This is a genomic window from Paenarthrobacter ureafaciens (assembly GCF_004028095.1).
GTDB classification, from domain to species: Bacteria; Actinomycetota; Actinomycetes; order Actinomycetales; family Micrococcaceae; genus Arthrobacter; species Arthrobacter ureafaciens.
On record NZ_SBHM01000004.1, the window covers coordinates 1 to 51,278 of the forward strand.

Annotated in this window: 47 protein-coding genes and 1 pseudogene; 30 read left to right on the forward strand and 18 right to left on the reverse strand. The window is 63.6% G+C overall.

The window, feature by feature from the left end; all coding sequences use genetic code 11:
* Nucleotides 1-176: 176 nt before the first annotated feature.
* Genes AUR_RS00850 through AUR_RS00865 form a run of 4 tightly spaced genes read right to left on the reverse strand, consistent with a single transcriptional unit; the run spans nt 177 to nt 3,686 of the window.
* Entirely contained in the window at nt 177-683 is a 507-nt protein-coding gene (locus AUR_RS00850; protein WP_021472511.1) for an Lrp/AsnC family transcriptional regulator, read from the reverse strand.
* Between the two features lie 51 nt (nt 684-734).
* The gene (locus tag AUR_RS00855; protein WP_062097403.1) at nt 735-1,373 is read right to left on the reverse strand and encodes a TMEM175 family protein; all 639 of its coding nucleotides are present in this window, start codon (nt 1,371-1,373) and stop codon (nt 735-737) included.
* 42 nt (nt 1,374-1,415) lie between these two features.
* Nucleotides 1,416-2,645 carry an MFS transporter gene (locus tag AUR_RS00860; RefSeq protein ID WP_062097401.1) on the reverse strand — a complete coding sequence of 410 codons (1,230 nt, stop codon included), beginning with the start codon at nt 2,643-2,645 and terminating at the stop codon, nt 1,416-1,418.
* Between the two features lie 9 nt (nt 2,646-2,654).
* Entirely contained in the window at nt 2,655-3,686 is a 1,032-nt protein-coding gene (locus AUR_RS00865) for a nitronate monooxygenase (RefSeq protein WP_062097399.1), read from the reverse strand.
* Between the two features lie 40 nt (nt 3,687-3,726).
* Between AUR_RS00865 and AUR_RS00870 the strand changes: the two genes are divergently transcribed.
* Nucleotides 3,727-4,674: an N-acetylglucosamine kinase gene (locus AUR_RS00870; RefSeq protein ID WP_062097397.1), complete on the forward strand. Its 948-nt coding sequence runs from the start codon at nt 3,727-3,729 to the stop codon at nt 4,672-4,674.
* Between the two features lie 23 nt (nt 4,675-4,697).
* Here AUR_RS00870 and AUR_RS00875 read toward each other — a convergent pair whose 3' ends face one another.
* Entirely contained in the window at nt 4,698-5,714 is a 1,017-nt protein-coding gene (locus AUR_RS00875; RefSeq protein ID WP_062097395.1) for a pirin family protein, read from the reverse strand.
* Between the two features lie 47 nt (nt 5,715-5,761).
* Here AUR_RS00875 and AUR_RS00880 point away from each other — a divergent pair, with 47 nt between their 5' ends.
* From AUR_RS00880 to AUR_RS00915, 8 genes are all read left to right on the forward strand, one after another.
* Nucleotides 5,762-7,558, forward strand: coding sequence for a glycoside hydrolase family 35 protein (locus AUR_RS00880; protein WP_062097393.1), 1,797 nt, complete (start codon nt 5,762-5,764; stop codon nt 7,556-7,558).
* A 281-nt stretch (nt 7,559-7,839) separates the two neighbouring features.
* A complete protein-coding gene (gene rsgA / locus AUR_RS00885; RefSeq protein ID WP_062097392.1) occupies nt 7,840-9,030 on the forward strand; it encodes a ribosome small subunit-dependent GTPase A in 1,191 nt (396 codons plus the stop codon).
* 161 nt (nt 9,031-9,191) lie between these two features.
* Nucleotides 9,192-10,286, forward strand: a complete 1,095-nt coding sequence (locus tag AUR_RS00890) for an ABC transporter ATP-binding protein (RefSeq protein ID WP_062097390.1) — start codon at nt 9,192-9,194, stop codon at nt 10,284-10,286.
* Nucleotides 10,286-11,014 carry an ABC transporter permease gene (locus AUR_RS00895; protein WP_021472521.1) on the forward strand — a complete coding sequence of 243 codons (729 nt, stop codon included), beginning with the start codon at nt 10,286-10,288 and terminating at the stop codon, nt 11,012-11,014. The genes AUR_RS00890 and AUR_RS00895 overlap by 1 nt, the downstream gene beginning before the upstream one ends.
* On the forward strand, nt 11,011-11,757 hold the full coding sequence (locus AUR_RS00900; protein WP_062097388.1) for an ABC transporter permease: 747 nt from the start codon (nt 11,011-11,013) through the stop codon (nt 11,755-11,757). The genes AUR_RS00895 and AUR_RS00900 overlap by 4 nt, the downstream gene beginning before the upstream one ends.
* Entirely contained in the window at nt 11,754-12,716 is a 963-nt protein-coding gene (locus tag AUR_RS00905) for an ABC transporter substrate-binding protein (protein ID WP_021472523.1), read from the forward strand. Before AUR_RS00900 ends, AUR_RS00905 begins: the two co-directional genes overlap by 4 nt.
* 120 nt (nt 12,717-12,836) lie before the next feature.
* Nucleotides 12,837-14,057, forward strand: a complete 1,221-nt coding sequence (locus AUR_RS00910) for a pyridoxal phosphate-dependent aminotransferase (RefSeq protein ID WP_021472524.1) — start codon at nt 12,837-12,839, stop codon at nt 14,055-14,057.
* 49 nt (nt 14,058-14,106) lie between these two features.
* Nucleotides 14,107-14,958, forward strand: coding sequence for a polyphosphate kinase 2 family protein (locus tag AUR_RS00915; RefSeq protein WP_021472525.1), 852 nt, complete (start codon nt 14,107-14,109; stop codon nt 14,956-14,958).
* Between the two features lie 10 nt (nt 14,959-14,968).
* On the opposite strand, the gene AUR_RS00920 is transcribed toward AUR_RS00915, so the two are convergent.
* On the reverse strand, nt 14,969-15,202 hold the full coding sequence (locus AUR_RS00920; RefSeq protein ID WP_021472526.1) for an exodeoxyribonuclease VII small subunit: 234 nt from the start codon (nt 15,200-15,202) through the stop codon (nt 14,969-14,971).
* An 87-nt stretch (nt 15,203-15,289) separates the two neighbouring features.
* Nucleotides 15,290-16,567 carry an exodeoxyribonuclease VII large subunit gene (gene xseA, locus AUR_RS00925; RefSeq protein ID WP_062097383.1) on the reverse strand — a complete coding sequence of 426 codons (1,278 nt, stop codon included), beginning with the start codon at nt 16,565-16,567 and terminating at the stop codon, nt 15,290-15,292.
* A gap of 160 nt (nt 16,568-16,727) precedes the next feature.
* Here xseA and AUR_RS00930 point away from each other — a divergent pair, with 160 nt between their 5' ends.
* Nucleotides 16,728-17,603, forward strand: coding sequence for a hypothetical protein (locus AUR_RS00930; RefSeq protein ID WP_062097381.1), 876 nt, complete (start codon nt 16,728-16,730; stop codon nt 17,601-17,603).
* Nucleotides 17,604-17,612: 9 nt separating this feature from the next.
* Nucleotides 17,613-18,698, forward strand: coding sequence for a 4-hydroxy-3-methylbut-2-enyl diphosphate reductase (locus tag AUR_RS00935; protein WP_062097379.1), 1,086 nt, complete (start codon nt 17,613-17,615; stop codon nt 18,696-18,698).
* Nucleotides 18,699-18,781: 83 nt separating this feature from the next.
* On the opposite strand, the gene AUR_RS00940 is transcribed toward AUR_RS00935, so the two are convergent.
* Nucleotides 18,782-20,041, reverse strand: coding sequence for a DNA recombination protein RmuC (locus AUR_RS00940; RefSeq protein WP_062097377.1), 1,260 nt, complete (start codon nt 20,039-20,041; stop codon nt 18,782-18,784).
* A 114-nt stretch (nt 20,042-20,155) separates the two neighbouring features.
* On the opposite strand from AUR_RS00940, the gene ychF reads away from it, so the two are divergent.
* The 7 genes from ychF to AUR_RS00975 all read left to right on the forward strand — a co-directional run bounded on the left by ychF (nt 20,156) and on the right by AUR_RS00975 (nt 30,463).
* Complete coding sequence (gene ychF / locus AUR_RS00945; RefSeq protein WP_062099270.1) at nt 20,156-21,241, forward strand: redox-regulated ATPase YchF; 1,086 nt, start codon at nt 20,156-20,158, stop codon at nt 21,239-21,241.
* 44 nt (nt 21,242-21,285) lie between these two features.
* Complete coding sequence (uvrA, locus tag AUR_RS00950; protein WP_062097375.1) at nt 21,286-23,886, forward strand: excinuclease ABC subunit UvrA; 2,601 nt, start codon at nt 21,286-21,288, stop codon at nt 23,884-23,886.
* Nucleotides 23,887-24,183: 297 nt separating this feature from the next.
* Nucleotides 24,184-24,633 carry an XRE family transcriptional regulator gene (locus tag AUR_RS20385; RefSeq protein WP_082694531.1) on the forward strand — a complete coding sequence of 150 codons (450 nt, stop codon included), beginning with the start codon at nt 24,184-24,186 and terminating at the stop codon, nt 24,631-24,633.
* Between the two features lie 438 nt (nt 24,634-25,071).
* Nucleotides 25,072-26,754, forward strand: coding sequence for a peptide ABC transporter substrate-binding protein (locus AUR_RS00960; RefSeq protein ID WP_062097371.1), 1,683 nt, complete (start codon nt 25,072-25,074; stop codon nt 26,752-26,754).
* A gap of 125 nt (nt 26,755-26,879) precedes the next feature.
* The gene (locus AUR_RS00965) at nt 26,880-27,806 is read left to right on the forward strand and encodes an ABC transporter permease (RefSeq protein ID WP_021471758.1); all 927 of its coding nucleotides are present in this window, start codon (nt 26,880-26,882) and stop codon (nt 27,804-27,806) included.
* A complete protein-coding gene (locus AUR_RS00970) occupies nt 27,799-28,743 on the forward strand; it encodes an ABC transporter permease (protein ID WP_021471759.1) in 945 nt (314 codons plus the stop codon). The genes AUR_RS00965 and AUR_RS00970 overlap by 8 nt, the downstream gene beginning before the upstream one ends.
* 10 nt (nt 28,744-28,753) lie before the next feature.
* Nucleotides 28,754-30,463: an ABC transporter ATP-binding protein gene (locus AUR_RS00975; RefSeq protein ID WP_062097369.1), complete on the forward strand. Its 1,710-nt coding sequence runs from the start codon at nt 28,754-28,756 to the stop codon at nt 30,461-30,463.
* 87 nt (nt 30,464-30,550) lie between these two features.
* Here AUR_RS00975 and AUR_RS00980 read toward each other — a convergent pair whose 3' ends face one another.
* A complete protein-coding gene (locus tag AUR_RS00980; protein WP_082694532.1) occupies nt 30,551-31,402 on the reverse strand; it encodes an SGNH/GDSL hydrolase family protein in 852 nt (283 codons plus the stop codon).
* 284 nt (nt 31,403-31,686) lie between these two features.
* Between AUR_RS00980 and typA the strand changes: the two genes are divergently transcribed.
* Both typA and AUR_RS00990 read left to right on the forward strand, forming a co-directional pair.
* Nucleotides 31,687-33,603, forward strand: coding sequence for a translational GTPase TypA (typA, locus tag AUR_RS00985; RefSeq protein WP_021471763.1), 1,917 nt, complete (start codon nt 31,687-31,689; stop codon nt 33,601-33,603).
* Between the two features lie 25 nt (nt 33,604-33,628).
* Nucleotides 33,629-34,042, forward strand: coding sequence for a hypothetical protein (locus AUR_RS00990; protein WP_021471764.1), 414 nt, complete (start codon nt 33,629-33,631; stop codon nt 34,040-34,042).
* 5 nt (nt 34,043-34,047) lie between these two features.
* Here the strand turns inward: AUR_RS00990 and AUR_RS00995 are convergent, their stop codons facing one another.
* Nucleotides 34,048-34,287, reverse strand: coding sequence for a putative acetyltransferase (locus tag AUR_RS00995; RefSeq protein ID WP_021471765.1), 240 nt, complete (start codon nt 34,285-34,287; stop codon nt 34,048-34,050).
* A gap of 134 nt (nt 34,288-34,421) precedes the next feature.
* Between AUR_RS00995 and fdxA the strand changes: the two genes are divergently transcribed.
* From fdxA to AUR_RS01010, 3 genes are all read left to right on the forward strand, one after another.
* Complete coding sequence (gene fdxA / locus AUR_RS01000; protein WP_018776555.1) at nt 34,422-34,748, forward strand: ferredoxin; 327 nt, start codon at nt 34,422-34,424, stop codon at nt 34,746-34,748.
* A 14-nt stretch (nt 34,749-34,762) separates the two neighbouring features.
* The gene (gene dapC, locus AUR_RS01005) at nt 34,763-35,911 is read left to right on the forward strand and encodes a succinyldiaminopimelate transaminase (protein ID WP_062099268.1); all 1,149 of its coding nucleotides are present in this window, start codon (nt 34,763-34,765) and stop codon (nt 35,909-35,911) included.
* Between the two features lie 232 nt (nt 35,912-36,143).
* Nucleotides 36,144-37,427 (forward strand): citrate synthase, encoded by a 1,284-nt coding sequence (locus tag AUR_RS01010; protein WP_021471767.1) that lies wholly within the window; start codon nt 36,144-36,146, stop codon nt 37,425-37,427.
* An 87-nt stretch (nt 37,428-37,514) separates the two neighbouring features.
* Here the strand turns inward: AUR_RS01010 and galE are convergent, their stop codons facing one another.
* The gene (gene galE / locus AUR_RS01015; protein ID WP_062099266.1) at nt 37,515-38,552 is read right to left on the reverse strand and encodes a UDP-glucose 4-epimerase GalE; all 1,038 of its coding nucleotides are present in this window, start codon (nt 38,550-38,552) and stop codon (nt 37,515-37,517) included.
* Between the two features lie 80 nt (nt 38,553-38,632).
* On the opposite strand from galE, the gene AUR_RS01020 reads away from it, so the two are divergent.
* The 3 genes from AUR_RS01020 to AUR_RS01030 all read left to right on the forward strand — a co-directional run bounded on the left by AUR_RS01020 (nt 38,633) and on the right by AUR_RS01030 (nt 41,040).
* Entirely contained in the window at nt 38,633-39,253 is a 621-nt protein-coding gene (locus tag AUR_RS01020; protein ID WP_062097365.1) for a TetR/AcrR family transcriptional regulator, read from the forward strand.
* Nucleotides 39,254-39,344: 91 nt separating this feature from the next.
* Complete coding sequence (locus AUR_RS01025) at nt 39,345-39,956, forward strand: hypothetical protein (RefSeq protein ID WP_031216320.1); 612 nt, start codon at nt 39,345-39,347, stop codon at nt 39,954-39,956.
* Between the two features lie 106 nt (nt 39,957-40,062).
* Complete coding sequence (locus AUR_RS01030; RefSeq protein ID WP_062096667.1) at nt 40,063-41,040, forward strand: IS481 family transposase; 978 nt, start codon at nt 40,063-40,065, stop codon at nt 41,038-41,040.
* Between the two features lie 181 nt (nt 41,041-41,221).
* On the opposite strand, the gene AUR_RS01035 is transcribed toward AUR_RS01030, so the two are convergent.
* The 3 genes from AUR_RS01035 to dapD all read right to left on the reverse strand — a co-directional run bounded on the left by AUR_RS01035 (nt 41,222) and on the right by dapD (nt 44,760).
* Nucleotides 41,222-42,778, reverse strand: a complete 1,557-nt coding sequence (locus tag AUR_RS01035; RefSeq protein ID WP_062097362.1) for an IS1182 family transposase — start codon at nt 42,776-42,778, stop codon at nt 41,222-41,224.
* Nucleotides 42,779-42,878: 100 nt separating this feature from the next.
* The gene (locus AUR_RS01040) at nt 42,879-43,694 is read right to left on the reverse strand and encodes a transglycosylase SLT domain-containing protein (protein WP_421913083.1); all 816 of its coding nucleotides are present in this window, start codon (nt 43,692-43,694) and stop codon (nt 42,879-42,881) included.
* 40 nt (nt 43,695-43,734) lie between these two features.
* Entirely contained in the window at nt 43,735-44,760 is a 1,026-nt protein-coding gene (gene dapD, locus AUR_RS01045) for a 2,3,4,5-tetrahydropyridine-2,6-dicarboxylate N-succinyltransferase (RefSeq protein WP_062097358.1), read from the reverse strand.
* Nucleotides 44,761-44,866: 106 nt separating this feature from the next.
* On the opposite strand from dapD, the gene dapE reads away from it, so the two are divergent.
* A complete protein-coding gene (gene dapE, locus AUR_RS01050; protein ID WP_062097356.1) occupies nt 44,867-45,991 on the forward strand; it encodes a succinyl-diaminopimelate desuccinylase in 1,125 nt (374 codons plus the stop codon).
* Between the two features lie 66 nt (nt 45,992-46,057).
* On the opposite strand, the gene AUR_RS01055 is transcribed toward dapE, so the two are convergent.
* From AUR_RS01055 to AUR_RS01070, 4 genes are all read right to left on the reverse strand, one after another.
* Nucleotides 46,058-46,951 (reverse strand): amino acid ABC transporter permease, encoded by an 894-nt coding sequence (locus AUR_RS01055; RefSeq protein ID WP_021471774.1) that lies wholly within the window; start codon nt 46,949-46,951, stop codon nt 46,058-46,060.
* The gene (locus AUR_RS01060) at nt 46,948-47,598 is read right to left on the reverse strand and encodes an amino acid ABC transporter permease (RefSeq protein WP_021471775.1); all 651 of its coding nucleotides are present in this window, start codon (nt 47,596-47,598) and stop codon (nt 46,948-46,950) included. The genes AUR_RS01055 and AUR_RS01060 overlap by 4 nt, the downstream gene beginning before the upstream one ends.
* Nucleotides 47,599-47,694: 96 nt before the next feature.
* Nucleotides 47,695-48,573 (reverse strand): glutamate ABC transporter substrate-binding protein, encoded by an 879-nt coding sequence (locus tag AUR_RS01065; protein ID WP_062097354.1) that lies wholly within the window; start codon nt 48,571-48,573, stop codon nt 47,695-47,697.
* Between the two features lie 76 nt (nt 48,574-48,649).
* On the reverse strand, nt 48,650-49,405 hold the full coding sequence (locus AUR_RS01070; protein WP_031216321.1) for an amino acid ABC transporter ATP-binding protein: 756 nt from the start codon (nt 49,403-49,405) through the stop codon (nt 48,650-48,652).
* Nucleotides 49,406-49,568: 163 nt separating this feature from the next.
* Here AUR_RS01070 and AUR_RS01075 point away from each other — a divergent pair, with 163 nt between their 5' ends.
* The 3 genes and pseudogenes from AUR_RS01075 to AUR_RS01085 all read left to right on the forward strand — a co-directional run.
* A complete protein-coding gene (locus AUR_RS01075) occupies nt 49,569-50,402 on the forward strand; it encodes an LOG family protein (RefSeq protein WP_021471778.1) in 834 nt (277 codons plus the stop codon).
* Nucleotides 50,403-50,428: 26 nt separating this feature from the next.
* Nucleotides 50,429-50,761 (forward strand): DivIVA domain-containing protein, encoded by a 333-nt coding sequence (locus tag AUR_RS01080; RefSeq protein ID WP_062097351.1) that lies wholly within the window; start codon nt 50,429-50,431, stop codon nt 50,759-50,761.
* Nucleotides 50,758-51,278: pseudogene (locus tag AUR_RS01085) on the forward strand (hypothetical protein); the annotation flags it as partial. The gene AUR_RS01080 and the pseudogene AUR_RS01085, both read left to right, overlap by 4 nt.

The following is a 51,278-nucleotide window of genomic DNA, read 5'->3' on the forward strand; positions in this document are numbered from 1 at the left end:
TCCCGGTGATTGGGCTGGGACTCGCCGTCACGGCCGTAGGCCTCCAGGCCGCCGTCGTGGGTTTCACGGCCCTGTGCGGGGTGGCGGCGCTGCTGCTCGCCGCCGTTTCGCTGCGGGTTGCCCGGAAGGGGCTAACGACGCCGGTCGCGCACGTGGGCGGCCCGGTCCAGCCGTGCTTACCCGGGGAGCGGACCCCGGTTGCCCGGGATGTGCTGGAAAACCATGGTTGTTTCCGTATGGCCCACTACGGGGTCGGTGGCCAGATTGTCCAGAAGCCAGTTGCGGAGATCGTCCGTATTGGCGACGGCGATGTGCAGCAGGTAGTCGACGGAACCCGTGGTGTGGAACGTGGAAATCACTGCCGGCAGCTTGGGCACACGGGCGGTAAAGCGGTCGATCTGATCGCGGTCGTGGGCGCGGAGGCGCACGGCGATGAGTGCTTGGACCGAACGGCCGATTGCGGGCAGGCTCAGCACGGCCTCGAACCCTTCGATGATGCCGCGCTCTGACAAAGCCCGGGTCCGCATCAGCGCCGTGGAAGGGGCTATGCCCACCAGTTCGGCCAGTTGTTTGTTGGAGATGCGGGCGTCCTCCACCAGGGCGGCAAGGATTCGCTCGTCGATAGCGTCCAGCGGCTCCGCGTTACCCGGGCTGGATCGAACATTCTTCGCGGCGCTGCTCACTTGTCCTCCTGAAATTACCGTTTGTTCATCATAGCGGTGAATTCCCTGCAACTAAGCGGTTGCCGCTCTCTCGAGGCGCCTGGTGGAGAGCCGCTGCAGCGGTTCGCTGGCCACCATGAGGATCAACGGCAGATTGCCGAGGCCGGGAGCGATGAGGGCAACGATCAGCGCCAGGAAGAAGAGGCCTGCCACAATGGCCCCGGAACGGATTCCGGCCGCGGACTCCACGCGGTCCATGGTGTGGAGGTCCGGGTGGCGGCGCAAGTGCAGGCGGGCGGCCAGGAGCATGACACTGGTGGCCAGCAAGGTGCCGATGTAGACCAGTGGTTGGGCCCAGTCCGGATGCATCTGTGTTGACAGGGCAGTGGCCACCGGCATCCAGACGATGGTAAACATCCACCCCACGGTCAGCCAGAGCAAACCGGAATCCACGCGGCGCACTACCCGGAAGAGACGGTGGTGGTGAACCCAGAAAACTGCGATCAGAAGGAAGCTCAGAGCGAAGCCCAGCAACGCAAACCGCTCACGGTCGAACCATTCGGCGGTAGTTCCTTCCTCATCGGCGAGGTCGCCCACGCTCTCCATGAGCGGGAGGATCAGCAACGTCAGGGCAATCGCCACAACAGCGTCGGTAAATGCCTGAAGCCGCTCCGGCGAGGACAGTTCCCGGGGCCTGGTGACCTGTGCCATGAGACTGATTGTAGGGGGTTCCGCGCCGAAACCAGCCTGTCATTAGCCCTGGGGAACCGTTCGGTGAACCACCGCGGTGACAACCGCCGTCGTGACGGCCAGGGCGGTCACGGCCAACGCCAAAGCTGTCCAGCCATAGGCCTGGAAGGCGAGCCCGCCCGCCCATCCGATGATGCTCGAGCCCATGTAGTAGGAGAGGTTATACAGCGAAGCAGCCTGTGCCCGGCCTTTCGTGGCGATCGCCCCTGTCCATCCTGACCCAACGCTGTGCGCGGCAAAGAAGCCACCGGTAAAGACCACGAGTCCGGCCAAGGTGGCCACGAGGTTATCGAAAAGAGTCAGGGCAAGCCCGGCGCACATCACGCCGATGCCGGCCAGGAGCACGTTGCGGCGACCAAACCGCGTCGTCAGTCCCGCTCCCCACCGTGACGTCACCGTGCCTGAGAGATAGGCCAGGAAAATGAGGCTGACCAGCGTCGCTGGAAGATTGAACGGTTCGGCATGCAGGCGGAAGCCCAGGTAGTTGTAGACCGCCACAAAACCGCCCATGAGCAGGAAGGCCTGAAGGTAGAGGGCGAAGAGCTTGGGGTTGGTTGCGTGTCCGCTCAAGGTGCGCCACGCGCCCCGAAGGCCTTGGACAGGAGCCGGTGTGAAGCGCCGCTGTTTGGGGACCAAGAGCAGGAAGAGGACTGCTGACAACGTGGCCAGCACGGCCACCGCGAGCGCAGCCGCCCGCCACCCCCACAGCTCGCCCACGGGCCCGGCCACCAGCCGTCCGGCCAATCCGCCCAGGGTTGTTCCGGCCACGTAGCTGCCGGCGGCGAGGGCCGTGTGGATTTTGGTGACTTCCTCGTTCAAGTAGGCGATGGCAATTGCGGGAATTCCTCCCAATGCCATGCCCTCCAGCGCCCGCAGGCCCAGGAGGACCGGAACGGTGGGTGCGAGTGGAACCAGCAGTCCAAGGATGGTGGCGGCGCCGATTCCGATTGCCATGGCGCGGACCCGGCCGATGCGGTCGGCGAGGAAAGACCAAGGGAGGACGGTGACGGCCAGGCCCACGGTGGCCAGGGAGATGCTGAGTGCCGCGTCGGCAGCGGAGATGCGGAGGTCAGCGGCCATAAGGGGCAGGACTGCTTGGGTGGAATACAGCTGGGCGAACGTGGCTACACCTGCCATTGCCAGGGCCGCCAGGATCCGGCGGTAGCCACTGGAGCCTTTGGGGTGGCCGTCCCAGGTATCGGTTGCGGCAGTGGTGTCAGGTGCTTTTGTCACCGTTTCAGGTTATGCCCCGCCGAGGAAGTCCTTGACGACGTCGGTTGCTGAGCCGGTCCGGGCGGTCCGCCAACCGGTTCCGGCCCACAGATTGAGGCGGTGCGGGTCGCCGGCGGCCGACGCGGAGGCACGCACGGGTGCTGTCAGGTGGTGGATGGCCGGATACCCAACAGGTGCGTTGGCGTGATCGCGGACGAAGTCGTTCACCAAGGAACGCGCCAGGCGGCCGGTGAACGCACGCGTCATTGCAGTCTCCCTGAATTGCGCATCGCCCAAGGCGTCTTTGTGTGTTTGCCGGGCACCGCTTTCCTCGGTCCGGACCAGGGCGGTGCCAACCTGAACTGCCGAAGCGCCTGCGGCGAGAGCTTCCCTGAGGGCCTCGCCATCAGTGATGGCGCCTGCGGCTATCAAGGGAAGCTCGACGGCGGATCGCACCTGGGTGACGAGCGCCGCCGTCGTTCCTGGTGCGGTGGCGCTCCCGGCACCGCGCGGGAGGAAGGCGGTGGTGTGGCCTCCTGCCGAACTGTGCTGGACGGCCAGCGCGTCCGGGCCTTCTTCAGCGGCCGCCCGGGCCTCTTCGACGGTGGTCACGCTGGTGATCACGACGCTCCCTGCCTTCTGCAAGGCTTTGACCACGGAGGTGCCGGGGAGCCCGAAGGCGAAGCTGACGTATTCAACCGGATCTGCCAGAAGAGCGTCGATCTTTTCCTGCCATGCGTCGTCGTCATCCAGGCGCAGCGGGGGCAAGGTCACTGAGTAGCGCTCGGCGTCAGGTTGCAGTTCCGCCCGGTAGGCCTCCAGCTGTGCCAGGACTGCGGGGCCGGGGTGGAGTTGGCCGGGGTCGGGCACAAAGACGTTCATGCCGAAGCGGAGGCCTTCGGACCGGGCGGCGGCAATCTCCGCCACCATGGCCTGGGGACTCTTGTAACCGGCCGCCAGGAAGCCCAGGCCGCCTCCTTCCTGGACAGCGCGGACCAGTGCCGTGGTGGATGTTCCGCCGGCCATGGGTGCCGCGATGAAGGGAGTGTCGAACAAGGGCATGGCGGTTTCTCCTAGGGGCGCTCCAAGCTAGTCTTTCACGGTGAACAATCTTGACTCCGCAAGCCATTCCCCTTCCAACTCCTCCTCTGGCCTGGCCGCCCCGGCCCGCACGGTGATCGGGCTGGACATTGGCGGCACCAAGACACGCGGCGTCAGGTTCCAGGACGGCGTTCCCGTCCGGGATGAGAGTGCAGGGAGCTCCAACGTCCAGAACGTCACCCGGGAACAGGCGAAGGCCAACCTGGCCGAATTGTTCGCGAAGATCGGCGGGGGCGCCGTGGAGGAGGTCTACGCAGGATCCGGCGGGATTGACACTGATGAAGGCGCCAAGGCGCTCGCGGATCTCATAGCGCCCCATGTGCCGGGTGCCCGGATCACGGTGGTGCACGATTCGCGGCTCCTGCTGGCAGCCGGTGGAGCGAGTACGGGCGTGGCTGTCATTGCGGGCACCGGTTCGGCTGCCTGGGGCCGGAACCAGGCCGGCGAGGAAGCCCGTGCCGGTGGGTGGGGCTATTTGTTGGGGGACGAGGGCAGCGGTTACTGGTTGGGCAGGGAAGCCGTACGCCACAGCCTGAGGCGCATGAACCAGGGCCTGGAGCCTGACGCGTTGAGCCAGGCGTTGTTGGACTCCTGCGGCGTTGATGATCCGGGAAAGCTGATCGCCCTTTTCCACTCCCCGGACACTGGTCGCCGGTATTGGGCGCAGCAGGCCCGGCTTGTTGTGGAGGCGGCCGCCGCAGGCGATGAAACCAGCCAACGGTTGCTCGTCCAAGCGGGCAACGACCTCGCGGACCTTGCCGCCCAAGCCGTGCGTCAACTGGGCCTGGACGGACCGGTGATCCTCGGCAGCGGCTTGGGGATGAACGTGGTGCCAATCCAGGAGGCGTTCAAGGCCCGTTTGGCTGAACGCGGCATCACGGACGTCCGGATCCTGGATCAAGACCCCGTGTTCGGCGTGCCACGGCTCGTGGCCGAACAGCGCGGCTGACGGTCAGCGCCAGCGGGCGTCGGTCATTCCTGCGGGCCCCTGGTGCGCGGCTTCAGCCTGACTCCCGGCAAGGGCGGAGCGGGAATCCGGCCCGCTTCGGGCCCGGCATCCGGTCCGTGGCCGCGGACCAGCCCGAAGCGCGCGGTGGCGGCAGCGTTGTCGTCGAGCAATCCCTGCGCCTCCCATTCTTCGCGGGCTTTTTCCACTTCGTCGTGGGTTCTGCCCACAAAGTTCCACCACATCAGCAGATCCTCGCCGAAGGGCTCGCCGCCCAGCAGCATGAAGCGGGTGTCCGGTTCGGCCTCCACCCGCAGTTCGTTCCGTCCGGCGCCCAGGTAGGCCAGTGGCCCGGCGGTGACGTTCACGCCGTCGATCACCAGCTGCCCGTCAAGGACCAGGACCGCGTGCTCAAATTCAGGCCGCAGCGGCAATGCCAGCGCGCCCGAGCCCGTGATGTCAGCACCAACAATGGGGCTGAACATGGTGGCAGGGGAGAGCGCTCCGCCGAATTCGCCCACCATTACGGTGGCGGTGAAACCCTCGCCGTTGACCACGGGCAAATCCCGGTGCTGCTCAAAGGACGGTTCGCGGTGCCGGTGTGCGTCGGGGAGGGCTACCCACAGCTGCAGTCCTCGGGACATCGGAATTTCTTCCTGCGTTGCAGGAAGGACCGAGAACTCCGAATGCGAGATGCCGTTTCCCGCGGTCATGATGTTCAATTCGCCCGGCTTGACCACGACGTCGCTGCCAACACTGTCGCGGTGCCGCACCGCTCCCTCCAAGGGCCACGTGACCGTCTGGAGCCCACAGTGGGGGTGGGGGAGAACGCTCATGGCGACGCGGTCCGGCCCGAAGCTGTCAAGGAAGCACCAGGCACCCACCGTGGGCAGTCCCCGTTGCGGCAGCGTGCGGTAGACGTTCATCGCCCGCACGCCGCCAAGCGGCACTTCACGTTCCGGCCACAACTGCACACACGGGCCCTGTCCTTCGACTGCGGCGGGACATACCTGCTCTGTGGGGGCCGGTTCCAAGTTGGTCATCTCATCACCTGTGCATAAATGTTGGAATTTGAGCTAATCTGTTCAGCGTGAGCAAAGCCCTCCTGAGCTACCACGACGCCGTGCTCTACCGTTCGGGTGAACCGTATCGCATCCTCGCTGGAGCCATCCACTACTTCCGTGTCCACCCCGAGCTGTGGCAGGACCGGCTCCGCCGCCTCAAAGCCATGGGAGCCAACACGGTTGACACCTACGTCGCGTGGAACTTCCATCAGCCAAAGAAGGACCAGGCCCCGGATTTCACGGGCTGGCGGGATTTGGGACGCTTCATCGATACCGCTGCCGGGGAAGGCCTGGACGTCATTGTCCGGCCCGGCCCCTACATTTGCGCCGAATGGGACAACGGCGGCTTCCCGGCGTGGCTGACCGGCATGCACGGGATCGGGCTGCGGTGCATGGACCCGGACTTCACGGAGGCTGTGGAGGAGTGGTTTGACCATCTGCTACCCATTGTTGCCTCCCGGCAGGCATCGCAGGGAGGGCCTGTGGTTGCGGTGCAGATCGAGAACGAATACGGCAGTTACGGGGACGACCACGACTACCTGCGGTGGAACCGCCAAGCGCTCCAGGAGCGCGGCATCACTGAGCTGCTCTTTACGGCAGACGGAGGCACGGACTACTTCCTCGACGGCGGCTCGATAGAGGGTACGTGGGCCGCGGCTACGTTGGGGAGCCGCGGTGATGAAGCCATCGAAACATGGAAGCGGCGGCGGCCGGGAGAACCTTTCTTCACGGTGGAATTTTGGGGTGGATGGTTTGACCATTGGGGCGAGCACCATCACCGGCGGGACCCCGAAGAAGCGGCCGCCGAGGCTCGCCGCATCCTCGAGCCCGGTGGTTCCCTCTGCGTTTACATGGCCCACGGAGGAACAAACTTCGGCCTGGGCTCCGGCAGCAACCATGACGGCCGCCTGCTCCAACCCACGGTCACAAGCTACGACTCCGACGCTCCGATCGCCGAGGACGGCAGCCTCACACCGAAGTTCCATGCCTTCCGGCGGGAGTTCCACCGGGCGCAGGGAATCCAGGACCTCCCCGAGCCGCCCGCCGATCTTCTGACCCCGCCTCCGGTTCTCCCCGCCCGCACGCTGACGCTCTCGGAAGGCCAGGGCCTGTGGGATTCGGCCCGCGGTTCCGGCAAGCCGGTCACCAGCGTCAGGCCGCTCAGCTTCGAGGAGCTGGGGCTCGACGGCGGCATGGTGCTTTACGAGGCAACGGCGATCCTCCCGGGCCGACCGGGCGCTCCTGCGGAAAGCCGCATCAGGATTTCCGGGCTGAACGATCGCGCGTACCTCCGGGTCGATGGCCGTTACGTGGGGGTCCTGGATGACGTCACGGGCACTGAAGGAATTGCCGTCACCGGAGAGGGTGCCCCGGCCAAACTGGAAATCCTCGTCGAGAACCTGGGCCGCATCAACTACGGTCCTTTGACGGGGCACGGCAAGGGCATCCTGGGCGGCGTCCTGATCAACCAGCGCTATACATTCCATTGGACGCAGACCCCTGTTGCGTTGGCCGATTGGACGCAGGAGAACCTTCAGGGTCTTGCCGAAGCCTCCTTTGAAGTATCCGAGCCGGCGGATACCCATATTGCCCTTCCGCAGTCCACCAAGGGATTCATCTGGCTCAACGGTTTCCTCCTTGGCCGTTTCTGGAACAAAGGCCCGCAAGCAGCGCTGTATGCACCGGCCCCTTTGCTGAGGGCTGGCCTCAACAGCATCAGGGTCCTCGAATTGGAGAAGGCGGGGAACGTCGTCGAACTCCGGGAAAAACCGGACCTGGGGCCGGCCGAGGCAGGTCCCATAGCCGCGGCCGAGCTGGGCTGATGCCGAACATCCCGGCTCGACCCAAAGCTGGAAAGCCCGCGCCAATCGGGTCTTGAGGTCTCGTCAGGACCTCCGAAGCTGGCTATCCTGAACCCTGTTGCCAATTGTTTGGACACTGACGGCTGCTAAGAGGCCGGTCCTGATGCCGGGGAGGTGGATTTGATGACTGCCATAGTACTGCGCGCCCCGCTCACAGTCGCGGCGCATCATCACACCACCACCCACGTCCCGGCATCCACCTGCCAGAGCTAGGTCTGCCGGGCCTCACAAGAGGCACTGAATTGCATACTTACGCTTCATCAAGCGACCGCTCCATTACTGAAAACAGCGCGGCTGTAAACAGCGCAGCTCCGCCGGCTCATGGCCCCATCGAATACGGTTTCACTCCCGCCACGGCCGGGCATTTCCGCGACAACCCCGTCCCGGAGAAGGGAGATTGCACGCCCGGCCGGATCGTCAGGCTGGACAGGAACCGAGTCCTTGTCGCATCCGGCGAGTGCCTGCTGCACCTGCCGTACCCCTCCCACGGGCCTGCCCCTGCCACGGGCGACTGGGTCTGGCTGGGCCGTAACACGGCAGGTGAGCCTGCCGTCGTCGCGATCCTCCCGCGCCTGTCGGCACTTAGCCGTAAACGCGCCTTCGAGTCCTCCTCCGAGGAGCAGGTCCTCGGGGCAAACATCGACATCGTGGCGGTAGTGGTCCCCATGGACCGTCCACTGACCCACAACCGGCTCGAACGAACCCTCGTAGCCGCTTGGGATTCAGGGGCAACGCCGCTGGTGGTCATCACCAAGGCGGACCTTGCCAACATCGCAGACGACGTCGTGGGGGAAGTGCTGCTGCAGGCAGCCGGCGTGGACGTTGTCACCACCTCGGCGGAACAGGGCGACGGCATCGACGAGCTCCTGAGGCACATCCCGGCGGGGGCGACCCTCGTGATGTTGGGACCCTCCGGTGCCGGTAAATCCACGCTCATCAACGCGCTCACGGGGAGCCGGCAGCAGGCCACGGGTGCAGTACGCGCCGGCGACGGCAAGGGCAGGCACACCACGACGTCCCGTGAACTGGTTCCCCTCCCCGGTGGAGCCGTGCTGATGGACACGCCCGGAGTCCGCGGCTTCGGCCTCTTTGATGCTGACGACGGCATGGAAGAGATGTTCGGCGATCTGGAAGAGCTTTTTGAACAATGCAGGTTCTCTGATTGCTCCCACCAGGCAGAGCCTGGCTGTGCTGTGCTGGAGGCCCTGGCCGTCGGTTCCCTGGACCAGCGGAGGTGGGACAGCTACCTGAAACTGCAACGAGAATTGGCCGCACTCAACCGGAAGCACGACGCTGCTGCGCGCCGTGCCTACCAGCGGGAATGGCACCAGAAAGTGGTGTCGGCCGAACGAGGGCAACGCGCCGCCGAAAGGTACCGCCATGATCGGGCTGAGGAGAGGTCGGCCAGGAAGGGAAAGCGCCGGAAGCGGTGACGATTATTGCCGATTCATTACGGAATACGTGGCGCCGCTGACATCGCAAGGCCCGCTGGCTACTCTGGGGGAAGATCGGCTTTACAGCCAAAGTCAGTGTGCTTATGATCATTTGGCTCTACCGTCCGAGGATGTCGACTTACAGATAGGTAAGCCCAGGTATGGCTGAAGCCATGATTGAGTTCCAGAGCGTGACCAAGCGGTACCAGGGGGGACAGCCGGCGGTTGACGATCTGACCATGTCCATCGACAAAGGCGCCATCACAGTCTTCGTCGGTCCCTCGGGCTGCGGCAAGACCACCTCGCTCCGGATGATCAACCGCATGGTGGAGCCCACTTCAGGCTCCATCACGGTGGACGGCAAAGACGTTTCCCACGTTCCGGCGGCGCAACTCCGCCGCTCCATGGGCTACGTCATGCAGTCAGCAGGCCTGCTTCCCCACCGATCCGTCCTGGACAACATCGCCACGGTTCCCCGGCTCAACGGCGTGCCCAAGGCAGCGGCGCGGAAACGCGCCGCTGAACTGCTCGACGTCGTCGGGCTGGCTTCCAGCCTCGGCAAACGGTACCCGTCACAGTTGTCCGGCGGACAGCAGCAGCGCGTTGGCGTAGCCCGTGCGCTCGCCGCCGATCCACCGGTCCTCCTCATGGACGAACCTTTCAGCGCCGTGGATCCGGTGGTCCGCGACGAGCTCCAGCAGGAACTGCTGAGACTGCAGCGGGAGTTGGCCAAGACCATCGTGTTCGTCACCCACGACATCGACGAGGCGACCGTCCTGGGGGACAAGGTGGCGGTCTTTGCCGTGGGCGGAAAGCTGGCCCAGTACTCGGCACCTGAAGAGATCCTCCGGGCACCTGCCAACGACTTCGTTGCCTCCTTCGTGGGCAGGGACCGGGGCTTCCGGCACCTCGCCTTCAACGCTGCCGACTCCGTGCAACTGCACCCCGTCACTATGGTGAGTGTCTCCGACGGGCACCACGCCGGCCGCGAATCGGGGGAGTGGGCGCTGGTGGTGGATCAGGATTCCCGGCCTCTGGGTTGGTCATCGCCCCGCGACGGCGCCGGCATCATTCCCGGGGGTTCGCTGTTCCGCAAGGGGGACACGCTGCGCCGGGCTTTGGATGCGGCACTGTCCTCGCCGTCGGGGTTGGGCGTCGCAGTGGACGACGACGGCAGGGTTGCCGGAGTCCTCAAGGCGCCGGAAGTCCTTGCCCTCATCGAGGAAGTCCGCCGCCACCGCGAGGACGCCACCTGATGGAGTGGTTCATCGCGAACAGCGCAATGGTGTTCGGCCTCGCGGGACAGCACCTGGTCCTGGCGGTCGTTCCCATGGTCCTTGGACTGTTGATCTCCATCCCACTGGCCCAATTGGCCCGCCGCAACCGTACGCTGCGGTCCGTGGTGGCCACAGCCACGTCCCTGCTTTACACCATTCCGTCCTTGGCGCTGTTCATCATCCTGCCAACCATCCTCGGCACCCGGATCCTCGATCCCCTCAACGTCGTTGTGGCGTTGACTATCTATGCCGTGGCACTCCTGGTCAGGGCAGCCATGGATGCCTTCGATTCCGTGGACGACGACCTCCGGAACGCGGCCGTCGCCATGGGTTTCAAGCCTTTGGCCCGTTTCTTCCAGGTGGACCTTCCGTTGTCCCTGCCGGTCCTGTTCGCCGGCCTTCGCGTCGTTTCGGTCAGCAACATTTCGCTGGTGAGCGTAGCCGCCCTGCTGGGAGTGGGGAACCTGGGAATCCTGTTCACGGACGGCCTCCAGCGCACCTTCGTGACTGAGGTTGTTGTTGGCATCATCGCCATCCTGGTGCTGGCCTTGGTGATGGACGGAATCCTGGTGGTCCTGGAACGCGTCCTGACGCCGTGGACCCGGGCATCGGGAACGGGCGGCCGCCCGGCCACCCAGGCGTCAGTCACCGAACCAAAGGCAGGGACCGCCGTCGTCAGCCGTCCGGAACCGGGGGCGTCGGCATGAGCAACGTCTTCACCGACACCGTGGCATGGTTGGCCGATCCACTCCATTGGAGCGGCAGCGGCGGTATCCCCGTCCGCCTGGCCGAGCATCTGCAGTACAGCGGGCTGGTCTTGCTGATTGCAGCTGCCATCTCCATTCCGGTGGGACTCTTCATCGGCCACACCGGACGCGGGCGCGTCGTAGCCGTAGCCTTGGCAGGCGCCTTGCGGGCCTTGCCCACCCTGGGTCTGCTGGTGCTGTTCGCACTGCTGGCCGGCAGCGGACTGATGCCTCCCGTGTGGGCCCTGGTGATCCTCACCGTTCCGCCGTTGCTCGCCGGTACGTACGCAGGCATTTCCAGCGTTGACCGTTCAGTAGTGGACGGGGCGCGTGCCATGGGCATGACCGAACTCCAGATCCTGTTCAAGGTGGAGGTGCCCAACGGGCTGCAGGTGATGTTCGGCGGTATCCGAACAGCTGTGTTGCAGGTGATCGCCACAGTGTCGGTGGTCGCCTACCTGCCCCTGGGCGGCTTTGGCCGCTACTTGTTCGACGGGCTGGTCCTGCAGGACTTCCCGCGCATGCTTGCCGGTTCCTTCCTCATCGCGGCCCTCGCGATCGCCGTGGACCTCATCCTCGCCGCCGTTCAACGCCTGGCCCTGTCACCGGGGCTCACCCTCGATTCACGCGGAAGCCACAAGGCAACCGCCGATTCCACAGCCACAGCTCCCGCAGGGGCTGCCGTTCAAGGAGGTACATCATGAAACACACCAACCCCACGTCCCTTACACGCCGGGGCCTCGGCGGCCTGGCAGCCGGCCTCGGTGTGGCACTTGCGCTGAGCGCATGCGGTGGCGGCACCCCCTTGGATTCGCCCTCCACCTCGGCAGGTACCGGGTCTGCGGACTCCGGGGCTCCTCTGGTAGTGGGCTCGGCCGACTTCCCTGAAAGCCAGGTCATCGGTGAGATCTACGCCGGCGCGCTCAACGCAGCCGGCGTCACAGCCAGCACCAAGCCCAACATCGGCTCGCGGGAGATCTACTTCAAGGCCGTCCAGGACGGCTCGGTGGACATTGTTCCGGACTATTCCGGCAACCTCCTGTCCTACGTGGACACCGAGGCCACCGAAGTTTCGGCCGAAGACGTCTACAAGGCCCTTCCGGGGAAGCTGCCCGAGGGGCTGGCCGTCCTTGAACCGGCGAAGGCCGAGTCCAAGGACGCAATGGTGGTCACCAAGGCTACGGCAGAAAAGTACCAGTTGAAGTCCATCGAGGACCTCGCCAAGGTGTGCAAGGACTTCACCATGGCAGCGCCGGCCACTTTCGAGACACGCGCTTACGGCTTCCCCGGTTTGAAGAAGAACTACAACTGCGAACTGAAGGGCCTGCAGCCCTTCAACGACGGCGGCGGCAACCTGACGCTCCAGGCACTCCTGGAAGACAAGGTGCAGGTGGCCGACATCTACACCACCACCCCGTCCATCGCCGACAACGACCTCGTGGTCCTCGAAGATCCGAAGAACAACTTCAAGGCCCAGCAGGTCCTCCCGCTCTACAACAAGTCCAAGATGACGGACAAGGCGAAGGAAGCGCTCAACAACGTTTCCAAGATCCTCACCACCGAGGACCTGATCAACCTGAACCGCTCCGTCAGCGGTGACCAGAAGCAGAGCGCCAAGGATGCTGCCGCCGCATGGCTGAAGGACAAGGGCATCGTCAAGTAGCACTTGGGTGAAACCGCGTACGACGGCGGTGACGGACCCGCGGGGGTCTGTCACCGCCGTCGGTCTATCTGTGAGTGATGTCTCAACGGAAGCGCATGACCCCTGTGGCATATTTGAGGGATGGCGAATTTCAAGCAGTCCACCAAGCTTCATAATGTCCTCTACGACATCCGTGGACCGATTCTTCAGGCCGCCCAGCAAATGGAGGCGGAGGGTCACAGGATCCTCAAACTGAACATCGGAAACCCGGCACCCTTTGGGTTTGAAGCGCCTGACGCCATCTTGGTGGACATGATCCGCCACCTTCCCAATGCCCAGGGCTACAGTGACTCCCGCGGTATCTTCTCCGCCCGTACGGCCGTGTCGCAGTACTACCAGACGCGCGGCATCCAGAACATCCATGTGGATGATATCTACCTGGGCAACGGGGTCAGCGAACTCATCACCATGTCCCTCATGGCGTTGCTCGAGGACGGGGACGAAGTCCTCATCCCCACCCCGGATTACCCCTTGTGGACGGCGTCCGTCTCTTTGGCAGGCGGCCGTCCCGTCCACTACCTGACCGACGAAGAATCGGGATGGCAGCCGGATCTTGATGACATGGAATCGAAGATCACGCCACGCACCAAGGGCATCGTCGTCATCAATCCCAACAACCCCACGGGAGCGGTCTACCCCGAAGAGACCTTGAAGAAGATTGTCGCCCTGGCCGAAAAGCACGGGCTGGTGATTTTCGCCGACGAGATCTACGAGAAGATCCTGTACGAAGACGCCGTCCACGTGAACCTGGCGGGCCTGACCGGCGATGACGTGCTGTGCCTGACGTTCAGCGGACTGTCCAAGGCGTACCGCGTTTGTGGCTACCGGGCCGGCTGGATGGCCATCTCCGGCCCCAAGAAGGACGCCGCGGACTACCTTGAAGGCATCAACCTCCTGGCGAACATGCGCCTATGCGCGAACGTTCCGGCCCAGCACGCCATCCAAACGGCGCTGGGTGGTTACCAGAGCATCAACGACCTCATCCTCCCCGGCGGCAGGCTCCTTGAGCAGCGCAACAAAGCCCACGACCTCTTGAACGCCATTCCGGGTGTGAGCACGCAGCAAGCCAGGGGAGCCCTCTACCTGTTCCCCAAGCTGGACCCGGAGGTTTACCACATCCGGGACGACGAGAAGTTTGTCCTGGATCTCTTGAGGGAACAGAAGATCCTTGTCTCGCACGGCAGGGCGTTCAACTGGGTGCGCCCTGACCACTTCCGCATGGTGACGCTGCCCAACGTCAAGGACATCGAGGAAGCAATCGGCCGCATGGCGGACTTCCTGTCGAGGTATCCGGGCAACTAGCCTGAATCCCAGGGCGCCACGGGGGCGTCGTCCGGCAGAAAGGCTAGCCATGGTTGCAGTTGAGTTCGCCAAGAGTCCCGCAGAAACGTTGAAGGTCGGTTCGGGGTTTACGCTCGCAAGCGTGGATCCCGAATCGACGCCCGGCTACACAGGCAACAAGGTTGACGGGAAGGCTTTGCTGGGTGCGCAGGACGACAGGCTGGCTGAGCTTCAGGAACAGCTGTTTGCCGAAGGTAAGTTCGGCAGCGACAAACGCCTGCTGTTGATCCTTCAAGCCATGGATACCGCAGGTAAGGGCGGGATCGTCAGCCACGTCGTCGGCGCCATGGATCCCCAAGGCGTCCACCTCACGGCGTTCAAAGCGCCCACGGATGAGGAAAAAGCCCACGATTTCCTGTGGCGGATCGAGAAGCAGGTTCCGGCCGCGGGCATGGTGGGCGTCTTCGACCGCTCCCAGTATGAGGACGTCCTCATCCACCGCGTCCATGCTTGGGCCGACGCCAAGGAGCTGGAGCGGCGGTACGCAGCCATCAACGATTTCGAAGCCAGGCTTACCGAACAAGGCACCACGATCGTCAAGGTCATGCTCAACATCAGTAAGGACGAACAGAAGGAGCGTTTGATCGCCCGCTTGGACGATCCCAGCAAGCACTGGAAGTACAGCCGTGGCGACCTCACCGAGCGGGCCCATTGGGATGACTACATGAAGGCGTACGAGGCTGCCTTTGCGGAAACCTCTACGGACACAGCTCCGTGGCACGTAGTTCCTGCCAACAAGAAGTGGTACGCACGGATCGCTGTCCAGGAGTTGCTGTTGGAGGCACTGCGGGGGATGTCGTTGGATTGGCCCAAGGCAGAATTCGACGTTGCCGCAGAGCGAGCGCTCGTGGCGGAATCCTAAGCTTTGCGGGTTACTCCGGGGCGTTGCCCGGTTCACGGGCAGCCGCCAAGCGCTTCCGTGCTCCTTCGAGCCACTCCTCGCAGCGCTTGGCCAGGGCCTCTCCGCGCTCCCACAACGCCAGGGACTCCTCGAGGCTTGCTCCGCCTGCCTCGAGCCGCCCAACGACGGCCACCAGTTGTTCCCGTGCCTCTTCGTAGCTCAGCCCGTCCAAGGCATCAGGTGTTTGGCTGCTGTTCTCGGTCATTGAAATCCTCTTGTTTAGTGCTGCTGCCAGCGGGTGAGTGGGCGTGCCCGGCGGCTTTTTCGTGTGCCTGATGCGCCCGGCGTTCGGCTATCGTTCGGCGATTTCGGCCTGGCCGGCGGACGTGGCACGGAACCTGCCGTCTGCTACCCGGATCGAGAGGGGCGTGTCCTCGGGTACCTGTTCCGGGCTGGTGACCACGGTGTGCCCTGCCTGATCCTCACCGATGATCTGCACTACGGCATAACCCCGGTCAAGGGTCTTTTGCGGAGACAGTGCACGCACCTGGGCGCGCAGGTGGTGCACCTGGTCAAGGGCACGCACTACCGCCGAGTTCACGGCAGTGTGGGACCTCTGCCTAAGTCGCGCAACCTCGTCGGCGCGGACATCCACCAGCGTATCCGGGGCTGCCAGGACCGGACGCGACCTTAGCGCGTGCAGCCTGTCGGTTTCCCGATCCACCATCCTTCCGATGCTGCGCCTCAGGTGGTCGCGTGCCTGCCGCACGGCCGCGAGTTCCTCTGAAACGTCCGGCACAATCCGCTTTGCCGCGTCGGTTGGCGTCGACGCCCGGAGGTCGGCAACGTCATCAAGGATCGGACGGTCGGCCTCGTGGCCAATGGCGCTTACCACCGGCGTGGTTGCTGCGGCCACGGCCCGGATGAGGTCCTCGTTGCTGAATGGCAGGAGGTCTTCCAGTGCTCCGCCGCCCCTGGCCATGACGATGACATCGACGTGCGGGTCCGCATCCAGTTTCCGGAGCGCCCCGATGATCTGCGATACGGCGGTGTTGCCTTGGACCGCGACTTCGCGGACATCGAACTCCACGGCGGGCCAGCGAAGCGCAGCGTTCCGCAGGACGTCTTTCTTGGCGTCCGAATCCCGGCCTGTGATGAGGCCGATCCGGTGGGGGAGGAGCGGTAGCTTGCGTTTCCGGGATTCAGCGAAGAGGCCCTCGGCAGCCAGCGCCTGGCGTAGCCGTTCGATCCTGGCGAGAAGATCGCCCAGGCCCACCGGCCGGATGTCCTTGACGGACATGTTGAGCCGTCCGGTCTTGACCCAGAAGTCTGCCTTCACCAAGGCCACCACGCGGGAGCCCCGTTCCAAGGGAGTCCGCTGGCGGTCCAGGACTGTGGACCACACGGAGGCGGGCAGGGAGATTTCGTCGTCGATGTCCCGCAAGGTGAGGAAGGCGTTGCCTCCGCGGCGGTTCATTTCAATAACCTGGCCCTCGATCCAGGCTGCAGGTGCGCGCTCAATGTGGGCTTTGAGCTTGCGGGACAACAGTTGGAGCGGCCACGGATTGTCCGGGCTGGTCTCCGCAGCAGTACCGGGCAGGGTCGATTCGGGTCTGGCTTCAGCTGACATCAGTGATCCGTGCGTTGTCCTGCATGTGTTTGTCCTCGCTAGCGCTGCTGTTGCCGTTGCCGGCGCCTTCCAACTCTATCCATAGCCTCAACCCCGGGTCCGACATTTTTCCCCGTATGTGGACAGCCTAGGATGGTGGCACTGCCCCCGAACCTCAAGGATGACTGTGCGTACCTTTGTTTCTGCAGTCGGAGTGATCCTTGCGTTGTTGCTGACAGCAGTGGCTGTACCGGCAGCGTGGGTGGACACCAACGTGGTCAAGGAAGATGGCTTCGTACGGATGGCTGCGGCGCTGGGGAACGATCCCGGCTTCCAGGAACGGCTCGCCGCTGCCGCAGCCGGCACCTTTGAATCGTCTGTCTCGCTTCCGGAACCCGTCCGAAACCTTGCTGCCGGAGCCATCAAGGATGCCGCGTCCGGCATGCAATCCTGGAGCGACTACCCGCAGGCCTGGGAGGAGACCGCGAGGAACAGCCACCGCCTGAACTTCGGCACCATCAAGGCGGAGGAGGCGCAGTCACCAACGGCGCTGCAGTTGGATATTGCTCCGCTGGTGCGGCTGATCCGGGATCACTTTGCCTCCTCCACGGGCATCCGGTTGGACGTGCCCGAACAGAGCGTCGTAACTCTCGGCCAACCCGCGCAGCGGCAGGTCATTGAGCGTGTTTCTGCGTTTGTCCCGCTGTGGTGGGTGGCCGCCGTCGGTGCCGTACTTTCCGCCTTGCTTGCCCTCGCCGCAGCGCGGCGACGCGCGGTGGTCCTGATCTTCTTTGGGCTGGGCGGGCTGGCATTGGCTGCAGTGTGGACGACGACGGCGGACATCGCCGTCCGTGCTGCGGAAAACCTCTCCAGCGGCAACAGTGTGGCGGAACTCTTCAAGGAGGAGTTTCTCGCCTCGGCCAGATCCGGCTTCGGGGAATGGATTGCGGCGAGCATATGGGCCTCTGGCGGAATGCTGGCGTTGAGTGTCATTGCGTGGCTTCTCACAGGGAGAGGACGGTCACGTTCTGCGGACCGGTCCGGCACTGGCCGGTAACATTGAAGGATGACCAGCACAGCAGTTTCTATTCCGATGCCCACGGTGCCCCGCAGACGTCGATCTCCTGAAGAGGTGCTGGCTGCCGCCCCGGTTACGGGAACCAAGAAAGTCCTGCTGGCAGCTCCCCGCGGTTACTGTGCCGGCGTGGACCGGGCCGTCATCGCGGTGGAGAAAGCGCTGGAGCACTACGGTCCGCCCGTCTATGTACGGAAGCAGATCGTGCACAACGTGCATGTTGTTACCTCCCTCGAAGAAAAGGGCGCCATCTTCGTTGACGAGACGGACGAGGTACCCGAGGGTGCCCTGGTCATTTTCTCGGCGCATGGCGTGTCTCCGGCCGTAGTTCAATCCGCAGAGGACCGCGGCCTGCGGACCATCGATGCCACGTGCCCGCTGGTTACCAAGGTCCACCGTGAAGCAGTTCGCTTCGCGAAGGAGGACTACGACATCCTGCTGATCGGCCACGACGGCCACGAGGAAGTCGAAGGAACCGCCGGCGAAGCCCCGGAACACATCCAGATCATCAACGGCCCGCACGAGGTCGGCAAGGTGACTGTCCGCGACCCCGAAAAGACCATCTGGCTCTCCCAGACAACCTTGAGTGTTGACGAGACCATGGAGACCGTGCGGATGCTCAAAGAGCGGTTCCCCACCCTTCAGGATCCGCCCAGTGACGATATTTGCTACGCCACCACCAACCGCCAGGTAGCCATCAAGAAGATCGCTCCCCAGGCTGACTTGGTGATCGTGGTTGGTTCGGCCAACTCCTCCAACTCCGTCCGCCTCGTCGAGGTAGCCCTTGAATACGGGGCCAAAGCGTCCTACCGGGTGGACTTCGCCAATGAGGTGGACGAAAGCTGGTTCGAAGGCGTGGCCACGGTGGGCGTGACTTCAGGGGCATCCGTTCCCGAGGTCCTGGTCCAGGACGTGCTCCGGCTTTTGGCCGACTATGGCTACGGCGAGGTTCAGGAAGTTGTCACGGCAGAGGAAGACCTCCTTTTCTCGCTGCCCAAGGAACTCCGCGCAACGCTCAAGCAAGCCGGCGACGTCAGCCGTGCCTTGGGCGGACGGGGCAACCGCCCCACGTCCTAACGTTTCGTGATCGTCAACGGCCCGGTTGCTTGCATCGACAGGATGCAAGCAACCGGGCCGTTTCCTTGTGCCCTGTCAGGTCCTCAGGCGGCAGACTCCCTGCTTGCATCTGCGTCGATGCCCCTGTCGCTCGGCTCTACAGCGAGGAGTTCGGGTGCTGCGAGGGAGCGCGGGACCACTTCCACCGAAGCAGGTGAGGTGAGGCCGGCGTCATCCATGGTGTTGAGCTTGCGCGCGGTCGGAAGAACCCGGGCTTCAAGCGTGCCAACCATCGCGTTGTACCGGTCCACGGACGTCTTCAGTGAGCTGCCCAGCTTGCCGACATTTTCCCCCAAGGTGCCCATGCGCTCGTAAAGCTGCTTGGCCAGCTCGAAGAGCTCGTGCGCGCTGTCCGTGAGGACGTCCTGGCGCCAGGTGAACGCCACCGACTTGAGGACTGCCAAGAGCGTTCCGGGCGATGCCAGGACGACGTTCTTGGAGAGCGCATGCTCCAGGAGCCCGGCGTCCGCTTCCAGAGCCGAGGCGAGGATCGACTCCGCCGGCAGGAAACAGATCACTAACTCGGGGGAGTTGCCCGGGATGTCCCAGTACTTCTTTGCCGCCAAGGCGTCAATGTGGGCCTTGAGGGCCTTCGCATGCTGGGCCAGAAGACTCTTGGAATCCTGACGGGCCTGGTCCGTGACTGATTCTCCCAGGGCACCCTCTCCGTGGATCTGTTCCTGCGCCGCCAGGTACGACCCAAGAGGTACCTTGGCGTCCACCACCAGTTGCTTGCTGCCCGGCAACTGGACCACGAGGTCGGGCCGCAGCGTGTTCTCACTCCGCACGGAATGGACTTGCTCGTAGAAGTCGACGTGGCGCATCATTCCGGAGGCCTCAACCACCCGGCGGAGCTGGACTTCGCCCCACTGGCCACGGGCACTGTTGGAACGGAGAGCCGAGGCCAGCGCATGCGTCGACCTCAGGAGTTGCTCGTCGGAAAGGCGGGCATCCTGCAACTGCTGGGCGAGTTGGCCGTACTGCTCCACGCGGTCGCGCTCCAGCAGTGAGACCTGCTGCTGGACGGCTGTCAGCTTCTCCGCAACCGGGGCCAGGGCGCGCAGCACGCTGCCGTCCGAGTTCCTGGATTCGCTGAGCTCGCGGTTCTGTGCGAACAGAAGGCGACGTTCGGCGTCGGCGGCTGCGTACTGGGCGGTCACCTCCGAGAGGCGCGCCGAAACGGCGTCGAAATCCGCTTCCAATCCCGCACCCCGGCGACGGAAGACAACGTACGCGATGCCAAGTCCCAGTGCTGCTCCGATCAGCAGCATCAACAAGGCCAGAACCACTCCAAATCCATCCATGCAGTAACCCTGTCACAGGGGTACGACAGTTTTAGTGCAGGGCCCTGCCGGGGTGTCCCAACCCGGAGGGAGCTGAATCGGAACGGCGTGCGCTACCGGGTAGAATCAATGCTCGTGGCTCTTACTATTGGCATCGTCGGACTGCCCAACGTCGGCAAATCAACCCTCTTCAACGCACTGACCCGGAACCAGGTTCTTGCAGCGAACTACCCGTTCGCAACCATCGAACCAAACGTCGGCGTCGTGAACCTGCCTGACCCGCGTCTGCAAAAGCTGGCTGAAATCTTCGGTTCCCAGCGGCAGTTGCCGGCAACCGTGTCCTTCGTGGACATCGCGGGCATCGTCAAGGGCGCCTCCGAGGGCGAAGGCCTGGGCAACCAGTTCCTGGCGAACATCCGCGAAGCCGAGGCCATCGCCCAGGTCATCCGGGTGTTCGACGATCCCGACGTTGTCCACGTTGACGGCAAGGTCGATCCGCGTTCGGATATGGAAACCATCAACACCGAACTGATCCTGGCCGATCTGCAGACGATCGAAAAAGCCATTCCGCGCATCGAAAAAGAAATCAAGATCAAGAAGCGCGAGGCTGCCGAGCTCAACGCCATCAAGGCAGCCCAAGCGGTGCTGGAGCGTGGCGACACGATCTTCTCCTCGATCAAGAGCGACAAGCTGGAGCTGGAGTACCTGAAGGAGCTCAGCCTCCTCACAGCCAAACCGTTCATCTACGTCTTCAACGCAGATGAAGGCATCCTGGGCAGCGCGGAGAAGCAGGAAGAACTGCGCGCTATGGTTGCTCCCGCCGACTGCATCTTCCTGGACGCCAAGCTCGAGGCGGACCTCGTTGAACTCGACGAGGAAGAAGCCCGCGAGATGTTGGAAATGAACGGCCAGACCGAGTCCGGCCTTGACCAGCTGGCCCGGGTTGGCTTCCACACTCTTGGCCTGCAGACGTACCTCACCGCCGGGCCCAAGGAAACGCGCGCATGGACCATTCGCCAAGGTGACACCGCCCCGCAAGCTGCCGGCGTCATCCACACCGATTTCCAGCGCGGCTTCATCAAGGCTGAGGTTGTCTCCTTCGACGACCTCGTCGATGCCGGCTCCATGGCCGAGGCCAAGTCCCGCGGCAAGGTCCGGATCGAAGGCAAGGACTATGTCATGTCCGACGGCGACGTGGTGGAGTTCCGCTTCAACGTCTGACGCTGCGGCGTCGCCGCCCCACGGCCACCGATAGAGTCGGACCGATGACTAGTGAACAGTATGCTTCCGATCTGCCTGCGCTGACCTTGTCCGCGCTGGATCCCGACCACTCCGGATATGGCTTTGTCCAGGTTCGTGGCGCCCGGGAAAACAACCTGCGCAACGTGGACGTTGACGTGCCTCGCGACGCCATCGTGGCGTTTACCGGCGTGTCAGGCTCAGGGAAGTCGTCGTTGGCCTTCGGTACCATCTATGCCGAAGCCCAGCGCCGGTACTTCGAATCTGTCGCGCCGTACGCACGCCGGCTCATCCAGCAGGGGCACAACCCAAAGGTGGAGCAGATCACGGGCCTGCCGCCCGCCGTCGCGCTTCAGCAGCGCCGCGGTACAGCTACGGCCCGGTCCACGGTTGGCACTGTCACTACGCTGTCCAACTCGCTGCGCATGCTTTTCTCGCGCGCCGGCAGCTACCCGGAAGGTTCCGGTCAGCTGGACTCGGATGCCTTCTCCCCGAACACCGCGGCAGGTGCCTGCCCGGAATGCCATGGCTTGGGCGTCGCGCACACCGTCAGTGAAAACTCCCTTGTCCCTGACCCTTCCCTCAGCATTCGCGAGGGCGCCATCGCCGCCTGGCCCGGCGCATGGCAGGGCAAGAACCTGCGCGATATCCTGGCCCATCTCGGCTACGACATCGAAACCCCGTGGCGGAAGCTACCCAAGAAGGACCGTGACTGGATCCTTTTCACGGAAGAGCAGCCGGTGGTGGAGGTGAGGCCGCAACGCGACCGTGTCGCCAAGCCGTACAAGGGCCGGTTCTGGAGCGCCCGGAGCTACGTGCTGCACACTTTGGCAGACTCCAAAAGCTCCGCCATGCGCGACCGCGTGCTGCGCTTCATGCAGACGGGACCGTGCCCGCGCTGTGCCGGCAGCGGGCTCAGGGCGGAAGCCTTGGCTGTTACTTTTGCCGGAAAGACCATCGCCGAGCTGAACGCCTTGTCCATGACCGAGCTGGCGGAGGTAATCCGGCCCACCACGGAACTGACGGCAGCCGGTACCGCTTCCCGCAAGCAGTCTTCAGGCGAAGGCAATGAGGTGGCTGTCGCCATCACCCGGGACCTGTTGATGCGGATCACTGTGCTGTTGGATTTGGGGCTGGGTTACCTTGCCTTGGGCCGTTCCACGCCCACGCTCTCCCCGGGAGAGATGCAGCGCCTCAGGATTGCCACCCAGCTCCGTTCCGGGTTATTCGGTGTGATCTACGTGCTTGACGAGCCCTCCGCCGGTCTCCACCCCGCCGACGCCGAACCCTTGCTCGCGGTCCTGGACCGACTCAAGTCATCCGGCAATTCCGTGTTCGTGGTGGAGCACAACATGGATCTGGTAAGCCGCGCGGACTGGTTGGTGGATGTGGGTCCGCGCGCCGGTGAAGGAGGAGGCGAGGTGCTCTACAGCGGCCCGGTAGCCGGCCTCGCCGAGGTCCCCGAATCCGTGACGAGGCCCTTCTTGTTCCCGAATGATTCCGATGGAACGGTCGACGGCGGTTCGGTCGCAGATTTTGCCCGCAGCAGAGGTACCCGCCGGGAACCGGTTGGTTGGCTGGAACTCCGGGACATCAGCCGGCATAACCTGCGCAAACTCGACGCCGACTTTCCGCTGGGGGTGCTGACCGCGGTGACCGGCGTGTCCGGCTCAGGCAAGTCGACTCTGGTCAGCCAGGTTCTGGCCGGGATGGTGGGTGCTCAATTGCGTCCGGACGCCGATGCTCTTGGGGAACCGGCGTCGGAGGAGCACGGCACTGAGGCCGGGAACCCCGCCGAAGCGCTGACAGGAAAATGCGTCTCGGGGCTGGGGCAGTTGGACCGGCTTGTAAAGGTGGACCAGAAACCGATCGGCCGTACTCCGCGCTCCAACCTCGCGACGTATACGGGACTCTTCGACGCCGTTCGGAAGGAATTCGCCGCCACGGACGAAGCCCGCGCCCGCGGCTTCGACACCGGACGGTTTTCCTTCAACGTGGCCGGAGGCCGCTGTGAGACCTGTCAGGGCGAAGGGTTCGTGGCCGTTGAACTGCTGTTCCTGCCCGGAAGCTACGGGCCCTGCCCCGAGTGCCACGGCACGCGCTACAAGCCGGAAACGCTGGAAGTCAGTTACCGCGGCAAAAACATCGCCGAGGTCCTCGCCATGACGGTGGACTCCGCCGCAGAGTTCCTTACAGACGTGCCTGCCGCCGCGCGCAGCCTCAAGACCCTGCGCGAGGTAGGTTTGGGCTACCTGAGATTGGGCCAGCCCGCCACCGAACTCTCCGGTGGAGAGGCCCAGCGCATCAAGCTCGCTACCGAACTGCAGCGGGCCCAGCGTGGCCACACCCTCTATGTGCTGGATGAGCCCACCACAGGATTGCACCCCTCAGATGTCCAGCTTCTGATGGCGCAGCTGCACCGGCTGGTCGATGCCGGCAACACAGTGATCGTGGTCGAACACGACATGGACGTGGTGGCCGGCGCTGACTGGGTGATCGACCTGGGCCCCGCGGGAGGCGACGCCGGCGGCCGGATCATCGCCGCCGGAACGCCGGTTGAGGTGGCGTGCTCCGCTGAGAGCCGGACGGCGCCGTATTTGGCAGCGGCACTGCGGGGCCAACCCTGAAAAGACATACAAGTGAGGCATGGTATCCGCGTTATCCACATACGGCAGCGGGGCCCTCTGCAGAGGGACACGATGAGGGTGCAGGGCACCACCACTTCCTGTGCCCTTTCTGACTCCGACGCTGAGTATGCCATCCCCTATCTGCGACGGGCCCGTACTTTCGTGCGGGCCGTCGCTGAGGAAGGTCGAGGCATGGTGTACCTGATCGGGTAAGGACACCGCCCGGGCAATGGTGGTTGCGGGGATTACCGTGGCGCCGGGTCACCGGAGACACTGGGCATATCAAGCGATACTGTGATGGGCGTGGGCAACGTGGTGCGTGAGGTTAGGGAAGCAGCAGGGCTTAGCCAAGCTGAGCTCGCTCTACGTTCCGGAGTAGCTCAACCCAACATAGCTGCATATGAAACGGGTCGACGCAGGGCTTCGGCTTCCATGCTGCAAAGGTTGCGGGCGGCTGCTCAGCCCCTGCCGCATGATGCACTCGCTAATCATCGCCATGAATTGACCGATTTGGCATCTCGATACCGGCTAAGCAACGTTCGTGTCTTTGGTTCAGCAGCCCGTGGCACCGACCGCCCCGGAAGTGATCTCGATATCCTCGTCACACGTTCGCCTGGGGTAGGGCTCTTGACCATAGCTGCCTTCGCTGCAGCTGCAAGTGAGTTATTAGGTGTTGAGGTGGACGTCGTCACCGACGGGGGACTGCGCCCGGACCATGAGATTCTGACCACGGCAATCGCTGTATGACTGAACGGGACGTCGCTGCCTTGGGAATCCGGCCGATGTCCCGGGGTTGGCAGCAGAGTCGCTGGTTCTCAAATTAGGGGAGCGTCGCCCGGCTAACCCCGCTACTACGAGCGATCACCCAGAGGTGTCCTGCTGTATTAATCCCCCGCCCTGCTGATTTGTCAGCAGGACCGGGGATTCTTTATGCCCAAAATCAGCCCTGTCCTGCTGTCAGACAGCGAATGTTACCACCGGGTAGCGATTGACTTGAAATCGTTGGCAGATTAGGCAACTAGAGGTTGCGGAACGGTTACAGTTTGGTTGGTTTGTTCCAACATCTGGACGCAATGTGGGTAGGCTTACACTCACATGTAGGCAACGTCACAGTAGGAAACTGTGCCCGCGCCTGGGGAGAACCTGGTTTCTCCCTGCCCAACTCCACGACTCATAGGAGGCGGAATGCGTTTCTCGCGCACTTCCAAAGCTCTAGGCATTGCGGCGATCGTCGCTCTCGCCGTAACCGGTTGCGGCGGCGGTTCCGGCAGCAACACGGACAGCTCTGCCGCGAGTGATCCCAACAAGGTCATCACCGCATACAGCAACGAACCGCAGAACCCGCTGCTCCCCGCGAACACCAATGAGGTGTACGGTGGCCGCGTCGTCGAGCTCCTCTTTGAGGGCCTGCGCGCGTACGACCCGAGCGGCAAGCCGGTCAACGCACTGGCAGAATCCATTGAAACCACGGATTCCCAGAACTGGACCATCAAGGTCAAGTCCGGCGCCAAATTCACCAACGGGGAAGCCATCACGGCCAAGACCTTCGTTGACTCCTGGAACTTTGCTGCGCTGAGCACCAACCTCCAGAACAACGGCTTCTTCTTCGAATCCATCGAGGGCTACGCCGATGTCAGCGCGGTCAACGAGACCACCGGCGCTGACGGCAAGAAGACCTCCACCCCGGCTCCGACCGCACAGACCATGTCCGGCCTCGCCGCCAAGGATGACCAGACCATCACGGTCAAGCTCTCCCAGCCGGAAGCTGACTGGTCCCTCCGCTTGGGTTACTCCGCCTTCTACCCGCTTCCCTCCGAAGCACTGAAGGACCCGAAGAAGTTCGGCGAGAACCCGGTCGGCAACGGCCCGTACAAGTTCGAGAAGGAAGGTGCCTGGGTACACGACCAGTCCATCTCCCTGGTCAAGAACACTGATTACAGCGGGCCTCGTGCTGCCAAGAACGGCGGCGTGACCTTCAAGTTCTACACGGATCCGGGCCCGGCATACACGGACCTGCAGGCTGACAACCTCGACGTCACCGACGTCCTGCCGTCCAACGCCCTGAAGACCTACACCACGGACTTCCAGGACCGTAACTCCACCAAGCCGGTGGCCAACAACTCCACGTTGAACATCCCGGGTTACAACAAGAACTTCCAGGGTGAAGCCGGCAAACTGCGTCGCCAGGCGCTGTCCCACGCGATCAACCGCGATGAGATCACCAAGGTGATCTTCAACGGCACCCGCACCCCGGCAACCGAGTTCACTGCTCCGGTGCTTGACGGATACTCGGACTCCATCAAGGGCAACGATGTCCTGAAGTTCGATGCCCAGAAGGCAAAGGATCTCTGGGCCCAGGCCGAGAAGATCCAGCCGTATGATTCCTCCAAGCCGCTGCAGATCGCTTCCAACACCGATGGTGGCAACAAGGAATGGATCGACGCCGTAGCCAATGGCTTCAAGAACAACCTCGGCATCGAAGCTGAGATCCAGCCATTCGCCAAGTTCGCTGAAGTCCTCGACCTGCGCAAGTCCCAGTCCCTGCCGGGCCTGACCCGCGCCGGCTGGCAGGGCGACTACCCGTCGCTCTACAACTTCCTCGGCCCGGTCTGGGCAACCAACGCTTCCTCCAACTACGAGAAGTACTCGAACCCCGAGTTCGACAAGCTCCTCAAGGAGGGCCTGGGTGCCAAGACTCCTGAAGAAGCAAACGCCAAGTTCAACCAGGCACAGGAGATCCTGTTCCAGGACCTCCCCGGCCTGCCGCTGTGGTACCTGAACCGTCCGATCGTGTGGAGCAACAACGTCGTATCAGCTGAGACTGGCTGGAACGGCGGCATCCTCTACTACAACATCGAGGCCAAGTAATCCTCAGGATCTGAACTTGCCGTGAGGCATTGGGGCCCGGCCATGGCGCCGGGCCCCAATTGCTTGCCTCGGCAGGAAGGCAAACATGACACACCAACACCCGTCCAGAGAAAGGGGGGTGAACCGTGGTCCGCTACATTCTGCGTAGGCTCCTCCAGGTGATTCCCGTCTTCCTGGGAACCACGCTCCTTGTCTACTACATGGTGTTCGCGCTGCCCGGTGATCCCATCGCGGCCCTCTTCGGCGAACGCCAGCCCCCGCAGAGCGTCATCGACGCACTCCGCGCGCAGTACAACCTGGACCAGCCGTTCTGGGTCCAGTACGGAATCTTCCTGAAGAACCTCTTCACCTTCAACCTCGGCGTTGACTTCACGCAGCAGCCCATCGCGGCAGCACTGGGCCGGGCTTTCCCGGTCACTGCCATGCTGGCCATCGAAGCCCTGATCATCCAGGCCGTCTTCGGCATCGCCTTCGGTGTCTTCGCCGGACTCCGCAAGGGCAAGCTGTTCGACTCCACCGTCCTGGTGGCATCCCTCATCGTGATCGCCGTCCCGACGTTCGTGCTCGGCTTCGTCTTCCAGTTGGTTTTTGGTGTCCAGCTGGGATGGGCAAAACCAACGGTCGGCGCCAACGCGGACTGGGGCAACCTGATCCTGCCCGCAGTCGTGCTGGGGCTCGTCTCCTTTGCCTACGTGCTGCGCCTCACCCGGGCATCGGTCAGTGAGAACATGAACGCCGATTACGTCCGCACTGCCACCGCCAAGGGCCTCTCGCGTCCGCGCGTGGTCATGGCGCACATCCTGCGGAACTCCCTGATCCCCGTGGTGACCTACCTGGGTGCGAACCTTGGCGGCCTCATGGGCGGCGCGATCGTCACCGAAGGCATTTTCAACGTCCCCGGCGTGGGCAACAAGCTGTTCCAAGCAATCCAGCGCAGCGAAGGTCCCACCATTGTGGCCATCGTCAGCGTCCTGGTCCTTGTGTTTGTGGTGACCAACCTCCTGGTTGACCTCCTGTACGCCTGGCTCGATCCGAGGATCCGTTATGAGTAGTAATACCGAACACTTCGTAGCCCCGGTGGAGGAAACTCCGCTGCTGGCCACCGACACCGTCAAGACGGAACAGGCACCCCTCAGCCTGTGGGCCGATGCGTGGCGCAAGCTGCGCAGGCGTCCGATGTTCATCATCTCGGCGTTGCTCATCCTGCTGTTGGTGGTCGTGGCGCTCTTCCCGGGCCTGTTCACCAACGTTGAACCGAACAACGACTGCCAGCTGGCCAACTCCGAGGGCGGCCCGACGGCGGGACACCCCTTGGGCTTCACGCTCCAGGGTTGTGACGTCTACTCACGCGTGATCCACGGAACGCAGGCTTCCTTGTCCGTGGGCATCCTGTCCGTGCTTTGCGTCATCATCATCGGCGTTACGCTGGGCGCCCTTGCCGGCTACTACGGTGGCTGGTTGGATGCCGTACTGGCCCGACTCGGCGACATCTTCTTCGCACTGCCGATCATCCTTGGTGCGCTGGTTATCACCCAGCTGCCGCTGTTCCGCGAGAACCGGAGTGTGTGGACGGTGGTCCTCACCATATCCCTGCTGGCCTGGCCGCAGATGGCCCGCATCACCCGCGGTGCCGTCATCGAGGTACGCAATGCGGACTTCGTGACTGCTGCCCGGTCCCTGGGTGTTTCCAAGTTCGGCGCGCTGGTCAAGCACGCACTTCCCAACGCCCTGGCGCCGGTGATCGTCCTGGCCACCCTTGAGCTCGGTGTCTTCATCGTCCTTGAAGCCACGTTGTCCTTCCTGGGTGTCGGTCTTCCCACGAGCGTCATGTCGTGGGGTAACGACATCTCGGCAGCCAACGCCTCCATCCGCACCAACCCGGGCATCCTGTTGTACCCGGCTGCGGCCTTGTCCATCACCGTCCTGAGCTTCATCATGCTTGGCGACGCCGTCCGTGACGCTCTTGATCCCAAGAGCCGACAGCGCTAAGGAGGCCATCATGACTTCTGCCAACATCAGCATTGATGAAGCCACGGCCCCGGCACAGCCGCTCCTTGAGATCAAGGATCTTGCCATCACGTTCAAGACCGGGTCCGGTGAGGTGAAAGCGGTCAAGAACGCCCACCTGACCATCATGCCGGGCGAGACAGTCGCCATTGTGGGGGAGTCCGGTTCAGGCAAATCGACGACGGCGCTTGCCGCCATTGGACTGTTGCCCAATAACGGCCGCGTCTCCGGTGGGCAGATCGTCCTGGAAGGGGAGGACATTGCCCACGCGTCGGAAAAGCGGATGATCGAACTGCGCGGCAGCCACATCGGCATGGTTCCGCAGGATCCGATGTCCAACCTGAACCCCGTCTGGAAGATCGGGTACCAGGTCCGCGAGACGCTCAAGGCGAACGGACGTCCGGATGGTCCGGATGACGTTGCACGGGCGTTAGCCGAGGCCGGCCTGCCGGACGCTGCCCGCCGTGCAAAGCAGTACCCGCACGAGTTCTCCGGCGGTATGCGCCAGCGCGCGCTGATCGCCATCGGCTTGAGCTGCCAGCCCAAGCTCTTGATTGCCGACGAGCCCACATCCGCGCTGGACGTAACGGTCCAGCGCAAGATTCTGGACCACCTGGAAACCATGACGACGGAGCTTGGCACGTCTGTGCTGCTCATTACCCACGACCTCGGCCTGGCTGCCGAGCGCGCGGACAAAGTAGTGGTCATGTACCAGGGCAACGTGGTGGAAGCGGGTCCTTCGCTGGAACTGCTCCGGAACCCGCAGCACCCCTACACGCGCCGCCTTGTGGAGTCGGCTCCGTCCCTGGCCTCCCGCCGCATTCAGGTAGCCAAGGAGCAGGGGGTCGAGGCCGAGGATCTGCTGGCGCCGACGGATGCTGCCAAGGAAAAGTCTGCGGACGACGTCCTGCAGATCAAGGACCTCCGCAAGGTCTACAAGCTGCGCCAGGGTCTGGGTAAAACGACGGACTTCGCTGCCGTGGACGGGGTGAGCTTCAACGTCAAGCGCGGTACCACCACGGCGATTGTAGGCGAGTCCGGTTCCGGCAAGTCCACTGTGGCCAAGATGGTGCTGCAGTTGGAGAGCCCCACGGACGGGCAGATTCTCTTCGATGGTGTTGATACAGCGGGGTTGAAGGGCAAGGAGCTGTTCAAGTTCCGGCGCCGCGTGCAGCCGATCTTCCAGGACCCCTACGGTTCGCTGGATCCGATGTACAACATCTACCGGACCATCGAGGAGCCGCTGCGCGTCCACAAGATCGGCAATGCGGCAAGCCGCGAGAAGAAGGTCCGGGAGCTGCTGGACCAGGTCGCCTTGCCGCAGACCACCATGCAGCGTTACCCGAACGAGCTCTCCGGCGGCCAGCGCCAGCGTATTGCGATCGCGCGTGCCCTGGCCTTGGATCCCGAGGTCATCATCTGTGACGAGGCTGTTTCCGCACTGGACGTCCTGGTCCAGGCGCAGGTGCTCAATCTCCTCGCTGAACTTCAGGACAACCTCGGCCTGACGTACCTGTTCATCACGCACGACCTCGCGGTGGTCCGCCAGATCGCCGATCACGTCTGCGTCATGGAAAAGGGCAAGCTGGTAGAGACGGGAAGGACCGACGACGTCTTCGACAACCCGCAGCAGGCCTACACGCAGGCCCTGCTGGATGCGATCCCGGGCGGCTCGCTGCTGCTGCCCCCGGCGGTGGCATAACCGGCGTCGTACTTCCGGTCAGTAGAGCAATGGCAAAGCCGGTGGTCCCCGAAAGGGAACCACCGGCTTTGCCGTTTAAGGGACTAATTACGACGCCGGTTGCGGCGCGGTATCGCTGTCCGGCCGCGGAGCCAGCCCGAGGGCAGCAAGCTGGCCTGCCAAGACCTTGCCCAGCTTCTCGTGGCCGGACGGTTTCATGTGGACGTTGTCTTGCAGGTCCTTCGCCGCGTCGAAGCGCGTGAGCCAGTCGCCGGCGCTGACGAACGGAATGTTGTTCTTGGCAGCAACCCTGCCGAGGAGGGCATCCACTTCCGTCCGCCGTCCGCCGCCGTTGGCAGCCCCCTTGGCCAGGGTGCCGATCATGGCCATCCTCGAGCCGGGGTACCGCTTCTTCAGCACCGCCAGGAGCCGTTCGGCGTTGGAAGCGACCTGCGCGTCCGTGGCTTTCTGGGCGGCGTCATTGCCGCCGCCTTGGATGACGATCAGCGGCGGGCTCCCGTAGGGGAGCACCCAGTCACCGCGCTGGAGGGCGTCAATGTAGTTACCGGTCTTGTCGTTGGCGGCCACGAAGCCGGTGCCACCCATCCCTGCCACGTACAGCTTGTAGCCGAGGGCAGCGATGCCGCGTTGTGGCCACGAGTCCTTGGGCTGGGACTGGGAGTCGCCAATGAGGACAGCCGTGTGCCGGACATCGGCCAAGACGATTTCGTTCCGGTTGTTCGCAGGGTTCCTGTAGAGGGAGCCTGCGGGCAGGTTCGGAGCGGGGGACTCCGGAGCCATGCTCTGGGGTTTTTCCGCGGCGGCCGTCGCTGCCGCTGCGGGCGCGGCTGAGCGTGAAGTGGCGGCAGGGGATGGCTGGCTTGTTCCGCAGCCGGCCGCCAGAACGCCTACGGCGATCAACGGTGCGAGCATGCGGAACACGGCCGAAGCTTTTCGCATCGATTTTCTCCGAAGGGCACTGGTTCCTGCAGACATCATGGGGCACGGCGCGAAGAAAATCCAGCATCTTGATTGAACATTTAGCAAACGCTGCGGCGGCGTAGGCAGGGGCACATCCGGGCCCCTGAAGTATTGCTTTTTAGGCCCTCTCATGCGTGTGCGTTTAGAATAGCCATAGGTGCCCTGTGTCCCGGGGTCTTTTCGTTGTGTATTCCGGTCAGGAAGATCAGGTTTGCGCGCGGATTACAACAGCTGACTTCACCACTGAAACGAGTCATAAACGCATGTCTGAAACTACCGTTAATACTGCGTCGCGGAGCGATCTGCGCAACGTCGCGATCGTTGCACACGTTGACCACGGCAAGACCACCCTGGTCGATGCCATGCTCAAGCAGACCAACTCCTTCGCCTCCCACGGCGAGGTTGAGGACCGCGTCATGGATTCCGGTGACCTGGAGCGCGAAAAGGGCATCACCATCCTCGCCAAGAACACCACGGTTGCCTACAACGGCCCGTCCTCCAATGGCGAGACCATCACCATCAACGTCATCGACACCCCCGGCCACGCCGACTTCGGTGGCGAAGTTGAGCGCGGGCTCTCGATGGTTGACGGCGTCGTGCTGCTGGTCGACTCTTCCGAAGGTCCCCTTCCGCAGACCCGCTTCGTCCTCCGCAAGGCACTGGCTGCCCACCTGCCGGTGATCCTCCTGGTCAACAAGACCGACCGCCCCGACGCCCGTATCGACGAGGTTGTGCACGAGTCCATGGACCTCCTCCTGGGCCTGGCCTCCGATCTCGCCGACGAAGTTCCGGACCTGGACCTGGACAAGGTCCTGGAGGTTCCGGTCGTTTACGCAGCAGCCAAGGTCGGCCGCGCATCCCTCGAACAGCCTGCCAACGGCTCGGCTCCGGAGAACGAGGACCTTGAGCCCCTGTTCAAGACGATCATCGAGCACATTCCGGCCCCGACGTACAACCCGGAGGGTGTGCTGCAGGCACACGTGACCAACCTGGACGCCTCCCCGTTCCTCGGTCGCCTCGCCCTGCTCCGCATCTACAACGGAACCCTCCGCAAGGGCCAGCAGGTTGCCTGGGCCCGCCAGAACGGCGAGCTGAAGACCGTCAAGATCACCGAGCTCCTGGCCACCAAGGCACTGGAGCGCGTACCGGCTGAATCCGCAGGACCCGGCGAGATCGTTGCCGTCGCGGGCATCGAAGACATCACCATCGGTGAGACTCTCACCGATCTGGAAAACCCGCAGCCGCTGCCCCTGATCAAGGTGGACGATCCCGCGATCTCCATGACGATCGGTATCAACACCTCGCCGCTGGCCGGCAAGGTCAAGGGTGCCAAGGTCACCGCGCGCCAGGTGAAGGACCGCCTGGACAAGGAACTGATCGGTAACGTCTCCATCAAGGTGCTCCCCACCGAGCGTCCCGACGCCTGGGAAGTCCAGGGCCGTGGCGAGCTCGCGCTGGCCATCCTCGTTGAGCAGATGCGTCGTGAAGGCTTCGAACTCACCGTCGGCAAGCCGCAGGTAGTCACCAAGACCATCGACGGCAAGCTGCACGAGCCGATGGAACACATGACCATCGACGTGCCTGAAGAGTACCTGGGTGCCGTAACGCAGCTCATGGCTGCCCGCAAGGGTCGCATGACCAACATGGCCAACCACGGCACCGGCTGGTGCCGCATGGAATTCATCGTTCCCGCCCGTGGCCTTATCGGCTTCCGTACCCGGTTCCTCACGGACACCCGTGGTGCCGGTATCGCTGCCTCGATCTCCGAGGGCTACGAGCCGTGGGCCGGCCCGATCGAATACCGCACCAACGGTTCGATGATCGCCGACCGCGCCGGTGTTGTGACTCCGTTCGCCATGATCAACCTCCAAGAGCGCGGATCCTTCTTCGTGAAGCCCACCTCCGAGGTGTACGAAGGCATGATCGTCGGCGAGAACTCCCGCGCCGACGACATGGATGTGAACATCACCAAGGAAAAGAAGCTCACCAACATGCGTGCGGCTTCTTCGGATTCCTTCGAGAACCTGACCCCGCCGCGTGAGCTCACCCTGGAAGAGTCGCTCGAGTTCGCCCGCGAGGACGAGTGCGTTGAGGTCACCCCGGAGGACATCCGCATCCGCAAGGTGATCCTGGACTCGAACGAGCGCGCGAAGGCCAACCGCGCCCGCGCCCGCGCATAGTCGCCGCAGGGAACCGAATCTCTGCATGAAGAGGGGAGCCGCCAGTACAGCCCGCAGCATTGCTGCAGCCGTACTGGCGGCTCTTTTCGTCTCCCTTGCGGGCACGGCCCTGCACCGGCAGACCGTATCCGTGGCCGGCGTCGAACTTCCCTGGGGCATTTGTGCCGCGCTGCTGTTGCTGGCCTCCGTGCAGCTGTGGCTGGCGGCATGGCGCCGTTCGGTTGTCCCGACGGCGGTGGCCGGCATTGTGACCTACGCTGCGGTGGGGGTGCTGTCTTCGGGCGGTCCCGCCAAGCAATTGGTCCTGGCGGACGTCGCGGGAAACGTCTGGGTCTACGGCATCGCCGGCGTGACGTTCATCATGCTCTTGGTCGCCAGCCGTCTTCGCGCCCGGTGGAATGCCGCCGTCGACGTTGCGTCAACGGCAAGAGAAGACTGAACCTCTCAGCGCACGGTCGGCTGACGCCGCGGCGGAGGGGGCGGTACCTGCTTGGCTGCGATCACCAATTCCAAGGGAATTTCGACGTCGGACGTCCGGGTCCGCACGGTGCAGCTGGTTTCGCCGGCCTCCAGCAAGTAGCCCAGTGCATCCGTGAGGCCGTCGGCAATCCTGTAGCGCACCACTACCCGTGTACCGGGCTCGGCTGTCTGGAGGAATTGAACGGGCGGCAGCGTTTGGGTCACCGATTCATACTATGACGCGGGCTAGGTTGGCGTCGCGGCACTGATGGATAATAGGTTGGAAGTTCAGTGCCCGGCATATTGTCGGGAGTATTACCCGGCCTGTTGCCGGGACAAACCGTTGAGAGGTCTGGGACGTGACGTACGTAATCGCGCAGCCGTGTGTGGATGTCAAGGACAAGGCATGCATCGAAGAGTGCCCTGTTGACTGCATTTACGAAGGTGAGCGTTCCCTCTACATTCACCCCGACGAATGCGTCGACTGTGGTGCCTGCGAGCCCGTGTGCCCGGTGGAAGCCATCTACTACGAGGATGACACCCCGGAAGAGTGGGCCGACTACTACAAGGCCAACGTCGAATTCTTTGACGACCTTGGCTCTCCGGGCGGTGCTGCGAAGATCGGGAACACTGGCAAGGACCACCCGTTCATTGCCGCCCTGCCGCCGCAGAACCAAGACCACTAGAGGTGGCTGCGCCCTTGATTTCCGCGGCGCCCGCGTTCGGCCTTAACCTTCCCGATTACCCGTGGGAGGCCATGGCGCCGTATGTTGCGACCGCTTCGAAGCACCCTGACGGAGTAGTCAACCTCTCCATCGGAACTCCCGTGGATCCCACGCCGGGCCTCATCCGTGAGGCCTTGGCGTCGGCATCGGATGCCCACGGTTATCCCACTGTCCACGGCACTGCACCGCTGCGCCAGGCTGTGGTGGATTGGTTCGCCAGCCGTCGTGGCGTCCCCGGCCTGCACCCCCGCGACGTGATGCCTACTGTGGGTTCCAAGGAACTGGTCGCCTGGCTTCCCTTCCTCCTGGGTCTGGGAAGCGGCGATGTGGTGGTGCGCCCCACGGTGGCTTACCCGACCTACGACATCGGTGCCACGCTTGCCGGAGCCACGGCCGTTGCCGCGGATGACCTTGACGAACTTGATGCCGCCACCCGCGCCAAGGTGCGGTTGGTCTGGATCAACTCGCCGGGCAACCCGACGGGCAGCGTCAGGGACGTCGAATCCATGCGGCGAATCGTCGCCCAGGCCCGGGAAAACGGCGCTGTGGTGGCATCGGACGAATGCTATGCGGAACTGGGCTGGGGTGCTTGGGACGCCCAACGCGGGGGAGAACCGGTACCCAGTGTGCTGGACCCGCGCGTTACTGGTGGTTCCACTGACGGGCTGCTGAGTGTGTACTCCCTGAGCAAGCAATCCAACCTGGCCGGCTACCGGGCCGCGTTCGTGGCCGGCGACGCCGCCATCATGGCGAACCTGGTTAACAGCCGTAAGCATGCCGGAATGATTGTGCCCTACCCGGTGCAGGAAGCCATGCGGGTGGCATTGGGCGACGCCGACCATGTCCTGGCGCAGAAGGACCTCTACAGGAGCCGCCGCGAGAGGCTGGTTCCGGCGCTGGAGAAGTTTGGACTGACCATTCACGACTCCGACGCGGGACTCTACTTGTGGTCGACGGCCGGAGAAGCCACGTGGGATACCGTGGCACGGTTCGCCGGGCTGGGCATCGTGGTGGGACCAGGCGTGTTCTATGGCGAGGCGGGCAGCGGCTTCGTTCGCGTGGCGTTGACTGGCACGGACGAACGAATCGACGCGGCTGTGAAGAGGTTGAACTCGGTCGCATAACGAAGCTGTGACTTGCGGCACAATTAGCGTGTTTCCGCCAGTAATCGTTGGGCTTGGATTAGTTCCCGACGGTTACTGGCGGTAGCTTTTTAATTGACTATCAATGGTGGCCTTCAATAAGAAAGCACTCCGGCCGTTGGAGTCCTGCAACAGCAGGGCAGAACACGGCGTCACCAGAAGTTGATTGGACAAGCGTTCTATAGAGGCCCAGAGGCCTCGTGAAGGGGACTCCATGACTGAGACCACCAGCGCGACACTGCGCCATGCCGGCGGGGAACTTGAACTGCCGCGCATCAAGGTTGTAGAAGGAAACGAAGGCTATGACGTTTCCAAGCTGCTGAAGCAGACGGGCGCCGTTGCCTATGACCCCGGCTTCATGAACACCGCAGCTACCACATCGGCCATCACGTACATTGACGGTGACGCAGGCATCCTGCGCTACCGCGGGTACCCCATTGAGCAGCTCGCACAGCACTCGAACTTCCTGGAAGTTTCCTACCTGCTGATCTACGGCAACCTGCCGACCCCCACCGAACTGGAAGAGTTCGATCAGCGCATCCGTCGCCACACCCTGCTGCACGAAGAGCTGAAGGGCTTCTTCGGCGGCTTCCCGCGCGACGCCCACCCGATGCCGGTGCTGTCCTCGGCTGTTTCCGCGCTGTCCACCTTCTACCAGGACTCGCTGGATCCGTTCAACGCCGAACACGTGGAAGTTTCCACCATCCGGCTCATGGCCAAGCTTCCGGTGATCGCTGCCTACGCCCACAAGAAGTCCATCGGCCAGCCCATGCTGTACCCGGACAACTCCATGAACCTCGTGGAGAACTTCCTGCGCCTGAGCTTCGGCCTCCCGGCTGAGCAGTACGAGCTCGACCCCGTTGTGGTCAAGGCTTTGGATCTCCTGCTCATCCTGCACGCCGACCACGAGCAGAACTGCTCCACGTCCACGGTGCGCCTGGTGGGTTCGTCCAACGCAAACCTCTTCGCCTCCGTTTCGGCAGGCATCAACGCACTCTTCGGCCCTGCCCACGGCGGTGCCAACGAGGCCGTGCTGAAGATGCTCCGCCAGATCCAGGCCGAGGGCATCAAGCCTGAGGACTACATGGAGAAGGTCAAGAACAAGGAAGACGGCGTCCGCCTCATGGGCTTCGGGCACCGTGTCTACAAGAACTACGACCCCCGTGCGAAGATCATCAAGGCCACGGCCCACGAGGTCCTCAGCAAGCTCGGCGGTAACGACGAACTGCTGGACATCGCCATGCGCCTGGAAGAAAAGGCCCTCGCGGACGACTACTTCATCCAGCGCAAGCTGTACCCGAACGTCGACTTCTACACCGGCCTCATCTACAAGGCCATGGGCTTCCCGGAGAAGATGTTCACCGTTCTCTTCGCCATCGGACGCCTCCCGGGCTGGATTGCCCAGTGGCGTGAGATGATCAACGATCCCCAGACCAAGATCGGCCGTCCGCGGCAGCTCTACACGGGGGAGCCGGAGCGCAACTACCCGGCCAACTGATACTGCAGCAGAGCCAATAACGACGGCGGCCGCCCACCTCGCGCGAGGTGGGCGGCCGCCGTCGTTGGTCACCGAAGAGGTGCCCGCCTAGGCTTGGGTCGCGGCAGGCTCGGTGGCGTTGTATCCGTACGGGTTGTTCTTCTGCCAGCGCCAGTGGTCTTCGCACATCTGGTCCACGGTCTTGGTAGTGGACCAGCCAAGGTCTGCCAAAGCGGAGGAAGCGTCGGCCCAGAAGGCAGGAAGGTCTCCTGCGCGGCGTCCCGTGATCTCGTAGGGGATGGGCCGGCCCACGGCTTTCTCGAACGAGCGGAGGACTTCCAGCACCGAGGATCCTTTGCCCGAACCGAGGTTCCAGCGGCGGACGCCCTGGCGGGACGCGATGTAGTTCAATGCGGCCACGTGCCCCTCCGCGAGGTCAACCACGTGGATGTAGTCACGCTGGGCGGTGCCGTCAGGGGTGTCGTAGTCGCCGCCGAAGACCATGAGCTTCTCGCGGCGGCCTACGGCAACCTGGGCAATGAACGGAACGAGGTTATTCGGGATGCCCTGCGGGTCTTCGCCGATCCGGCCCGAGGGATGGGCGCCCACCGGGTTGAAATAGCGCAGCAGTGCTATATGCCAGCGGTCATCGGCGTTGCCAAGATCGGAGAGGATGTCCTCGATCTGTTCCTTGGTGCGGCCGTACGGATTGTTGGCGCCGATCTCCATCTTCTCGATGTAGGGGATCGGGTTGTGTTCGCCATAGACAGTTGCCGAGGAGCTGAAAACGATCGATCGGACGTTGTGCTTGTCCATGACGCGGAGAAGGTTCAGCGTGCCCACGATGTTGTTGTAGTAGTAGGCCAAGGGCTCCTGGACTGATTCGCCCACTGCCTTCAGGCCCGCGAAGTGGATGACCGCGTCGATGTCGTGCTGGCCGAAGACCGCCTCGACGGCCGGCTCGTCCACCAGGTCCACCTCGTGGAAGGCGGCGGTTTTGCCTGTCAGTTCAGACACCCGCCGCAGCGACTCTTCGCTGGAGTTCACGAGGTTGTCGAGAACGACGACGTCGTGGCCGGCTTCCTGGAGGGACAAAACGGTGTGCGAACCGATATAGCCGGTGCCGCCCGTGACAAGAATTTTCATGGTGTCTACGCTATCGGAAATCGGAGCCACGCCGCTCAGTGTTGAGCGTGGTGGAAGCACATTCGTGCTAGAAAATACTGGTGCCCAAAATTGTTGATGCCGAAGTCCGGCGCCAGGAAGTTGTCCAAGCCGTATTTCGCATCATTGCCAGCGACGGCTTGCATAGGGCATCACTCCGCGAGGTGGCCGATGAAGCGGGGCTCGCCGTCGGATCGGTCCGCCACTATTTCGCCAGCAGCGATGAACTCCTGGTGTACTCCTTCGCCTCCGTTGTGGACCGGATTGTTGCCCGCCTGGAAGCGGCTCTGGCGCTGGTAGAAGATAGTGAGGGCGCTGAACACCACAATGCCGTTCTGAACCTCCTGGGTCAGCTCCTGCCCTTGGATGAGGAATCGGCCGTGGACGCCTGCGTATGGATGGCTTTCCGGCAGGCAGCGCGGATCACCCCGGTGTTGGCCCCCGAAGCCGAACGCAGCCACCGTTCGGTCGCCGCCGTCATCGGCCGGTTGATGGTGCTGTTGCGTCCACAGGACGTCGACAACCCGCAGGCGCTGGTGACGGAAGCGGAACGCCTCCTGGCCACTGTGGACGGATTATGCATGCATGCGCTGTTGCAGCCTGAATGGATGACCGCGGCCATGTGCAGCGACGTCCTGGAAGCACACCTCCAAACCCTTCAGGCGGCTTCGGCCCGGGTCTAACCTCGAAGCCGTGCCCCCGGGCCGTTACCCCCGGGGCCCTTCAGGAATAGACTGGGACATGTCGGGAACCCTGTCCAAGGGAGGAATTCGGATGCATGAGTCAGGCGGCCCGGGATGGCGCATCACCATGGACACGTCAGGGCCGATGCTCATCGCCTTGTACTTGCGGGACGTAGCCGGACTCGACGGCGTCGGAAAGCCGATGCTGGCCCACGCCGCTCCCAAGATCCGCCAAGCCGACCATAGCCACCTCACCTCGGATGTGGGAGGTATCAGCGCGCTGAAAACCGAATGGGAAGCGTGGTGGGAGAAGCTCGTCAAGTCCTATCCCGAACCGGCCCAGGAGCTTACTCCACCCAGTTTCAAGGCCTTCGGCAACTCACCGGCCCTACAAAGGGTGTTGCAGGCGCACTTTGGAGCTGCACTGGCCTGGGCCACGGACAGGATCGACGAATACGCGGATCTCGAAGCGGCCCGCGAAGCCAACGGAGTCACCAACGTCCTCAACGAGCTGGTGGAGGACCGGCTCCTGGAAGTGGGGCGGAGCTCGCGCGACTTCGACCTCACCATCATCGAGCTTCCGCTGACTGAGCCACGGGCCTGGTACCTGGAGCCGAGCACGATCTTCATGAGCCATAGGCTCCTGTCCCAGCCGGATGTGTTCCGCAGCTACGTCCAGCCGGTGGTGGAGCTTCTTGCCTAGGTGTAGTTCCCATGGAGGTTGTGAACAGCGTGGCGTGATGTAAAAGGCGAAAGCCTCCGGTATCGATTTGGGTTACCACACTCATCTCGACGCCAGGAGGCTCTCGTTGTCCTACGTTACCCATGCCAACGCCGATCTGACACCTAAGGCCAGGGCGAAGCTGGCCCGTTTGGTCGTTGAGGAGGGCTGGACGTTGCGCCGGGCCGCGGAACGTTTTCAATGCTCACCAGCGACGGCCAAGAAGTGGGTGGACCGCTACAGGGTCCGTGGTGAGGACGGCATGGCTGACGCGTCCTCCCGCCCGCGGCGGAGCCCGAAACGCACCCCCGTACGCACCGAACGCCGCATTGTGGGGTTGAGGTTCAATCGGCGGTGGGGACCGCACCGGATAGCGGCCCACCTGGGCTTGGCCCGCTCCACCGTCGGCAAGGTCCTGACCCGGTACCGGATGCCCCGGCTGGCCTGTCTGGATCAGGGCACCGGTCTGCCCGTTCGCACACCTGCACCGCAGCGCTACGAGCACGAGAACCCCGGAGACCTGATCCACGTGGACATCAAGAAGCTTGGGCGCATCCCCGACGGCGGCGGACACCGCGCCCTCGGACGCGCCAAGGGGCAGCGGAACCGCCGTGCCGGGACCGGTTATGCCTACCTGCATCATGCCGTCGATGACCACACCCGGCTCGCGTACTCCGAAATCCTCAACGACGAAAAGAAGGAAACGGCCGCCGCCTTCTGGCTGCGAGCCGCCGCATTCTTCGCCGCCCACGGCATCACCGTCAAAGCGGTGCTCACGGACAACGGGTCCTGCTACCGCTCCCGGACCTTCGCAGCAGCCCTGGGACCGCACCTCAAACACCGGCGCACCCGCCCCTACCGACCCCAAACCAACGGCAAGGTGGAACGCTTCAACCGCACCCTCGCCACCGAATGGGCCTACGCCCGGCCCTACACCTCAGAAACCGAGCGCGCCGCCACCTACCCGGCATGGCTCCACCATTACAATCATCACCGAACCCATACCGGCATCGGAGGCAAAACCCCCATCAGCCGCGTTCACAACCTCAGTGGGAATTACACCTAGGAGGGCTGCTGAACAAAGGTGATTATGGGGCGGGCGGAACGCCACCAATGGGCCGTCAAGCGGCATATTCAGGTCAGCACCCTTGGGTGCGACAACGGGGTCGTTCCGCCCGCTGAGATCATTGTGCACCCGGATGCGGGCGTCATCCAGTGGTTGGATGGGCTTGGTCCGGGTGGCTGGTTCATCCGATCGCCCAGGAGCCTTCGTTCGTGGTGAGTCCGAGGTTGAGCAGCCGTCGCAGGTTCAGTCCGGCGATCCGGAGTTGGAGCCAGGCGTTGTTCCGGCTGATCCCGCGGTGCCGGACGCGGCGGTTGCCGCGGGTCAGCCAGGCGATGGAGCGTTCGACCATGGGCCGGTGGGCGCGGTATTGGTCCTGGAAGTCCTGGTCCTTAGCGCGTTGACGGTGCTCGCGCTGCAACGCGTCGTGTTCGTGCAGGACGAGTTTCCGGCCCCGTGGCGAAGTGGTGCACCGGGTCCTGAGCGGGCAGCCGGCGCACGCGGCACCGAACGTGACCCGGCGTTTGGTGCTGATGGGCCGGGTGAGCCCGTTCGGGCAGGTCGCGGTCCCGGCTGCTTCGTCGACGGTGAAGTCATCAAGGCTGAACCCGCCCTCGACGGCAGGGCGCAGCGGCCAGGGTTTGATGATCGGAGCATGCCCGCTCAGGGTCAGGGCGGCGAGCATTTCCCCGGACCCGTAGGCCGAATCAGCCAGAACCTGAATGCTGCCAGTGATCGTGTGGTCATTGGTGACCAGCCGGGCACCAACGGACCCGTCGCTGTTCTCCGGCCCGGAGGCTTTCGTCAGTTCCGCTGCGGTAATCAGCCCGGTATCGGGCTCGATCACGATGTGGGCTTTGAACCCGTCCTGCTGCCGGGCTTGGGTCTTATGGGCATGCCGGGTATCGGGATCCACGGTGGAGATCATCCGGTCCGGGGCGACCTTCCGGGCAATCCGCCACCGCCCGTCAGTGCCGTCCGAATCATCGGCCGGTTCCACGTCCTGCCCCGCGACCAGGGCCAGCAGCGCGTACGCCTCAGCGGCCCTGCCCTCGAGGGATTCGGGATCGACGGCGGCCAGCAAAGCCAGCGCGTCGGTGACCAGCGCAGTGATCAATCCGTCCTTGGCGTCCTGGTCATCCCAAGCGATGTCCGGTTTGCCAGTGCGGGTGTAGTCATACCCGGCCGCATGGGTGGCCACGAGGTGCTTCCCGCCGGGGATATCGCGGCCGAAACGGCGGACCGCGGCGATCAACTGGGTGATGGTGTCCTGCCTCGCGACCGCGTCATCGAGGACCGTGGAGTCCACAGCCCGCCGGCGCTTGCCCACCAGGACCCCGGTCTCGGTGATGACCTCGGCGATGGCCTCCATGATCCGATGCGGGTTCCCCGACGCGGCCAGACGCCTGCGCCAGTACGTCAGCGTGGACGGATGAAACGCCGTATCGGTCAGCCCGTAACCACACGCAGCCTTCCACCGCAGATCGTACGTCAACGCCTCCGCCGTTTCCCGGTCCGATAAACCCTGCAAAGCCTGCAACACCAGCACCGAGCCGATCACCGGCGCCGGAACCGAGGGCCGGCCCCGCCGCGACGGAAACAAGTCCTCCATCACCGAATCCGGGAACAACCGCCCCCTGTTCTTGGCCAGAAAAGCGAAGACACTACCCGGGGCCAACAACTCCCCGGCCAGTGCCTCCACATCCAAATACCCGCGTTGCGCGTCCTCGCGTCCTTGCATAAGACCAGTCTTAACCACCAGCCCCACCAGTCCAGCCGACGCGCCTTAACACCACCGACTAATTCAGCAGCCTCCTAGGCCTGCTGCCTGAACCTGTCGCCTAGGTGGTGGGGGCTGACACCGTGATGGTCACACCGTCCGATGCCGCCGCAGAGTCGGTCCAGCCTTTGCGCTGTTCCCTGTTCCAGGTCCGGCCGGCCGCATCAACCTGGGTAATCGACAGTGCCTTGGCATTGGCCACGGCCCAATGGGCCACAGCCCACGCCTGCGGGCCCGTCACCTCAAGGCGCACCGACCGTCCATCGACGCCGGCCACTTGGGTGCCGAACGCCGTCGTGAGTTCATCCACGACGGCGGCAGGGTCACCGGCCGCTTCCGGCATCCTCAACTCGCAGTCCAACGCTGCTTCGGAATGACCCGTCAGGGCAGAAGCGAAGGCACGTCCCATGGGTTCATGCTGGGCATACGCGCGCGGGAAGGCCGACCTCTGGACTGCCTGCGCCGCCTGCGTGATTTCCATGCTTTCGTAGCCGGGAATCTTCACCAGCCCGTCATAGAAAGCATTCGCGGCGTAGGTGGGATCCATGACCTGGGCTTCGGTTCCCCAGCCTTGGGATGGCCTCTGTTGGAACAGTCCGCGGGAATCCGGGCCGGCCTCATCCCCATAGTTGATATTCCGCAGGCGTGACTCCTGCATCGCCGTTGCCAGGGCAATGCTGGCCGCGCGCGGAGGCAGACCACGGCGGACGGCCACAGCCGTAATGAGCGCCGTGTTCGCGGTTTGGTCTGTGGCGAGTTCGAAGCTGGCTGAGCCCACCACAGCGACGCAGCGCTCCGAGACCAGTGTCTCGGAGCGCTGCAGCACGGCGACTATGGCGTAAACGGCGCCGGCCACCAAGGCCAAGGCCAGCACCATGACGATGATGCGGCGCAAACGGCGCACAGTTGGTCTCCTGCTAGTTGGCGTGCAAAGCCTCGTTCAATTCCACGGTCTGGCCCTTGCGGGGCAGGACCTCGACGCCACCGGTGGTGGAGTTGCGGCGGAACAGGAGGTTGGGGACACCGGAAAGCTCCACGGCCTTAATGATCTGGCTGGTGTCCTCGCCGTTCTCGTCCTTGGGGCCCGGCACGCGGACCCGCGTGCCGGCGGTCACGTAGAGGCCCGCCTCCACCACGGAGTCGTCACCGATGCTGATGCCTACACCCGAGTTGGCGCCCAACAGGACCCTCTCGCCCAGGGCGATCTTCTCCTTGCCGCCACCGGACAGCGTGCCCATGATGGACGCGCCGCCACCGACGTCGGTGCCGTCGCCGGCCACTACGCCTGCGGAGATACGGCCTTCGACCATGGACGTGCCCAGGGTGCCGGCGTTGAAGTTGACGAAGCCTTCGTGCATCACAGTGGTGCCTTCGGCAAGGTGGGCACCCAAGCGGACGCGGTCGGCGTCGGCGATGCGAACGCCGGTGGGGACGACGTAGTCCACCATGCGGGGGAACTTGTCCACGCCGTAGACCACCACGTTGCCACGCTTGCGCAGGCGTGCGCGCGTCAGCTCGAAGCCCTCCACGGCGGCCGGTCCGAAGTTGGTCCAGACAACGTTGGGGAGCTTGCCGAAGATTCCGTCCAGGTTGATGCTGTTCGGCTTGACCAAGCGGTGTGAAAGCAGGTGCAGGCGGAGGTAGGCGTCAGCCGTATCGGCCGGGGCAGCGTCCAAGTCGATCTGGGCGAACACCACCTTCTGCTCGGTGCCGCGGTCGGCGTCCTTGCCGTCCTCGGCGAGGGCAGTCAGTGCCGGGTCGGCGTTGTCGACGTCCCCCAGGGTTTCGGCTGCTACGCCCAACGCGGGGGAGGGGTACCAGACATCCAGTACGGTTGCTTCCCCGGAGGCCGAGGTAGCGATCGTGGCGAGGCCGAATCCGTAAGCTGATCGGTCGTTAACGGACGCGGTTACGGGCACAGCGGAAGAAGCAGTTTCAGTCATGGCCCCAAGTTTAGCTACCGGGCGCGGTGCGGCTGAAACCCGTTCCAAGGACTGGAGTCGTATTCGCTTGCCTTGCTGCGCCGCGCCGAGCAGTTAAGGTGGAGGGGTGACCCTGAACTCCGCACCTGCCCTCCTCGACCTGCGCCAGGACGTCGCTTTACTGACTTCGGCCATTATTGATATCAACAGCGTCTCCGGCAACGAGACCGAACTGGCAGATGCGGTGGAAGCCGCCCTGCGCGCCCTGCCCCGGTACACAGTGGTGCGCGACGGCGACGCCATCATTGCCCGAACGGAGCTGGGCCGCCCGGAGCGCGTCATCCTCGCAGGCCACTTGGACACCGTCCCGCTTCCCACGGTCCCCGGTTCGCTGGGAACCGTGCCTGCAACCTGGGAGTCGGGGGTCCCCGGCGAGGGCATACTCTTCGGCCGCGGCACCACGGATATGAAGGGCGGGGTTGCCGTGCAGCTCGCCTTGGCGGCAACACTGTTCGACGGCGGCCGGGAACCTGACCGGGACGTCACGTTTGTTTTCTACGACCACGAGGAAGTGGAGGCCGTCAAGAGCGGCCTTGGCCGGTTGGTACGGAACCACGGCGATCTACTGGACGGCGACTTCGCCATCCTCCTGGAACCCACCCACGGCACGGTGGAAGGTGGCTGCAACGGCACCAGCCGCTTCGAAGCAACCACGCTGGGAGAAACGGCGCATTCGGCCCGCGCGTGGATGGGCAGCAACGCCATCCATGCTGCAGCTCCCATCCTTTCCCGGCTGGCTGCCTATGAACCGCGCACCATCAACGTGGACGGTCTCGACTATAGGGAAAGCCTCAACGCCGTGAAGATCAACGGCGGAACGGCCGGAAACGTCATCCCGGACCGCTGCGTGGTGGAGATCAACTACCGTTTTGCGCCGGACAAGACTCCGGATGAAGCCGAAGCCCACGTGCGGGAACTGCTGGAAGGCTTCGAGGTCGTCCGTACCGACGCCGCAGCTGGTGCGCGTCCCGGCCTGAACCACCCCGCCGCAGCGTCCTTCGTGGCCGCAGTGGGAGCCGAGCCGAAGCCCAAATACGGCTGGACCGACGTCGCGCGCTTCAGTGAGTTGGGCATCCCGGCGGTGAACTTCGGACCCGGAGACCCGCTGCTGGCGCACAAGGACAATGAACACGTCGACGCCGATGCCATCCGTGAGTGCCTGCGTGCCCTGAGGACGTGGCTGGGTCAGTAGCCCCGACGCAAAAGAAGAGGTCCGCAGCCCCATGGCTGCGGACCTCTTCTTGTTCTCTGGTGCCCTTTACTTCTTGCCCGGCCCCTCGACGGAATCGTCGGCGACGGGATCGTTGCCGCCCACGATGAGGCCTGTCCGGAGGCTGGGTGCTGCCACACCGCCCGCGGCCTTCTTGGAGCCGCGGCGTTCGATCCAGATCGCGATCCGGGAGACCGTGAGGTTGATCAGGATGTAAATCGCAGCGCCCACGAAGAACGCGGGGAACAGGAAGTCCGGACCCAGGAAGTCAGCCATGATCTGGATCTTCCGGAGCAGTTCCTCGTAGCCCACGATGTAGCCGAGCGACGTGTCCTTCAGGAGCACGACGAGCTGCGCCACCAAGGACGGCAACATGCGGCGTACAGCCTGCGGGAATTCGATAATCATGCGCGACTGGAAGCTGCGCAGGCCGATGGCCAGGCCGGCTTCACGTTGGCCCTTGGGCAGCGACTGGATGCCTGCACGCAGGATCTCGGCGAAGATGGCGGCGTTGTAGAGCACCAGGCCCACAACCACCGCTTGGAACTGTCCGGTGGCGAACACCAGCAGGACGAACAACATCATGAGGACGACCGGCATGCCGCGGAGGAACTCGAGGACCACCTGCGTCGGAATCCGAACCCACGGGATCAATGAGATTCTCAGGAGGCAGAGCGCAATTCCCAGCGGAAAGGCAATGATCGCTGCCACGGCCGCCGCGGTCAGCGTGGAGATGATGCCCTGGCCGATCAGGTTCCAGACATCCGGCGCCATGGGACCGTAGAAGATTTCCCAGCGGTCGGCGTCGAAAATGCCCTGCTGCGCAAGCGTGATGACGGCGATGGCCAGCACGCCAAGGATCAGGACGATCCCGGCCGCCGAACCGATGAGCGAGTAGAGGCGGGCCTTGGGCCCCGGGACGTCGTAAAGGACCGAGGTCATCGGGCAATCGCCACCTTTCGTTCAACAAAGTGCGCCAGGAGGCCCAAAGGAACCGTGATGAGGAGGTAGAAGAACGCCACCCCGAGCAGGATCCAAAGGACCTGGTTGCCGTAGTCATTGGAGAGCTGGCGGCCGTAGCCGAACAACTCGAGGACGAAGAAGGCGCCGGCAACCGAAGAGTTCTTGACCAAGGCGATCAGGATGTTGATCAAGGGCGGAACCACGGTGCGGACAGCCTGGGGCAGGACGATGAAGCCCAAAACCTGGGTGAAGGTCATGCCGACGCTTCGGGCTGCTTCTGCCTGTCCCACCGGAACACTGTTAACGCCGGAACGGACGGCTTCGGCGATGAAGGCGGCCGTGTAGCTGCTCAGTGCGATGATGGCGGCGACTTCGAATTGGTCGAACTTCACTCCCAGCCTGGGGAGGACGATTGCGGAGAAGAAGAAGATGATCGTCAGTGGCGTGTTCCGGGCGACTTCCACGTAGAACATGCTGAAGCCGCGGAGCGCAGCAACGGGCGAGACCCTCATGGCCGCGAGGATGGTTCCTACGACGAGGGCGATGATTCCTGAGATGACGGAGAGGTAGAGGGTGCGGAGAAATCCGTCCCAGTATTGGGGGAGGCTTGCTATGACGGCGTCCATGGCTTCCTTTTGCTGCAGCTGATCACGGAACAGGGTCCTGGTTCAGGAACTGCCGCCGTCCCATGGGAGGGACGGCGGCAGCTGCTGGACTGACTGCTAGTAGCGGTCGACGGCCGGAAGCTCAGGTGCGGTCTTGATGACCTTGCCTGCCGTAGCTTCCCAAGCCTTCTTGTAGTCGCCGTCCTTCTGGATGGCTTCAAGCTGGTCGTTGATCCAGTTGCGGAAAACCGTGTCGTCCTTCTTCAGGCCGATGCCGTAAGGCTCCTTGGTGAAGGTTTCATCCGAGGCGAGCTTGAAGGCATCCGGTTCCTTGTCCACGTAACCGGCCAGGATGACGTTGTCGGTGGTCACGGCGACAACCTGCTTGTTGCGCAGCGGCTCGAGGCAAGCGGTGTAGGTAGCGGCCGGAACAACTTCAGCACCGTACTTTTCGGCGATGGTCTTGGCAGGGGTGGAACCAGTGACGGAGCAGACCTTCTTGCCCTTGACGTCCTCCGGCTTGGTGATGGAGTTGTCGTCCTTGTTGACCAGCAGTGCCTGGCCGGCTTCGTAGTACGGGCCAGCGAAGGAGACCTTTTCCTTGCGGGCGTCGTTGATGGTGTACGTGGCGATGACCAGGTCAACGCGGCCCTGCTCGATGAACGATTCGCGGTTCTGCGAAACGGTCTCGACCCATTCGATCTTGTCTGCCGGGATGCCCAGCTTGACGGCGATTGCCTTGCCGATTTCAACGTCGAAACCGACCGGCTTGCCGTCAAGGCCCTTCTGGCCGAAGAGCGGCTGGTCGAACTTGGTACCGATGGTGATCTTCTGTGCCTTGTTGAGCTTCTCCATGGTGGTGCCTGCTTCGAAGCTCGCAGACGCTACGGGGGGAGTCGTCGAGCTCCCGCCGCCACCGCAGGCGCTCAGCGAGAGGGCAAGCGCAGCCGATGCGGCAACCAGGAGTGACTTCCTCCGGGTAATCAGAGACTTCATGACGTTCCTTTCAGTGGATGGCCGGTGTACGGCCGGGGGTGCGATTCCTGGTGGCCAGGGTGAAGGCCGTCAGGAGCTAGTGGGTCAGGAGTTTGGACAGGAAGTCCTTGGCCCGGTTGCTCTGCGGGTTCGTGAAGAATTCCTCAGGCTTGGCGTCTTCGACGATCTGTCCGTCCGCCATGAACACAACGCGGTCGGCTGCCTTGCGCGCGAAGCCCATCTCGTGGGTGACCACGATCATCGTCATGCCTTCCTTGGCCAACTGGATCATGACATCGAGGACCTCGTTGATCATTTCCGGATCGAGCGCGGAGGTGGGCTCATCGAAGAGCATCACCTTGGGCTTCATCGCCAGGGCCCGGGCGATGGCCACACGCTGCTGCTGGCCGCCGGAGAGCTGCGCAGGAAGCTTCGGTGCCTGATGCCCGACGCCGACGCGCTCCAGGAGGGCCATGGCTTCGCGTTCGGCCGTACCCTTCGCGACGCCCTTGACTTTGATGGGACCCAGCGTGACGTTCTCGAGGATCGTCTTGTGGGCGAAGAGGTTGAAGGACTGGAAGACCATGCCGACGTCGGCACGGAGGTGGGCCAGTTCCTTGCCCTCTTCGGGGAGCTTCTTTCCGTCGATCGAGATCTCGCCGTCGTCGATCGTTTCCAAACGGTTGATGGCACGGCACAACGTGGACTTACCGGAGCCGGAGGGTCCGATGACCACTACAACTTCACCCTTCTTGACCTGAAGGTTGATGTCTTTGAGGACGTGCAATTGACCGTAATGCTTGTTGACGCTGTTCAGGGAGACGAGCGCATCGCCGGGCACTTGAGTAGTCATAGCTTGAATCTAGCGAACTACGCAGCAATTATGACCACGATCACGGCAACTTCTTTGAGATCGTGACTGAACAGAAACCTGTTTTTCAGCCGGATATGAGACTGCAATGCGAGCTTGTGCGCCAAGTGCGGATACTCGCATTCTTAGGCGTTAGCCTTGGGCAATGAGTATCAGCCAGCATCCAGTTCCCAACCCCGACGCCAACGGCCGAGGGGGGAGCAACGCGGCGCTTCCTTCCGCGGCAGCGCCGGCCAAGCATAAAGGCCCCCTGGAACTGCGGCGTAAACAGGCAGATACCGGAATGTCGGACCAGCACCTGCTGGATACAAGCGGCGCCGGACAGTTCATCCATACCGACCCCTGGCGGGTACTGCGCATCCAAAGCGAGTTCGTAGAGGGCTTTGGGGCTTTGGCCGACATCGGGCCCGCTGTCAGTGTCTTTGGTTCCGCCCGCACCAAGCCGGGCACAGAGTTCTATGAGATGGCAGTGGACGTGGGACGCAAGCTGGCCGAAGCCGGCGTAGCCGTCATCACGGGCGGTGGCCCGGGTTCCATGGAAGCTGCCAACAAAGGAGCCGTGGAGGGCAACGGCGTTTCCGTCGGTTTGGGGATCGAGCTGCCGTTCGAACAGGGGCTGAATCCTTGGGTGGACCTCGGCATCAACTTCAGGTATTTCTTCGCCCGGAAGACGATGTTCGTCAAGTACGCCCAAGGCTTCGTAGTGCTTCCGGGCGGCCTGGGAACCCTCGATGAGCTGTTCGAGGCCATGGTGCTGGTCCAGACGCGCAAAGTGACCTCATTCCCGATCGTCCTTTTGGGCGTCCGGTTCTGGGGCCCGATGATCGAGTGGATCCGTGACACGCTGGTGGCCGAGGGCATGGTGTCGGAAAAGGACCTTGACCTGATCCAGTTGGTGGATGACCCCGCAGACGCGGTACACCGTGTGCTTCACGGCGAACCCCTGCCCACGCCGACGGGGGAGCAACGCCCGGAGTAGGCAACTGCTTCTGGCACGATGGTGCTGTGAGCTCTTTTCTGGTACTTTTCGCGATCGTCCTCGTCGGGGCAGCTCTGTATTTCGGAGCCGGAATCGTCCGGGGCCGCTCGATGGGAGCCGGCTTGGACGAACCAACCCCCAACCTGCCGCCCGTCCTCCTGCCGGAGCAACCGGGCGCAGCCGACGTGGACAACGTTCGTTTTGGGCTCGGCCTTCGCGGATACCGGATGGACCAGGTAGACCAGGTCCTGGACCAACTAAGGGACCAGTTGCTGGAAAAGGACCGCGAAATTGAGCGACTGCGGGATCAGCTGAAGTCGCAGGCCGAGGGTGGCGAAAACCTGAGGGCCACGCAGTGAACAACCAGGTTCCCTCCCGGGCAGCCGAAACCCCGGCGGCCACGGAGGGAGCAACGAAGCACCTCGCAGGCGCAGTTGTCCGGGCAGGAGCCGCGATGGCGGCGTGGCCTTGGTGGCTCCGGGTTTCCTTGGTTTTCGTCGCCGCGCGGCTCGTCAGTGCCGCCATCTTCATGGCAGCAGCCATCCATCAGGGAACCAACCCATGGTTTCCCCCGGCCCCCGACTACTGGAACTTCATCACCATTTGGGACGGACGCTGGTACCAACGGGCGGCGGAGGATGGCTACCCGGCCACCTTGCCCGTCGACCAAAACGGCGTCGTCAAAGAAAACGCCTGGGCCTTTTACGCGCTCTTCCCCTTCCTGGGCAGGGGCCTGAGCGCAATAACCGGGCTCGGGACGCTCCAGTCCTTGACTGCGATCGCCATGGTGGCCGGGTTGGGTGCTGCCCTGGTGATCTTCAAGCTCTTCCGGGAAGTGACCGGTCGACGCACTGCGATGTGGGGCGTCGTCTTTGT

Coding starts and splice junctions, on each gene's coding strand:
- AUR_RS00855 (WP_062097403.1), bottom strand. CDS start 1,373: ATGGCACAGGTCACCAGGCCCCGGGAACTGTCCTCGCCGGAGCGGCTT.
- AUR_RS00865 (WP_062097399.1), bottom strand. CDS start 3,686: ATGCCCTTGTTCGACACTCCCTTCATCGCGGCACCCATGGCCGGCGGA.
- AUR_RS00875 (WP_062097395.1), bottom strand. CDS start 5,714: ATGACCAACTTGGAACCGGCCCCCACAGAGCAGGTATGTCCCGCCGCA.
- AUR_RS00890 (WP_062097390.1), top strand. CDS start 9,192: ATGGCTGAAGCCATGATTGAGTTCCAGAGCGTGACCAAGCGGTACCAG.
- AUR_RS00895 (WP_021472521.1), top strand. CDS start 10,286: ATGGAGTGGTTCATCGCGAACAGCGCAATGGTGTTCGGCCTCGCGGGA.
- AUR_RS00900 (WP_062097388.1), top strand. CDS start 11,011: ATGAGCAACGTCTTCACCGACACCGTGGCATGGTTGGCCGATCCACTC.
- AUR_RS00905 (WP_021472523.1), top strand. CDS start 11,754: ATGAAACACACCAACCCCACGTCCCTTACACGCCGGGGCCTCGGCGGC.
- AUR_RS00910 (WP_021472524.1), top strand. CDS start 12,837: ATGGCGAATTTCAAGCAGTCCACCAAGCTTCATAATGTCCTCTACGAC.
- AUR_RS00915 (WP_021472525.1), top strand. CDS start 14,107: ATGGTTGCAGTTGAGTTCGCCAAGAGTCCCGCAGAAACGTTGAAGGTC.
- AUR_RS00920 (WP_021472526.1), bottom strand. CDS start 15,202: ATGACCGAGAACAGCAGCCAAACACCTGATGCCTTGGACGGGCTGAGC.
- xseA (WP_062097383.1), bottom strand. CDS start 16,567: ATGTCAGCTGAAGCCAGACCCGAATCGACCCTGCCCGGTACTGCTGCG.
- AUR_RS00930 (WP_062097381.1), top strand. CDS start 16,728: ATGACTGTGCGTACCTTTGTTTCTGCAGTCGGAGTGATCCTTGCGTTG.
- AUR_RS00935 (WP_062097379.1), top strand. CDS start 17,613: ATGACCAGCACAGCAGTTTCTATTCCGATGCCCACGGTGCCCCGCAGA.
- AUR_RS00940 (WP_062097377.1), bottom strand. CDS start 20,041: ATGGATGGATTTGGAGTGGTTCTGGCCTTGTTGATGCTGCTGATCGGA.
- uvrA (WP_062097375.1), top strand. CDS start 21,286: ATGACTAGTGAACAGTATGCTTCCGATCTGCCTGCGCTGACCTTGTCC.
- AUR_RS20385 (WP_082694531.1), top strand. CDS start 24,184: ATGGGCGTGGGCAACGTGGTGCGTGAGGTTAGGGAAGCAGCAGGGCTT.
- AUR_RS00960 (WP_062097371.1), top strand. CDS start 25,072: ATGCGTTTCTCGCGCACTTCCAAAGCTCTAGGCATTGCGGCGATCGTC.
- AUR_RS00970 (WP_021471759.1), top strand. CDS start 27,799: ATGAGTAGTAATACCGAACACTTCGTAGCCCCGGTGGAGGAAACTCCG.
- AUR_RS00975 (WP_062097369.1), top strand. CDS start 28,754: ATGACTTCTGCCAACATCAGCATTGATGAAGCCACGGCCCCGGCACAG.
- AUR_RS00980 (WP_082694532.1), bottom strand. CDS start 31,402: ATGCGAAAAGCTTCGGCCGTGTTCCGCATGCTCGCACCGTTGATCGCC.
- typA (WP_021471763.1), top strand. CDS start 31,687: ATGTCTGAAACTACCGTTAATACTGCGTCGCGGAGCGATCTGCGCAAC.
- AUR_RS00990 (WP_021471764.1), top strand. CDS start 33,629: ATGAAGAGGGGAGCCGCCAGTACAGCCCGCAGCATTGCTGCAGCCGTA.
- AUR_RS01010 (WP_021471767.1), top strand. CDS start 36,144: ATGACTGAGACCACCAGCGCGACACTGCGCCATGCCGGCGGGGAACTT.
- galE (WP_062099266.1), bottom strand. CDS start 38,552: ATGAAAATTCTTGTCACGGGCGGCACCGGCTATATCGGTTCGCACACC.
- AUR_RS01025 (WP_031216320.1), top strand. CDS start 39,345: ATGCATGAGTCAGGCGGCCCGGGATGGCGCATCACCATGGACACGTCA.
- AUR_RS01035 (WP_062097362.1), bottom strand. CDS start 42,778: ATGCAAGGACGCGAGGACGCGCAACGCGGGTATTTGGATGTGGAGGCA.
- AUR_RS01040 (WP_421913083.1), bottom strand. CDS start 43,694: ATGGTGCTGGCCTTGGCCTTGGTGGCCGGCGCCGTTTACGCCATAGTC.
- dapD (WP_062097358.1), bottom strand. CDS start 44,760: ATGACTGAAACTGCTTCTTCCGCTGTGCCCGTAACCGCGTCCGTTAAC.
- AUR_RS01055 (WP_021471774.1), bottom strand. CDS start 46,951: ATGACCTCGGTCCTTTACGACGTCCCGGGGCCCAAGGCCCGCCTCTAC.
- AUR_RS01060 (WP_021471775.1), bottom strand. CDS start 47,598: ATGGACGCCGTCATAGCAAGCCTCCCCCAATACTGGGACGGATTTCTC.
- AUR_RS01065 (WP_062097354.1), bottom strand. CDS start 48,573: ATGAAGTCTCTGATTACCCGGAGGAAGTCACTCCTGGTTGCCGCATCG.
- AUR_RS01070 (WP_031216321.1), bottom strand. CDS start 49,405: ATGACTACTCAAGTGCCCGGCGATGCGCTCGTCTCCCTGAACAGCGTC.
- AUR_RS01075 (WP_021471778.1), top strand. CDS start 49,569: ATGAGTATCAGCCAGCATCCAGTTCCCAACCCCGACGCCAACGGCCGA.